Source organism: Bradyrhizobium aeschynomenes, assembly GCF_013178945.1.
GTDB classification, from domain to species: domain Bacteria; phylum Pseudomonadota; class Alphaproteobacteria; order Rhizobiales; family Xanthobacteraceae; genus Bradyrhizobium; species Bradyrhizobium aeschynomenes.
In genome coordinates, this window is record NZ_JABFDM010000011.1 from 172,080 (window position 1) to 228,815 (window position 56,736).

General features: G+C 66.1%; 49 protein-coding genes (1 of these 49 cut by a window edge). 17 read left to right on the forward strand and 32 right to left on the reverse strand.

Annotation, left to right across the window (positions count from 1 at the left end):
* Positions 1 to 1,306, reverse strand: the 5' portion of a protein-coding gene (locus HL666_RS27120) for a bifunctional diguanylate cyclase/phosphodiesterase (protein ID WP_246739353.1). The gene continues 362 nt to the left of window position 1, outside the view; only the first 1,306 of its 1,668 coding nucleotides appear in the window; the start codon lies at positions 1,304 to 1,306; its stop codon lies off the left edge, out of view.
* Positions 1,307 to 1,614: 308 nt separating this feature from the next.
* On the opposite strand from HL666_RS27120, the gene HL666_RS27125 reads away from it, so the two are divergent.
* Positions 1,615 to 1,893, forward strand: coding sequence for a hypothetical protein (locus HL666_RS27125; protein ID WP_172131459.1), 279 nt, complete (start codon positions 1,615 to 1,617; stop codon positions 1,891 to 1,893).
* Positions 1,894 to 1,909: 16 nt separating this feature from the next.
* Here HL666_RS27125 and HL666_RS27130 read toward each other — a convergent pair whose 3' ends face one another.
* The 3 genes from HL666_RS27130 to mtgA form a co-directional block, all read right to left on the reverse strand.
* Positions 1,910 to 2,599: a hypothetical protein gene (locus HL666_RS27130; RefSeq protein ID WP_172184628.1), complete on the reverse strand. Its 690-nt coding sequence runs from the start codon at positions 2,597 to 2,599 to the stop codon at positions 1,910 to 1,912.
* Between the two features lie 182 nt (positions 2,600 to 2,781).
* Positions 2,782 to 2,964: a 50S ribosomal protein L32 gene (gene rpmF / locus HL666_RS27135; RefSeq protein ID WP_006610266.1), complete on the reverse strand. Its 183-nt coding sequence runs from the start codon at positions 2,962 to 2,964 to the stop codon at positions 2,782 to 2,784.
* A gap of 168 nt (positions 2,965 to 3,132) precedes the next feature.
* Positions 3,133 to 3,804 (reverse strand): monofunctional biosynthetic peptidoglycan transglycosylase, encoded by a 672-nt coding sequence (gene mtgA / locus HL666_RS27140; protein WP_172131506.1) that lies wholly within the window; start codon positions 3,802 to 3,804, stop codon positions 3,133 to 3,135.
* Positions 3,805 to 4,004: 200 nt separating this feature from the next.
* Here mtgA and HL666_RS27145 point away from each other — a divergent pair, with 200 nt between their 5' ends.
* Together HL666_RS27145 and HL666_RS27150 are read left to right on the forward strand one after the other, a co-directional pair.
* A complete protein-coding gene (locus tag HL666_RS27145; RefSeq protein ID WP_172114447.1) occupies positions 4,005 to 4,925 on the forward strand; it encodes a polyprenyl synthetase family protein in 921 nt (306 codons plus the stop codon).
* A 9-nt stretch (positions 4,926 to 4,934) separates the two neighbouring features.
* Complete coding sequence (locus HL666_RS27150) at positions 4,935 to 5,627, forward strand: DUF1345 domain-containing protein (RefSeq protein ID WP_172184554.1); 693 nt, start codon at positions 4,935 to 4,937, stop codon at positions 5,625 to 5,627.
* A gap of 254 nt (positions 5,628 to 5,881) precedes the next feature.
* Here the strand turns inward: HL666_RS27150 and HL666_RS27155 are convergent, their stop codons facing one another.
* On the reverse strand, positions 5,882 to 7,780 hold the full coding sequence (locus HL666_RS27155; RefSeq protein WP_172184556.1) for a caspase family protein: 1,899 nt from the start codon (positions 7,778 to 7,780) through the stop codon (positions 5,882 to 5,884).
* Between the two features lie 217 nt (positions 7,781 to 7,997).
* Between HL666_RS27155 and HL666_RS27160 the strand changes: the two genes are divergently transcribed.
* Positions 7,998 to 8,372, forward strand: coding sequence for a nuclear transport factor 2 family protein (locus tag HL666_RS27160; protein WP_172114444.1), 375 nt, complete (start codon positions 7,998 to 8,000; stop codon positions 8,370 to 8,372).
* A 30-nt stretch (positions 8,373 to 8,402) separates the two neighbouring features.
* Positions 8,403 to 10,010, forward strand: coding sequence for a Na+/H+ antiporter (locus tag HL666_RS27165; protein WP_172114443.1), 1,608 nt, complete (start codon positions 8,403 to 8,405; stop codon positions 10,008 to 10,010).
* Between the two features lie 1,053 nt (positions 10,011 to 11,063).
* On the opposite strand, the gene HL666_RS27170 is transcribed toward HL666_RS27165, so the two are convergent.
* The 4 genes from HL666_RS27170 to HL666_RS27185 all read right to left on the reverse strand — a co-directional run bounded on the left by HL666_RS27170 (position 11,064) and on the right by HL666_RS27185 (position 15,162).
* Positions 11,064 to 11,576 carry a GNAT family N-acetyltransferase gene (locus tag HL666_RS27170; protein WP_172184558.1) on the reverse strand — a complete coding sequence of 171 codons (513 nt, stop codon included), beginning with the start codon at positions 11,574 to 11,576 and terminating at the stop codon, positions 11,064 to 11,066.
* A gap of 517 nt (positions 11,577 to 12,093) precedes the next feature.
* Positions 12,094 to 13,383, reverse strand: a complete 1,290-nt coding sequence (gene ispG, locus HL666_RS27175) for a flavodoxin-dependent (E)-4-hydroxy-3-methylbut-2-enyl-diphosphate synthase (RefSeq protein ID WP_172114441.1) — start codon at positions 13,381 to 13,383, stop codon at positions 12,094 to 12,096.
* 13 nt (positions 13,384 to 13,396) lie between these two features.
* The gene (locus HL666_RS27180) at positions 13,397 to 14,350 is read right to left on the reverse strand and encodes a DMT family transporter (RefSeq protein WP_172114519.1); all 954 of its coding nucleotides are present in this window, start codon (positions 14,348 to 14,350) and stop codon (positions 13,397 to 13,399) included.
* 320 nt (positions 14,351 to 14,670) lie between these two features.
* Complete coding sequence (locus HL666_RS27185; protein ID WP_172114440.1) at positions 14,671 to 15,162, reverse strand: Fur family transcriptional regulator; 492 nt, start codon at positions 15,160 to 15,162, stop codon at positions 14,671 to 14,673.
* A 174-nt stretch (positions 15,163 to 15,336) separates the two neighbouring features.
* Here HL666_RS27185 and HL666_RS27190 point away from each other — a divergent pair, with 174 nt between their 5' ends.
* From HL666_RS27190 to HL666_RS27200, 3 genes are read left to right on the forward strand one after another with little or no spacing between them, the layout of a single operon-like run.
* Positions 15,337 to 15,816 (forward strand): MarR family winged helix-turn-helix transcriptional regulator, encoded by a 480-nt coding sequence (locus HL666_RS27190; protein ID WP_172114439.1) that lies wholly within the window; start codon positions 15,337 to 15,339, stop codon positions 15,814 to 15,816.
* On the forward strand, positions 15,809 to 16,966 hold the full coding sequence (locus HL666_RS27195; protein WP_172114438.1) for an HlyD family secretion protein: 1,158 nt from the start codon (positions 15,809 to 15,811) through the stop codon (positions 16,964 to 16,966). The genes HL666_RS27190 and HL666_RS27195 overlap by 8 nt, the downstream gene beginning before the upstream one ends.
* A 6-nt stretch (positions 16,967 to 16,972) precedes the next feature.
* Entirely contained in the window at positions 16,973 to 18,529 is a 1,557-nt protein-coding gene (locus HL666_RS27200; protein ID WP_172184560.1) for an MDR family MFS transporter, read from the forward strand.
* A gap of 262 nt (positions 18,530 to 18,791) precedes the next feature.
* On the opposite strand, the gene HL666_RS27205 is transcribed toward HL666_RS27200, so the two are convergent.
* From HL666_RS27205 to pcaF, 6 genes are all read right to left on the reverse strand, one after another.
* Complete coding sequence (locus HL666_RS27205; protein WP_172131465.1) at positions 18,792 to 20,489, reverse strand: flotillin family protein; 1,698 nt, start codon at positions 20,487 to 20,489, stop codon at positions 18,792 to 18,794.
* 8 nt (positions 20,490 to 20,497) lie between these two features.
* The gene (locus tag HL666_RS27210; protein ID WP_172114435.1) at positions 20,498 to 21,163 is read right to left on the reverse strand and encodes an OB-fold-containig protein; all 666 of its coding nucleotides are present in this window, start codon (positions 21,161 to 21,163) and stop codon (positions 20,498 to 20,500) included.
* A gap of 22 nt (positions 21,164 to 21,185) precedes the next feature.
* Positions 21,186 to 22,355 carry a PspA/IM30 family protein gene (locus HL666_RS27215; RefSeq protein ID WP_172184562.1) on the reverse strand — a complete coding sequence of 390 codons (1,170 nt, stop codon included), beginning with the start codon at positions 22,353 to 22,355 and terminating at the stop codon, positions 21,186 to 21,188.
* Positions 22,356 to 22,850: 495 nt separating this feature from the next.
* On the reverse strand, positions 22,851 to 23,915 hold the full coding sequence (locus tag HL666_RS27220) for a phosphotransferase (protein WP_172184564.1): 1,065 nt from the start codon (positions 23,913 to 23,915) through the stop codon (positions 22,851 to 22,853).
* 59 nt (positions 23,916 to 23,974) lie between these two features.
* Positions 23,975 to 24,868 carry a dioxygenase family protein gene (locus tag HL666_RS27225; RefSeq protein WP_172184566.1) on the reverse strand — a complete coding sequence of 298 codons (894 nt, stop codon included), beginning with the start codon at positions 24,866 to 24,868 and terminating at the stop codon, positions 23,975 to 23,977.
* Between the two features lie 112 nt (positions 24,869 to 24,980).
* Positions 24,981 to 26,189 carry a 3-oxoadipyl-CoA thiolase gene (gene pcaF, locus HL666_RS27230; protein WP_172184568.1) on the reverse strand — a complete coding sequence of 403 codons (1,209 nt, stop codon included), beginning with the start codon at positions 26,187 to 26,189 and terminating at the stop codon, positions 24,981 to 24,983.
* Between the two features lie 627 nt (positions 26,190 to 26,816).
* Here pcaF and mutS point away from each other — a divergent pair.
* Entirely contained in the window at positions 26,817 to 29,561 is a 2,745-nt protein-coding gene (gene mutS / locus HL666_RS27235) for a DNA mismatch repair protein MutS (protein WP_172184570.1), read from the forward strand.
* Positions 29,562 to 29,794: 233 nt separating this feature from the next.
* On the opposite strand, the gene HL666_RS27240 is transcribed toward mutS, so the two are convergent.
* From HL666_RS27240 to HL666_RS27260, 5 genes are all read right to left on the reverse strand, one after another.
* Positions 29,795 to 30,595 carry a hypothetical protein gene (locus HL666_RS27240; protein ID WP_172184572.1) on the reverse strand — a complete coding sequence of 267 codons (801 nt, stop codon included), beginning with the start codon at positions 30,593 to 30,595 and terminating at the stop codon, positions 29,795 to 29,797.
* A 244-nt stretch (positions 30,596 to 30,839) separates the two neighbouring features.
* Complete coding sequence (locus tag HL666_RS27245; RefSeq protein WP_172184574.1) at positions 30,840 to 31,352, reverse strand: OsmC family protein; 513 nt, start codon at positions 31,350 to 31,352, stop codon at positions 30,840 to 30,842.
* 56 nt (positions 31,353 to 31,408) lie between these two features.
* Positions 31,409 to 32,194, reverse strand: coding sequence for an ABC transporter ATP-binding protein (locus tag HL666_RS27250; protein WP_172184576.1), 786 nt, complete (start codon positions 32,192 to 32,194; stop codon positions 31,409 to 31,411).
* Entirely contained in the window at positions 32,194 to 33,039 is an 846-nt protein-coding gene (locus HL666_RS27255) for an ABC transporter permease (protein WP_172115116.1), read from the reverse strand. The genes HL666_RS27250 and HL666_RS27255 overlap by 1 nt, the downstream gene beginning before the upstream one ends.
* Positions 33,040 to 33,372: 333 nt before the next feature.
* Positions 33,373 to 34,347, reverse strand: coding sequence for an aliphatic sulfonate ABC transporter substrate-binding protein (locus HL666_RS27260; protein ID WP_172184578.1), 975 nt, complete (start codon positions 34,345 to 34,347; stop codon positions 33,373 to 33,375).
* A gap of 195 nt (positions 34,348 to 34,542) precedes the next feature.
* Here HL666_RS27260 and HL666_RS27265 point away from each other — a divergent pair, with 195 nt between their 5' ends.
* The 4 genes from HL666_RS27265 to HL666_RS27280 all read left to right on the forward strand — a co-directional run bounded on the left by HL666_RS27265 (position 34,543) and on the right by HL666_RS27280 (position 40,938).
* Positions 34,543 to 37,338 carry a [protein-PII] uridylyltransferase gene (locus tag HL666_RS27265; RefSeq protein WP_172184580.1) on the forward strand — a complete coding sequence of 932 codons (2,796 nt, stop codon included), beginning with the start codon at positions 34,543 to 34,545 and terminating at the stop codon, positions 37,336 to 37,338.
* Between the two features lie 87 nt (positions 37,339 to 37,425).
* Positions 37,426 to 37,791, forward strand: a complete 366-nt coding sequence (locus HL666_RS27270) for a DUF1304 domain-containing protein (RefSeq protein WP_172184582.1) — start codon at positions 37,426 to 37,428, stop codon at positions 37,789 to 37,791.
* A gap of 380 nt (positions 37,792 to 38,171) precedes the next feature.
* A complete protein-coding gene (locus HL666_RS27275) occupies positions 38,172 to 39,395 on the forward strand; it encodes an ABC transporter substrate-binding protein (RefSeq protein WP_172184584.1) in 1,224 nt (407 codons plus the stop codon).
* A gap of 295 nt (positions 39,396 to 39,690) precedes the next feature.
* Positions 39,691 to 40,938 (forward strand): ABC transporter substrate-binding protein, encoded by a 1,248-nt coding sequence (locus tag HL666_RS27280; RefSeq protein WP_172184586.1) that lies wholly within the window; start codon positions 39,691 to 39,693, stop codon positions 40,936 to 40,938.
* A gap of 166 nt (positions 40,939 to 41,104) precedes the next feature.
* On the opposite strand, the gene HL666_RS27285 is transcribed toward HL666_RS27280, so the two are convergent.
* The 4 genes from HL666_RS27285 to HL666_RS27300 form a co-directional block, all read right to left on the reverse strand.
* Positions 41,105 to 41,722, reverse strand: coding sequence for an ATP-dependent Clp protease proteolytic subunit (locus HL666_RS27285; RefSeq protein ID WP_172115128.1), 618 nt, complete (start codon positions 41,720 to 41,722; stop codon positions 41,105 to 41,107).
* 41 nt (positions 41,723 to 41,763) lie between these two features.
* Positions 41,764 to 42,123, reverse strand: a complete 360-nt coding sequence (locus HL666_RS27290; RefSeq protein ID WP_172115130.1) for an SRPBCC family protein — start codon at positions 42,121 to 42,123, stop codon at positions 41,764 to 41,766.
* A complete protein-coding gene (locus HL666_RS27295) occupies positions 42,120 to 42,434 on the reverse strand; it encodes an ArsR/SmtB family transcription factor (RefSeq protein ID WP_172184588.1) in 315 nt (104 codons plus the stop codon). The genes HL666_RS27290 and HL666_RS27295 overlap by 4 nt, the downstream gene beginning before the upstream one ends.
* Before the next feature lie 247 nt (positions 42,435 to 42,681).
* Entirely contained in the window at positions 42,682 to 43,110 is a 429-nt protein-coding gene (locus HL666_RS27300) for a DUF1330 domain-containing protein (protein ID WP_172115134.1), read from the reverse strand.
* Between the two features lie 154 nt (positions 43,111 to 43,264).
* On the opposite strand from HL666_RS27300, the gene HL666_RS27305 reads away from it, so the two are divergent.
* A complete protein-coding gene (locus tag HL666_RS27305; protein WP_172184590.1) occupies positions 43,265 to 45,487 on the forward strand; it encodes a transglycosylase domain-containing protein in 2,223 nt (740 codons plus the stop codon).
* Positions 45,488 to 45,635: 148 nt separating this feature from the next.
* On the opposite strand, the gene HL666_RS27310 is transcribed toward HL666_RS27305, so the two are convergent.
* The 5 genes from HL666_RS27310 to HL666_RS27330 form a co-directional block, all read right to left on the reverse strand.
* Positions 45,636 to 48,305: an EAL domain-containing protein gene (locus tag HL666_RS27310; RefSeq protein ID WP_172134678.1), complete on the reverse strand. Its 2,670-nt coding sequence runs from the start codon at positions 48,303 to 48,305 to the stop codon at positions 45,636 to 45,638.
* Positions 48,306 to 48,606: 301 nt separating this feature from the next.
* Positions 48,607 to 49,446 (reverse strand): M48 family metallopeptidase, encoded by an 840-nt coding sequence (locus HL666_RS27315; protein ID WP_172134679.1) that lies wholly within the window; start codon positions 49,444 to 49,446, stop codon positions 48,607 to 48,609.
* A 208-nt stretch (positions 49,447 to 49,654) separates the two neighbouring features.
* Positions 49,655 to 50,983, reverse strand: a complete 1,329-nt coding sequence (locus HL666_RS27320; protein WP_172184592.1) for a polyhydroxyalkanoate depolymerase — start codon at positions 50,981 to 50,983, stop codon at positions 49,655 to 49,657.
* 124 nt (positions 50,984 to 51,107) lie between these two features.
* Positions 51,108 to 51,920 (reverse strand): ABC transporter permease, encoded by an 813-nt coding sequence (locus HL666_RS27325; RefSeq protein ID WP_172184594.1) that lies wholly within the window; start codon positions 51,918 to 51,920, stop codon positions 51,108 to 51,110.
* Positions 51,917 to 52,708 carry an ABC transporter ATP-binding protein gene (locus HL666_RS27330; protein WP_172115146.1) on the reverse strand — a complete coding sequence of 264 codons (792 nt, stop codon included), beginning with the start codon at positions 52,706 to 52,708 and terminating at the stop codon, positions 51,917 to 51,919. Before HL666_RS27330 ends, HL666_RS27325 begins: the two co-directional genes overlap by 4 nt.
* A 97-nt stretch (positions 52,709 to 52,805) precedes the next feature.
* On the opposite strand from HL666_RS27330, the gene HL666_RS27335 reads away from it, so the two are divergent.
* Both HL666_RS27335 and HL666_RS27340 read left to right on the forward strand, forming a co-directional pair.
* On the forward strand, positions 52,806 to 54,155 hold the full coding sequence (locus HL666_RS27335) for an ActS/PrrB/RegB family redox-sensitive histidine kinase (RefSeq protein WP_172115148.1): 1,350 nt from the start codon (positions 52,806 to 52,808) through the stop codon (positions 54,153 to 54,155).
* A 190-nt stretch (positions 54,156 to 54,345) separates the two neighbouring features.
* Positions 54,346 to 54,900 (forward strand): ActR/PrrA/RegA family redox response regulator transcription factor, encoded by a 555-nt coding sequence (locus HL666_RS27340; RefSeq protein ID WP_311976439.1) that lies wholly within the window; start codon positions 54,346 to 54,348, stop codon positions 54,898 to 54,900.
* Between the two features lie 16 nt (positions 54,901 to 54,916).
* Here HL666_RS27340 and HL666_RS27345 read toward each other — a convergent pair whose 3' ends face one another.
* The 3 genes from HL666_RS27345 to HL666_RS27355 form a co-directional block, all read right to left on the reverse strand.
* Positions 54,917 to 55,282, reverse strand: coding sequence for a hypothetical protein (locus tag HL666_RS27345; protein ID WP_172115152.1), 366 nt, complete (start codon positions 55,280 to 55,282; stop codon positions 54,917 to 54,919).
* Positions 55,283 to 55,500: 218 nt separating this feature from the next.
* The gene (locus tag HL666_RS27350; RefSeq protein WP_172134680.1) at positions 55,501 to 55,797 is read right to left on the reverse strand and encodes a hypothetical protein; all 297 of its coding nucleotides are present in this window, start codon (positions 55,795 to 55,797) and stop codon (positions 55,501 to 55,503) included.
* The gene (locus HL666_RS27355; RefSeq protein WP_172115156.1) at positions 55,790 to 56,059 is read right to left on the reverse strand and encodes a hypothetical protein; all 270 of its coding nucleotides are present in this window, start codon (positions 56,057 to 56,059) and stop codon (positions 55,790 to 55,792) included. Before HL666_RS27355 ends, HL666_RS27350 begins: the two co-directional genes overlap by 8 nt.
* A 509-nt stretch (positions 56,060 to 56,568) precedes the next feature.
* Between HL666_RS27355 and HL666_RS27360 the strand changes: the two genes are divergently transcribed.
* Complete coding sequence (locus tag HL666_RS27360; protein WP_172115158.1) at positions 56,569 to 56,706, forward strand: hypothetical protein; 138 nt, start codon at positions 56,569 to 56,571, stop codon at positions 56,704 to 56,706.
* Positions 56,707 to 56,736: the final 30 nt, after the last annotated feature.

Sequence of the window (56,736 nt, forward strand, 5' to 3'; positions counted from 1 at the left end):
GATCGTCGATGTCCTGGATCTCGACCGTCTCGGTGATCTCCACGATCAGGCGCTCGGCCACGCCCGGATGGGCGCGCATCATGGATTCGATCGAGGCCCACCAGTCCGGATCCATGGTGGTCTCCGGCGAAATGTTCAGGCTCAAGGTCACGTTCGGGGTGCTCGCGAGCTCGGCGACGACGAGCTCGAGGATGCGGTGATCGACCAGCCGAATCAGGCCCAGGCGCTCGGCGACCGGCACGACGTCCGGCGCCAGCAGCGCGCGGCCGTCATCCTGCCGCATCCGCACCAGGCATTCGTAGAAGGCGGGCGCCAGCGTGTGGGCGTTCACCACCGGCTCGAACGCCGTGACGATGCGCCGCTCGTTGAGCGCGGTGACGATCTCGTCGGTGACGCGGATGTTGACCTTGCGCTGCGCGTCGCGTTCGACATTCGGCCGCCAGATCGAGAAAGAGCCGATACGACGCCGCTTGGCCGCATCGAGCGTTTCATGGGCGCGGTTGACCGCTTCCTCGACCGAGCGGGCATGACGCGGCACGCTGACCGCGCCGATCGTCGCGGTCACGGCCACCGGCCCGGATTTGGTCGGCACCACCTCATCGCGAACCGTCGCCAGGAAGCGCTCGGCGGCGACGTTCATGTCGTCCATCGTACAGTTCTTGAGGATCAGGCCGAATTTGTTGCCCGAGAAGCGTCCCAACGAGTCGCCGCCACGCAGCCGCGACCGGATGCGCTGGGCAATTTCCAGCACCACGCCGTCGGCGACATCGAAACCGAACGCGTCATTGATGCGCGCGAGGTGATCGATACCCACCAGCATGAAGGCGCAGGAGAAGCGGAAGCGCTGCGACTCCTCGATGACCTCGGCCAACGTGGCCAGCAGATGGGTGCGGTTCAGTTCGCCGGTCAGCGGATCGTGGCGCGACAGCTTGAGCAGCTGCTCCTCGCGGGCATGCCGCTCGTTGTTGATCCGCACAATGCCCTGGGCGCGCGAGGGCCGGCCGTCGGAGCCTGCGAACCAGCAACCGGTCTCCTCGACCCAGATCAACGGCGCGCCGGCGTGGGTCCGCACGCCATATTCGATCCGGTAGGGCGTGCCGGCGGCACCATGAAGCGGCGTCGCCTGACGCATGACCTCCAGGCGGATGCTCCGGTCGGGCTCGATCAGCTTGCCGAACTCGGTGCCGTTGCAGAGCTGCGGCAGCGGCACGTCGGCAAACACGGCGCCGACATGATCGCTCCAGACGATCACGTCGCTCGCGAGATCCCAGACGAAGGCTGCTTGGCCCAGGGACGCCAGGATCATCGAGGTCTGCGGCAAATCGGATGTCAAGATCGCCTCGTTTCGGAACAAGCCGGCGCGGACCGGCGTCGATTTCAAGGACAGCCGACACCTACCCGTGCGAGCGGCGGCAGCGGACTTCGCGAATCAGACTACGCATCTCTGGTTAACGGAGAGCATGCCGAGGTCACGTGCGTGCGTCAGAAGCGCATCAACCATCTTTCGATCGGAAGGGACCTGGCAAGCCGGGCGCGGCATTGCCCTTGCGAGGTCGAAGGGTGAAAGGCTCCGGCGTCCCATAACGAGACGAGCGCGCCGGATGTGGTGGGACGATGTTAACGATCGATCACGAGGACGGCCGGGACGGCGCCGAGCAGATGTCCTGCTCGCTGGTGCCGCTGTCGTCGGCAACGAGCCGCGACCGCCGAGGGCATGTCAGCCGCGCCGCCCGCCCCGACGCCGGCTTCATCGCTCATCTGATTGCCACCGCCGAGCAGCTGCCGCAGACGCGCACGCTGCGCCGCGCCGCGCCGGCCGATGTCCACAATGCCTATGCGGCGAGGCTTCATCCGGTCACGAGTGCCAGCCCCCGGACGCGGCAGGTCATCTGATCCGGCGCGCGCCCCGTCAGGCCTTCGGCGGGTCTGTCTTGAGGGGATCCCGGCCATTTTCGCCAGCGACCTCGGGGGCTGCCACTTTGGGTTCGGCGGCAGGAGCCGGCGGGGGCACCGAGCGGTCGAGCAGCACCGATTCGGCAACCGAAGCCGCCGCCGGCACGGCGTCGGTGGGCCCCTCGAGGAGGGGGTCAGGAGCGGCGGCAGCGTCCGTCGGCTGAACCTCCACGGGAGCAGGCTCCTTGGCCGGCTCTTCGATCAGCTCAGGCTCGGGGACGTGTTCATCGGCCGGCGCCGGCATCGGAGCAGGTGCTGCCACGGCGGCGCGGGCGGCGCGCTTGGTGCGCAGGGCGATGCCGCCGAAGAAGTCCACCATCGCCAGCAGGGTCAGCAGCAGGAAGGTCGAGTTCCCGAACTTCTGCCACATCACGAATTCAGCCGCTGCGCCGCCGAACACCAGCAGCGACAGCAGGTGGTCGGTCAGATACTTGCCGTTCGGCTTGGCCGCCTTGATGATTTCGAGCAGCAGCAGAAGCACGCCGAGCGCAAGCAGCATGTCGCCAAGCGAGATCGTCCAGACCTCCCCGGACGGGAGCTGCAGGCGCAGCAGCGTCTCGCTGAACGCGACCCCCGGCATCAGGAAGACGATCATGTTGTAGATCGCCAACGGGATCAGCAGCAGCGGGAAACCGACCATGGACATCGGTTGAAGCCTTGGGTGGCGCCGGTCGAGGCTCGGCGCGAAATCGATGGTGTCCGACGAATCAACGAAAGAGCGTCGCGCATGATCCATGCGCATCGGTCCCGGCGAATCAATCGCACGGGACCGATTTCAACCTCATCAATGGCCGAATTCGGGCGGCCTCAAACGCTGCCCGCGGACGATCAGGCGTCTTTCTTCTTCAGGACCTGGCGGCCCTTGTACATGCCGGTCTTCAGGTCCAGGTGGTGCGGACGACGCAGCTCGCCGGAGTCCTTGTCCTCGACATAGGTCGGCTTCTTGATGGCGTCGGCCGAGCGGCGCATGCCGCGGCGCGACGGCGAAGTTTTTCTTCTGGGGACGGCCATATCGGTATCCTCTAGGGGTATTCGGAAGGCATCGTCCGCAAAGGGACGGCTGCAGCCAAGAAGCTGGCGAGCCAGGATGCCGATCAAGGCCGCGCTTATAGAGGAAGGGGTCCGCGATGGCTAGGGCTCTCCGAGGCATTTTTGGCCAAAATTCGCGCCCGCCGAGCCTCAACGTCGGTCTCCCCAGCAGGTCTGCAGGCTGGCGGCCTGAGCCCGTACCATATAGGTCGCCGATAGGCGCCGCACGCCGGACCCGGGCGTCCGGGCGCTGCGCCGGACGGGATTGGGCAGGATCGAGGCCATCAGCGCCGCCTCGCGCGGGCCCAGGCCGGCCGCGGAGCGGTTGAATGCATAATTCGCCCCAGCCTCCACCCCGAACTGGCCGGAGGGGCCGAGCTCGGCGATGTTGAGATAGATCTCCAGAATGCGCCGCTTGCTGAGGACGAGGTCGATCCACAGCGCCAGCGGCAGCTCCAATGCCTTGCGGACGTAGCTGCGGCCCTGCCACAGGAACAGGTTCTTGGCGACCTGCTGGGTGATCGTCGAGCCGCCACGGCTGACCTCGCCATCCTCGGCATCGTCCATGACCTCGCGCAGCGCGCCCCAATCGATGCCGTGATGGCTGCAGAATTTGGCATCCTCCGCCGCCACCACCGAACGCGGCAGCGAGGGCGACATCGCGGAGAGGTCGATCCAGTGCCGCGTGACCGGCTGGCCGGTGACCGTCCGCCACAGCATCAGGGTCGAGACCGGGTGACCCACGGCATAGAACGGCGTCAGTGCGTAGGGCACGAGCAGCACCAGCACGACGATCACCAGGATGGTTCTGACGGTACGCAAGGGCAGGCGCCGCTCGGTTGGGACCGCCGCATCGGCGGGCAATTGGGCGGGAGTATCCGACATCTCGGTGAGGTTTCCTGCTTTTTTTGACGCTTTTTGCTACCGTTGCGGCCGAAAGCCGCCACGGTCCCGGCAATTGACGAAGTCGCCGCCATCAACGATTGTCCGGCGAATTTCGCCCCCCCTGGAGCTCTTCTTAAATGACTGCGACGGCCACCGACTTCACCCAACGCCTGGACAAGACCGCGGAGGAGACCGAAGCGCTGCTCGGGGAGCTCCTGTCCGATGCGCCGATGGCCGACGAGATCATCCGGCCGAAGCGGCTGATCGAGTCGATGCGTTACTCGAGCCTTGGCGGCGGCAAGCGGCTGCGTCCCTTCCTGGTGGTCGAGAGCGCCGCCGTGTTCGGCGTGCCGCGCCGGGGCGCGCTGATGGCGGGTGCGGCGCTCGAATGCATCCATTGCTATTCCCTGATCCACGACGACCTGCCGGCCATGGACAATTCGGATCTCCGCCGGGGACGTCCGACCCTGCACAAGGCCTATGACGACGCCACCGCGATCCTGGCCGGCGACGCGCTCTTGACCATCGCCTTCGACATCATCACCCGCGACGAGATCCATCCCGACGCCGGGGTTCGCCTCGCTTTGACCCGGGCGCTGGCGCGCTGCGCCGGGGTCGGCGGCATGGCCGGCGGCCAGATCCTCGACCTCGCCGGCGAGGGCCGGTTCGGCGACAGCGGCCCGGTCGACGTCGCCCGCGTCCAGCAGATGAAGACCGGCGCGCTGCTCCGCTTCGGCTGCATCGCGGGCGCCCTGCTCGGCCAGGCCTCGGCGGCCGAGTACCAGGCGCTCGACGATTACGGCCGCGCCCTCGGCGAAGCCTTCCAGATCGCCGACGACCTGCTCGACGTCGAGGGCGATGCCGCAACGCTCGGCAAGCCCGCCGGCGCCGACGCCGAGCTCGGCAAGACCACCTTCGTCACCCAGCTCGGCATCGAGGGCGCCAAGCAGCGCGTCCGCGACCTCCTCGCCCGCGGCGACGCTGCGCTGTCGATTTTCGGCGCCAAGGGCGACGTGCTGCGCGCCGCCGCCCACTTCGTCGCCGAGCGCAAGAGCTGAGGCGAGGCATTGGCCGGCGTCCATCCTGACGACCCGGCCCTCGCCCGTTTCACACGGCTGCCGACGGCCCTGCGCATCGTCTATGCGAGGCCCCGCACCTTCGCGTCGCTGGGCTTCGCGGTTGCCGCTTTCTTCCTGCTGCCGTCTACGCTGCGGCTGATCACGCGGCTCCTGATCAGCTGGGACGTCTTCACCGCGCTCTACCTGGTGCTGGTCGCGGTGATGATGTTGCGCAGCGAGCATCATCACATCCGCCGCAAGGCGATCATGCAGGACGACGGCCGCTTCGTGATCCTGATGGTCACCGCGCTCGGCGCCTTCGCCAGCATCGCCGCCATCGTTTTCGAGCTCGGCGCCTCCAAGCGCGACGCGCCGGCGCTGATCCTGGCGCTGCTCACGGTCTCGCTGTCCTGGGCCGCGGTGCATACCACCTTCGCCCTGCACTATGCCCATGACTACTACCGCGGCGCCAAGCCCGGCGGCCTGCAATTCCCGAGCGGCGACGAGCAGCAGCCCGCCGACTATTGGGACTTCGTCTACTTCTCCTTCATCATCGGCATGACCGCGCAGGTCTCCGATGTCGGCATCACCGACAAGATCATCCGCCGCACCGCGACCGTGCACGGCATCATCTCGTTCGTCTACAACACCGCCCTGGTCGCCCTGATGGTCAACATCGCCGCGAGCGCGATCTCGTCCTGATAGCTCCCTCGCCGCACCGAACCGAACGCCCGCGTGAGACGGGATACACCTCTCCCGAAGGGAGAGGTCGGATTGCATCGCCGGACGCAATTCGGGTGAGGGCGTCAGGTGAGAGATGATCGTGGAAGCCCCCTCACCCGGCGCTACGCGCCGACCACTCCCCGGTGGAGAGAGGTGGACCGAGATCCGGACGGCCAACTCGTTTCGACAATGACGAACTCCATGAGCGCAGCCGACGATCGAAGGCAGACCATTCAGTTGCACACCTCGACGCTGGCATTGTTGGCGGGGCCGCCGCCGCCGCGATATTCGAGCCGGCAGCCGGGCCTGACCGCGCGGCAGAGATAGGCATCGCAATAGATCTGGCCGGAGGACTTCGACGGCCGGGTGGCCTGGGTCTGCGGCTTGGCATAGCCCGGAGCCGCGCCGATGCCGACGCCGAGACCACCGCCGCCGACGCCGATGCCAACGCCACCCCCTACGCCGGGAGCGGACATCGGCATGCCGGGCTCGGGCGCAGCACGAGCGCGGCGGCGCGACGGCATGTCCTCGTCGTCCTGGCCGCGCTTGGCGACCGGCTTCTTCTCGCGCCGCTTCTCGCACTCGTTGTCGTCGTTCACGAACGAGCCCTCGGCGCAGACGATGCGGGTGCAGCGGTCACCGTCGGACTTGAAGCCGTGCTGGCAGACCAGCGGGCAGACGCGCGCCTGTTTGAGCTTGATCGCCTGCAGCGCATCGGCCGAGGCGGCCTGGGTGTCGAGCTTGGTGCCGGCATAGCGGTTGAACTGCGACAGCGAGCGGCGCGAGGCCGAGCCCCAATCGCCGTCGGCCTCCTCGGTGAGACAGCCGACGCGGCGCAGCTCGAGCTGGACAGACTTGGTCAGATCGGCGGGCTGCAACGCCGGCGTCAGCGAAGCCACCTGCGGCCCCTGCGGCGGAGCTGCGGCCGGCGAGGTCGCGGCGCGCGGATTGTCGGCCGCTGCGAGCGGCTGCTCCTGGCGTTTCTTCTCGGCCTCGGCGGCCTGCTGCTGTGCCAGCTGATTGGCCTTTTCGGCTGCGAGCCGCGCCTGCTCGGCCGCCTTGGCCTCGGCCTCAGCCTTGGCCAGCGTGTCCTTGCGGGCCCCCTCCGCGGCAAGACGGGCCCGTTCGGCCTCGGTCACGCGGGCCTTCTCGGCGGCGGCAGCGCGATTTTCCTCCGCGGTCAACTTTTCGAGCTGCAGCTTGGCGAGGCTGGCATAGAAGCCGTCGGGATACTGCGCCAGGAACGCGTTCAGCGCGCCCTTGTTGCCGACCTGCATCGCCAGCTCGTAGTCGCGGCGGATATCGGCCTGCGGGCTCGGGACGGGCGCCACCGGCATCTGCGTGACGACGCGCGGCACGCCGGGCACAAGCGGCACGTCCTCGCCGCCGAGTGAGCCATACACGAACGGCTCCTGGCGGTTGCTCGTGGACTTCAGCACCTCGTCGCGCACGAAGCCGAACGCCTTGCGGACGTCGAGGCCGGGGGTCGCGATGTGGCGCGACAGCGCCAGGGTGAACGGTGAGTTCCTGCCATCGCCGTCCTGTGCGGTGGACCCGGCCTTGGCCGAATAGGCGATCAGCGTGTTCGGGCTGGTCGGCTCGACCTTGGCGAGGCCGCGCCCGAGGCTGCGGGTCGCCACCGTCCGCTGCATGTTGCGGGTGAACGGGTTGTCGCGGCATGCATCGAGAATGACCAGCCGCAGCTTCTTGGCGGGCTCCACGGCAACCAGGATGCGATCGAGCGACAGCGTCTCGTCATAGACGTCGGTGTCGCGCTCGAGCCGGGCATCGATCGGGATCAGGTAGTTGGAGCCTTCGACCTCCATGCCATGGCCGGCATAATAGACCACGGCGATGTCGGCATCGCGGGCCGCGTCGGCAAAATCGCGCAGCGCCCGGCGGGTCTCCCGCGCGGTGAGGTCGCGGCGGTAGTCGACCACGTCGAACCCGGCATTCTTGAAGGTCTGGGTCATTACCGCGCCGTCATTGGCCGGGTTCGTCAATTGCGGCACGTTCTGATAGGCGGAATTACCGATGACCAGCGCCACCCGTTTCTCGGCGAGCGCGGGGTGGCCGGCGAGCAGCAGCGCTGCCGCCAGAAGGAAACCGCCCAATCGAACTGACCACGACATCGTCTTACCCCATAGCCCTGGGAAATCTGCCGGCTCTGCCTACCAGATTAAAGCCCGCTCGCCTTGTGATCGGGATCACGCAGCCGTTGTTCCCGGAGAACCCGCGTCGGCCACGATATTTCTGTCGAGGGAGCATCGGCCGCAGTTCATGGCTTGCCAAGCCCGGATTTGCATCGAAAATGCGATGCTTGTTTGTCCGGGTTCCAGGGAGATGGCCGTGAGCACAGATCGTTCGAGCGTCGAAGCCGTGGTGCAGGGCTATTTCGATGCGCTCTATGAGGGCGACGCCGACAAGCTCGGCGCGGTGTTCCATCCAACCGCCGACCTGCGCTGGGTCGAGAACGGCGAGCTCAAGGTCCTGACGGTGCCGGATTGGCTCGCCTGGGTCCGCAAGCGTCCATCTGCCAAGGGCGAGGGCAAGCCGCGCGAGGACTTCATCGTCACCATCGACCGCTCGGACGACAAGACCGCCTTCATCAAGGTGCGCTGCCAGCTGCCGCCGCGCTATTTCACCGATTATCTCGTCGCCATGAAGCTCGCCGACGGCTGGCGGATCGTCTCGAAATCCTATCGTTACGATCTTCGGGATTGAGCCCGGCGCAACGACGCCAGGCCAACCCCTATGGAAGCGCATTTCCAGATTTTCCTGATCCTGCTGGCGGTGCTGGCGGGAACCGCGCTTGTTGCTCGCCGGGCCAATCTTGCGCCGGCGATCCTCATGATGCTGGCCGGTATCGCGCTCGCCTTCGTCCCGACCATGCCGGCCTTCGCGCTGCCGCCCGAGCTGGTGCTGCTGGTGGTGCTGCCGCCGCTGATCTATTCCTCCAGCGTCGCGATGAGCTGGCGCGAGTTCAAGCGCAATCTGCGGCCGATCGTGCTGCTGGCCGTGGGCTGCGTGATCTTCACCGCAACGCTGGTGGCGACGGCAACTCACGTCCTGCTCGGCCTGCCCTGGAGCCTCGGCTTCCTGCTCGGCGCCATCGTCGCGCCGCCCGACGTCGTGGCGCCGCTCGCCATCGCCCGCCGGCTCCATCTGCCGCGCCGGGTGATGGTGATCCTCGAAGGCGAGGGCCTCGCCAATGACGCCACGGCGCTGATCCTGTACCGCTTCGCGGTGGCGGCAATCATGACCGGCACGTTTTCCTTTCCCGTCGCCGCCGGCGAATTCGCCGCGATCGTCGTCGGAGAGATCGCGTTCGGCATCGGCGTCGGCTGGCTGATGCTGCGCGCCCGGCATTATTCCAGGGATCCGCAGGTCGAGATCACGCTGTCGCTGCTGACGCCCTATCTCGCTTATTGGATTCCCGAGCATGTCGGCGGCTCCGGCGTGATCGCGACGGTGGCCTGCGGCCTCTACATGAGCTGGAACGGCCCGCTGTGGATCTCCTCGGCGACCCGGCTGCAGGGCGTGTTCTTCTGGGACCTCGTGGTCTACCTGATCGAGGGCATGCTGTTCCTGCTGACCGGCTTCCAGATGCGGCTGATCTACGAGAAGTCGAAGGCATTCCCGCTCGACGAGATCATGATCGCCACCGCGCTGGTGGTCGCCATCGTGGTGATCGCGCGCTTCGCCTGGACCTTTCCCGCGACCATCCTGCCACGTCTCTTGAGCTCTTCGCTGCGCGCCCGCGATCCTCTGCCGCCCTGGCAGCAGACCTTCATCATCGGCTTCACCGGCGTGCGCGGCACGGTCTCGCTCGCGACCGCGCTGGCGCTGCCGCTGACATTGTCGACCGGCGATGCGTTTCCCTATCGCGACGAGATCCTGTTCGTCGCCTTCGGCGTGATCTTCTTCACGCTGATCGGACTCGGCTTGACCCTGCCGCTGGTCGTGCGCGGGCTCGGGCTCGGCCAGGAAGGCCGCGCCGAGCATGTGCGCGAGCACGAGCAGGAAATCGCGGCCCGGCGCGAGGTGCTCGATCGGGCGCTGAGGTCGCTGGAGACGATGACCAATGACCGCGAGCTGTCCGACGAGGTGGTGCGGCTGCTGCGGGCGCGCCACGAGGTGCGCGCCAACCAGTTGCCGGAAACCCTGAACCCCGACGACTACGACGCCTCCGCGCTCGGCATCGAGCTGACGCGGGAGCTGATCGGCGTCGAACGCAAGACCATTCACGTCATGCTCCGCGACGGCAAGATCACCGACGAAACCCGCCGCCGCATCGAACGCGACCTGGACTTGGAGGAAGCGAGCCTCGCCAACCGGGAATACGGGCAGGCGCCGTTGTAGGAATGAGTTGGGACAGCGCCGCCTCGCATTCAGTATCATCCCGGCGGACGCCGGGACCCATAGCCACCGCACGTCGTGGTTGGCACATCCGGTCGCTCGAGCCTGCCTCACATTTGCTCCTGGGAGTATGGGTCCCGGGTCGGCGCCACACCAACGCATGCGCGTTGGTGCGGCTTGCCCGGGACGACGGCGGAGTTTGTCGGCGCAGCCGGTCATCCTCATAGGCGCAGTTCATCATCCTCGCGCCCGCATTTCGCGTCCGAGCATTGATCCTCATCTCGCCCTCTCCAATCAGAGGGCGCAGGGAAGGCCGGGCCCCGACTGAGGCCCGTGGCCCGCCTGCTCAAAAAAATGCAGGCGGCAGGTACCACAGGTTCAGCCGGAGAAAACCCGGCCCTCCCTGCGCAATGGTTTTAACGGCTGCTTCGCACTCTCCCCGGGGACCGGGCTGTCTTGCCCCCGTCACTGGCGATCATCAGCCAGCTTGGCATCAGCGTCGGGATGTCAGGACCATGCGACTTGACCGTCCGCGCCATGACGTTCGTCCGCACGCCCTTGGGCCCGCTGCGCCACGTCGCGTCCACCGCATCCCGCCTCCACGTTCGTGACGACCGCGAAGCGTCCCTCTTCAATGAGGCGGGACGGGCGGAAAGATCGTTCTGATTTGCCCGACGGCACAAGGCCCGATGGCTGCGACATGGTAACGCGACGGGCAAAATCTTGAGATTGCGGGCGCCCGCCACATCCTCCGCCGTCGTCCCGGCCTTGAGCCGGGACGACACTGGTACTCTCTCCGAGCGTCATTCCGGGGCGCGCGGAGCGCGAGCCCGGAATCCATAGCCACGACTGCGGATGAGGAACGGGAGCGATGTGGCGCTTGTCTTCGACACATGTCTGCCTGTGGTTATGGATTCCGGGCTCATTCGCGCTGCTTCAAAATGGCTGCGCCATTTTGCGCGCGAATGCCCCGGAATGACGGTGTGGAGGGAGTTGGGCCGTATTCGGCGAGATCATGCGCTGGCGCATTGAAGCGCTACACGCATGGACGCTGTCTCACCGCTCGATCATCCAGCGCGTCACCGCCTGGTGATAGTTCATCGGGCCGGGCACGGTCTTGTAGGTCTTCAGATAACGGAAGCCCGCCTTCTGCAGCGCGCGGTTGGGTGCGGTGTTGTAGGCGTGCGGCTCGCAGAACAGTTGCTTGAGCTGCAGCCGCTCGAAATACAGATCGACGCTGCGGCGGACGCATGCGGTGCCGAGGCCGCGACTGCGCAGCTCCGGCTCGGTGACATGAAGGTGCATGTGGGCGCGGTTGCCGAACACGATGCGATCGCAGCTGGAGAAGCCGATCGGGCGCCCATCGAGGCGCCAGATCACCAGCAGCGCCGCGCGCTCGGTGAGCGGCGTCTCGTAGAGCGACTTGAACAGGCCGGCCCAGACCGGCCTGGTCGGCATCCGCGTCGGATCGATGCCCATCAGGTCGAGCTGCTCGATGCTGGATGAATAGAAGTAGTCGATGACCAGAGCGGTCTCGGCGAGCTCCATTTCCCTGACGTCGAGAGTCATCGAGGCATCCTCTTCAGCAGGCCTCAAGGTGCTGATCAAGCGGGCAGCAGTGGGGCGGCGCAGCCTGCGAGAAAGTTTCAGAATGAGGCGAGAGGGACAAGCAGCTGTGAGTTGTGAGGATGCGACTGCCTCGCCCAGCAACAGGTGCGAGTTGTCGCACCGGGTGTTGCGGCCCTCTCACCTCTCCCCGCTCTTTGCGGGGGCGCGACGAGCTTCGCTCGCACTGAGAGGTCGGATTGCGCAGCCATCCGGGTGAGGGGCATGGCACGAGTGCGGCCAGGTCAAAGGTCTATCGGACGGGCACGACCGCCAGGCGCCTATTGGAATGCTACAGATATCTTCAAACAGTTCGTTGCAGGGAATCGGCACCGCCCGTGCGGCTGCCCCTCACCCCAACCCTCTCCCCGTGAAGAACGGGGAGAGGGAGCGCACCGTCGTCGTGGCGGTGGCTCGATCTCAGATCATCATAGGAGCATATGCAGCGCGTGAGGCGCCGCACTCAAACAGGGCGCCGCCCCTACTCCGCGGCGGTCACGCTCTCCGGCGCCTTGGCGCCCGCGCCATAGCGCTGGTCGATGTAGTCGATGACCAGGGCCTTGAAGTCGGCGGCGATGGTCGGGCCGCGCAGGGTGCGGAACTTCTTGCCGTCGACGAACACCGGCGCGGCCGGGGCCTCGCCCGTGCCCGGCAGGGAGATGCCGATGTTGGCGTGCTTGGATTCGCCGGGGCCGTTGACGATGCAGCCCATGACGGCGACGTTGAGACCCTCGACGCCCGGATATTTCGACTTCCAGCTCGGCATCTCGTCGCGGATGAAATCCTGGATCGAGCGCGCCAGCTCCTGGAAGGTGGTCGAGGTGGTGCGGCCGCAGCCCGGGCAGGCCGCGACCAGCGGCACGAAGGTGCGGAAGCCCATGGTCTGCAGCAGCTCCTGCGCAACCTGCACCTCGAGCGTGCGGTCGCCGCCGGGCTCGGGCGTCAGCGAGATGCGGATGGTGTCGCCGATGCCCTGCTGCAGGAGAATGCCGAGCGCGGCCGAGGAGGCGACGATGCCCTTCGAGCCCATGCCCGCCTCGGTCAAGCCGAGATGGATGGCATAGTCGGAGCGCGCGGCGAGATCCTGATACACCGCGATCAGGTCCTGCACGGCCGAGACCTTCGCCGAGAGGATGATGCGGTTCTTCGGCATGCCGAGCTCTTGGGCGCGCTCGGCCGAGTGCAGCGCCGACTGCACCATGGCCTCGCGCATGACCGCGCGGGCGTCGCGCGGGTTCGCAGAGGCGGCGTTCTCGTCCATCAGCTTGGACAGCAGTTCCTGGTCGAGCGAGCCCCAATTGGCGCCGATGCGCACCGGCTTGCCGTATGTGTTGGCGAGCTCGATGATGGTCGAGAACTGGGTGTCGCGCTTGTCCTTGAAGCCGACATTGCCGGGATTGATGCGGTACTTCGCCAGCGCCTCGGCGCAGGCGGGGTACTCGGTCAAGAGCTTGTGGCCGATATAGTGGAAGTCGCCGATCAGGGGCGTGGTGATGCCGCGCTTGTCGAGCTGCTCGCGGATGTGCGGGACGGCCGCCGCCGCCTCGTCGCGGTCCACCGTGATGCGGACCATCTCGGACCCGGCGCGCGCCAGCGCTGCGACCTGGGCCACCGTCGAGTCGACGTCGGCGGTGTCGGTGTTGGTCATCGACTGCACCACGATCGGCGCGCCGCCGCCGACGGCGACATTGCCGACCATGACTTGCGTGGTCTGGTGCCGGGGAGCAGGGCCGGCGATATCGGTTTGAGGCAGGATCTCGGGCTTGTTCATGGGGCCTCGGATATCAGGTTTTGGTGACATTCAGCAATGGATCAGTCGCAGCCAGCAGCACGCGGTTCGGGCGATTGACCAGAAAAAGCCCAATGATCACAAGCACGGCGGCCAGGCCAAAGGCGAGCGTCAGGGCGTCATGCAGGATGAAATAGCTCGCCACCACCCCGAATAAAGGGGTGATGAAGGTAAATGCCGACAATTTGCTGGCCGAATAGGCTTTGATCAGAGCGAACCAGATCGTGAAGGTGGTGCCGACCACCCAGATCGCCTGATAGGCGAGCAGCCCAAGGACGAAAGGGCTGGGAACCTGGGTGAGGCGCTCGCCGGCGATCAGGGCGGCCAAGGCCATGATGGGGACGGAAATGGCCACCTGGTATCCCAATGCGCGCTCCGGTGCGATGAAACGCAGCCGGCTGCCCTTGATGAAGACCGTCGTGACACCCCACAGCAGCCCGCCGCCGACCACCAGGAGATCGCCAAGCAGGACGCGGCCGTCGACATTGGCCTGGGGGATGCCGATCGCCAGCGCCACGCCGGCGAAGCTCAGCGCCAGCCCGCCCCATTGCGCAGGTCCCAGACGCTCACCCAGGAAGCGGAACGAGCCGAGCGCGACGAAGAACGGTGCGGTGTACAGGAAGACGACGGCCCGCGACGCCGAGGTCAGCAGAAGGCCCTGGTAGATCAGTACGAATTCGAGGCCGAAAAGCGCGCCGGCCACGATGCCGAGCCACAACGTGCCGTCGCGCTCGAACATCTTCACGCCGCGCAGCTGCGCGAAGATCAGCAGCACCGGCAGTGCGCCGGCCGAGCGGAACGTCGCCTGCAGCATCGGCGGCACCTCCGGTAGCGCCAGCTTGATTGCGATCTGGTTGAAGGCCCAGGACAGGCAGAGCACGAGCGTGACGGCAATGGCGCCCGGGCCGAGCGGCCGGGTCGCGGCGGAAGAGGGGGACGTTGCGGACACGAGGGCGTGGGCTCCCGAAAGGGTTTGGTTTTCTTGGACCCCCAGCGCACACGCGGTCAGATTCGTGCGCGAGGATCGGACGAACAACTCGGCCGGCAGCGGCGGTCCACGCCTCTCCCCGCGCGCGGGGAGAGGCCGGATTGCATCATCAGATGCAATCCGGGTGAGGGGGGCTCTCCGCACGTCTGGTGCTCGTGGCTGCCCCTCACCCCAACCCTCTCCCCGTGAAGAACGGGGAGAGGGAGCGCACCGTCGCGGCGGCGATAGCTCGAATACGATGATCAGTGGGCGCTGTACACCTTGCGGCGCAGTGACGGATCTCACGCGGCCTTCTGGCAGTGCGCGCAGAGGCCGGTGATCTCGACCACCGACATCTTCGGCAGGAAGCCGGACGCGGCGGCCGCGCTCTTCAGGCTCTCCGCGATTGGCGCGGCGGGAACCTCACCGACGGCACCGCATTTTTCACAGATCAGGAACGCCACCAGCGCGGTGTGCTCATGATCGTGCGCGCAGGCGAGGAAGGCATTGCGGCTTTCGATGCGGTGCACCAAGCCGTTGGCCATCAGGAACTCGAGGGCGCGATACACCGTGATCGGTGCCGGTCGCGCGGCCACCTTGGCCAGTTCCTCGATGATCTCATAGGCGCCGAGCGGCCGGTGGCTCGACAGCAGCGCCTCCAGCACCTGGCGACGCTGCGGCGTGAACTTCTGGCCACGCTGGGCGCAGACGCGCTCGGCATGGTCGAGGGCATCGGCCGCGCAGCGGCCATGATCGTGGTCGGGCGGCGGGAAGGTAGGCTTTGCGAGGGTCATTGCCGACAATCTAGCATTTCACAGCCCGCTCGCCAAAGGCCGCGGCGGAGCCATGCATCTTGAGGGGAACGGATGTGCTCGACGACGCCGTGAAATATTCATAAGCTTGCTTATTATATTCTAGGCTCATTAGAGCCAAAGCTTAGTTCCCTCCGTCCAGAATCGAGACCGGCCATGACCCGCACGTCCGCGGACGTGAATTTCCTGTTTACGCTCGGCGAGCTGCAGCGCCTGATGCGCGCCTATGCCGACAAGGAAGCCGCGCGGTTCGGCATGACCCGGGCACAATGGGCCGTGCTCGCCAAGGTCGAGCGCAACGAGGGCATGAAGCAGTCCGAGCTCGCCGAGCAGCTGGAGATGCAGCCGATCACGCTGACCCGGCTGATCGACAAGATCGCGGATGCCGGGCTGATCGAACGCCGCGGCGACGACACCGACCGCCGGGTCAACCGGCTGTATCTGAAGAAGGCCGCCCGTCCGCTGCTCGCCAAGCTCGCGGTGCTGCGCGGCGAGATCACCGAGACTGCGCTGGACGGCATCAGTCCCGCCGATGCCGAGCGACTGACGGCCCAGCTCGAAGCGATCAAAGAAAACGTGAGAAACGCCCTGCAGTCGCTGTGCGACGAGCAGCGAAAGGAGCAGCGCTATGGCTGAGCCCGCCCTGAAAATCGCCCCCGACCAGAAGGCCCATCCAGAGGCCGCACCGCCGGCCGCTGCCGCCGAGAAACCGGCCCGTCCGGGGTTCCTGCGACGCTATCGCCGCACGCTGCTGCTGGTGGTGCTGCCGATCGCCGCCGCCATCGGCGGCCTCGCGCTGTATCTGAACGGCGGCCGCTACGTGACCACCGACGACGCCTATGTCGGCGCGCAGAAGGTGCTGATCACGCCGGACATCTCCGGCAAGATCATCAAGGTCGTCGTCAAGGAAGGCCAGCAGGTCCAGAAGGGCGACGAGCTGTTCGAGATCGATCCCGTGCCCTATCGCCTGGCGGTCGACCAGGCCAAGGCGGCGCTGGCACAGGCACGCACCACCTATGACAACCTCACGGCCAACATCAAGATCTACGGCCAGATGCTCGACCTCGCGCAGCAGGGCATCGACCTCAAGCAGAAGGATGTCGAGCGCAAGCAGACGCTCGCCAAGAACAATTTCGGCTCGCAGCTCGACCTCGACAATGCGGCAAACGCCCTGGTGACGGCCGGCGCGCAGGCGCAGTACATCAAACAGCAGCTGTCGAACGCGAAGACGCAGCTGCTCGGCAATCCCGAGCTGCCGATGGAGCAGTTCCCGCCCTATGTCCAGGCGAAGGCCAAGCTCGACGACGCGCAGCGCGATCTCGACCACACCACGTTGCGCGCGCCGATGCCGGGCATCGCCACGCAGGTGGACCAGATCCAGCTCGGCCGCTTCGTCACCGCGGGCACGCCGGTGTTCTCGGTGATCGACATCGGCCATCCCTGGGTCGACGCCAATCCGAAGGAGAGCGATTTCACCTATGTCGCCGTGGGCCAACCGGTCGAGCTCGACGTCGACGCATTCCCGAACCACCGCTTCAAGGGCACCGTCGGCTCGCTGTCGCCGGGCACCGGCGCGCAGTTCGCGATCCTGCCGCCGCAGAACGCGACCGGCAATTTCGTCAAGGTCGTGCAGCGCGTGCCCGTCCGCATCTATTTCGACAAGAACGACAAGTTCGTCGGCAGGCTCAAGGCCGGCATGAGCGTCAACGTGTCGATCGATACCGGACATGAACGTACGCTGGCGGGCCTGCTCGGCTCGGCGCATGCCGCCGACAAGGACGAGTAGCGCACGATGAACGCGCCGGCAGCTTCATCCGCGGTTCCGGGCTTCCGCCGCAACATGGTGACGATCTGCGCCATGACGGCGACGATCATGCAGGCGCTCGACACCACCATCGCCAACGTCGCCCTGCCCTACATGCAGGGCACGCTGTCGGCCTCGACCGACCAGATCAACTGGGTGCTGACGTCCTACATCGTCGCCGCCGCGATCATGACCGCGCCGGTCGGCTGGATCGCCAACCGCTTCGGCCGCAAGCGCACCTTCATCGTCTGCTCGGCCGGCTTCACCATTGCGTCCGTCATGTGCGGCCTCGCCCAGGACATCACCCAGATGGTGCTGTTCCGCCTCTTGCAGGGCGTGTTCGGCGCCGCGCTGGTGCCGCTGTCGCAGGCCGTGATGCTCGACTCCTACGCGCTGCATGAGCGCGCCAAGGCGATGGCGATCTGGGGCATGGGCGTGATGCTCGGCCCGATCATGGGGCCGTCGCTCGGCGCCTGGCTGACGGAAACCTATTCCTGGCACTGGGTATTCTTCGTCAATTTGCCGTTCGGCGCGGTGACCGTGCTCGGGCTGATCGCCTTCATGGAGGAGACCAAGCCGAATGCGGAGCTGACCTTCGACTGGTTCGGCTTCGCCGCGCTCGCCATCGGCATCGGCGCGCTGCAGATTGCGCTCGACCGCGGCGAGGATCAAGGCTGGCTCGAGAGCAACGAGATCATCATCGAGTTCATCATCGCGGCCGTCGGCTTCTATTATTTCCTGGCGCATTCGCTGACCACGAAGCGGCCGTTCATCCAGTTCGCGCTGTTCAAGGACCGCAATTTCGTCGGCGGCTGCGTGTTCATGACGGTGATGGGCCTGGTGCTGTTCTCGACCATGGCGCTGTCCTCGCCCTATCTGCAAAATGTCATCGGCTATCCCATCATCACCGCCGGCGTGCTGCTGGCCACCCGCGGCTGCGGCACCTTCGTCGCGATGATGCTGGTCGGGCGACTGCTGCGCTACATCGAGGCGCGCACGTTGATCGTGGTGGGACTGTCACTGACGGCGCTGTCGCTGTTCCAGATGACGGCCTGGACCGACCTGACCGGCGTGCCGGAGATCATCACCATCAGCATCATGCAGGGTTTCGGCTTCGGGCTCGTCTTCGTGCCGCTCTCGACCGTGGCGTTCTTGACGCTGCCCGGTGAGCTGCGGACCGATGGAACCTCGATGCTGACATTGGTGAGAAATGTCGCAAGCTCGATCGGCATCTCCATCGCGATCGCGCAGCTCACCGAGGGAACGCGACGGAATCACGCGATTCTGGTCGAGCACATCAACCCGTTCAATCACGCTTTGCAGATGCCCAACGTGGCCGGCATGCTGAACCTGTCCACGGATGCCGGGCGCGCGATGGCCGATGCGATGGTCATGGTCCAGGCGCAGATCCTCGCCTTCTCGCACGACTATCAGCTGGTGATGACGTTCATCCTGGTGTCCATCCCTCTCGCGATCATGATCGGCTCGACTCGCACGGCGCTGCGTCAGCAGTCCGCACCGGCCGATCATGCCGTGATGGAGTGAACGTTCCCCGCGACGGAAATTGCGTGCGCTGTTCGGACGCAGTGTGCGCGGGATAGCAAAAAGGTGACCGCCACGTGATGGATTTGTAACTTCAATCCGGCGCGTTTCCGGCTATCTTCTGATCACCCCACTCGGTTCTCTGCGTATGAGTTGCGCGCAGGGACTGCACCTCATGAGCGCCCCACTCGTGATGTGCCGGGCGGGGGCGGTGGCTCCTCCAGCGCCGCCCCCAGCCCCGGGGCATCCCTTTTCACATTCTGGTCTACGGCTTCTGCAGCGGCTCGATCTTCGCCGGTGCGGCAGCGGGCTTGGCCTCGGTCGCCGGCAGGATCACGCCGGCCAGCGCCTGCACCGGATCGTCGCCGGGCTTGAAGCCGGACTGCACCAGGATCTCGTCGATCAGGGGCTTCAGCGCATGGACGCGCAGCAGCTCCCCGGCGAGGCCTTCGCCGAAGCCGACATTGCCACCCCCAGCGCCATTGCCGCTGCCGCCGAAGGCGCCGCCGGTGTGCAGGATCCGCACGTCCTTCAGGTTGGCGATCGGCTTGACCATCTCGCCGAGCGCGGCCGGCATGGTCGCGATGCGCTGCTTGGCGAGTTCGAAATCGATCACGTTGCTGCCGAGCTTGTTCTGCGCCTCGTTCTTCATCAGGATGACTGCGGCCTCGGCCTCGCCGATCTCGCGCACACCGACGGCCTTGATCTTGTTGGCCTCGGCCTCCGCTTCGGCCAGGGTCTTGGCCGCCTCGCCGCGATCGACCGCCGCGCGCTTTTCTGCCTCGGCGGCAACGGTAATGCCGGTCGAGCGCTGCTCGGCCTCTTTCCGCGCGGCCATCACCGCGGTCTGACGTTCGCGGTCCGCGATCTCGATCGCGCGCGCCGTCGTCACCTTTTCCTCCGCGGAGACCGCGAGCGCCTCGGCCGCCTTGGCGACTGCACGCGCCTCCGAGGTTTCCTTGCTCTTGGTCGCGATCTGGATGTCGTTGTCCTGGGTGGCGATCTGGATCTCGCGGTCGGCGTCGGTCTTGCGCCGGTTGATCGCGAGGTTGCTTTCGATGGTCGCCGTCTCTCGCACCTTCAAGGCCTCGGCCTCGCGCTGGGCGATCTTCTGCTGCGCCTCGATGCGGGCGTTCTCCTCGGTCTGCCACGCCGTCTGGGTCGCACTCGCCACCTCGGCGCGCGTGCTCGCGGTCTTGTTGGCGATGTCGCGCTCCTGGCTGAGCTCGGCCTCCTTCTTGGTGCGCTCGATCGTCAAGGTGAGCTGGCGCGCCTCGAGATCCTTCTGCGCGATCGCCACCTCGTTGTCGCGCACGATCGCGTTGCGGTCGCGGCGCCGTGTCTCGGTGACGGTCTTGAGCCGCGTGAGGCCCTCGGCGTCGAAGAAGTTCTCGGCGTTGAAGAACGAGATGTCGGTCTGGTCGAGCTTGGTCAGCGACACCGATTCCAGCTCCAGGCCGTTCGACTGCACGTCGGCCTCGACGGCGGCCTGCACGTGCTTGACGAAATCCGAGCGCTTCTCCTGCAGGTCTAAGAGCTCCATCGTCGCCGCGACCGAGCGCAGGCCGTCGACGAACTTCGCCTCGACCTGGTCGCGCAGCAATTCGGCATTGTTGGTGACGGCGCCGAGCGTCTGCGCGGCCAGCGCGATCGAGTCCACATCCGGCTTCACCCGCACATAGAACTCGGCGTCGATGTCGACGCGCATGCGGTCCTTGGTGATCAGCGAATCTTTCTTCGAACGCTCGACGCGCAGCCGCAGCGTCTTCAGGTTCACGCGCGCGATCGAGTGGAAGATCGGCAGCACGACCGCGCCGCCGTCGAGCACCACCTTCTTGCCGCCGAGGCCGGTGCGCACGAAGGCCTCGTCGCGGGTGGAGCGGTGATAGAGCACGGCGAACACCGTGCCGAGGACGACCAGCAGCACGACGCCGATCGAGGCGGGGACAATGAGATCGAACATGACAGAGATCACTTTCTGGACGAGGAGTCCGGTTGTGACGGGACGAGTTCGTCGACAGCTGCGATCGCGATGAAGCGGCCGTCCTTGCGGTCGACGAGAAGAACCAATGCGCCCACCGGCAGCGGCGGCGAGCCCGGCGCGGCCGAGGCGGTCACCGCGTGCCAATTGCCATGGACGTCCTTGACGCGGACGCGGCCGGGCAGTCCGCCATCGAGCGGGCCGACCGCGACCTCGCCGGTGCGGCCGACCAGATCGGAGAGGCCGACCGCGTAGCTCTCGTCCTGGGGAATGAGCCGTGCGGCGTAACGCGTCGAGCTCCGCAGCATCGGCACGGTGGCGATCGCGGCAAGCACGCCTGCGGCCGAGGCCGGCAGCGGCAACGCGAGCAGCCGGGCGACATCCTGGATGAGGAAGCCGGTGATCGAGAAGATGCCGAGCCCGAGCAGGATGCAGATCATCAGCGGCACGCCGCCGACATTAATCCATGACAGCACCTGGCCGATGCTGGTGCTGTTGCCGTCGTGCCCGAGATCGACGGTCTGGCCGAGCAGCTCGCTGACCGACAGGCCGATCAGCATCGAGCCGACCTCGACGCCGCCAACCAGCACGATCATCACGGCGGCGACCGCGAACGGCCGCACCTCGGGCTGCATGAAATGCTCGATGATGGTCATGGGACGGTGCGCCCCTGCCCGCTCAGTTCTGCGACTTCAAACGCGCCAGCCGCTCGGCAATGTCCTTGTCGCGCTTCAGCTTCGACAATTCGTCGATGTCGGGTGACGGCGGGATGCCCTCCGGCACGCCGGTGGCGCGAGCGATCGCGCGTGACGCGCGCGTGGCCTTGGCGAGGCCGGCATCCTCGGTCTTGCGCGCGGCGGCCTTCGGCTGCTGAGCCATCGCCTCGCTGCGTTCGAGCTCGGCGAGGCGCGCCTGCGCATCCTGCAGGCTGGAGAGGATTGCGCGCAGGCTCGTCAGCACCGCGTCGACGCGCTCGGCATTCTCGTCGATCGCCTTCGACAGCACCTCGAATTGGGCCTCGAGGTCCATCTGCCGGGCAATGCCGGCGCGGGCGAGATCGTCGCGGTTCTCGCCGATGGCGACCTGGATCTGGTCAGCCAGCGCGGCGGTCTCGCGCTCGATCTCGGCGCGACGGGCATTGAGCCGATATTCCTCGGCGCGCGCGGCAGCCAAGCCGTCGCGCTGATCGCGCTCCGCCTGCTCGATTTCGCGGATCGCCTGCTTGACCAGCGCAACTTTGTTGTGGTCCTCGGCCTTGTCGATCGCTCCATAGGCGATCCCGGCGATGAGGCGCCCGGCGCGTGACAGGAGCGTGTCGGGAGCCGGCGCGTGTTCGGCGAGCATGACGTTGTCCTTTCGTGGGCTGATATGTTGGCGTGAAGCTGCGATGACACCGAAATGAATCTCGAAATCACCGTCATCGGTGCGAACGAGCTGGGCCGGCGTCGCGTGCGTCCAGCCCGCGGCATAGCCGGTCACCTCGAACGGAATCGTGACACGGCCGAGCGCGGTGCCGAGCGACAGCGTGCCGGCATCCCTGACATTCACCAATCGGTCGTCGAGCGGCAGCCGCGGGTTCGATGCGGCCCGATACGCCGCACGGTCGCGCAAGCCGAGCGTGACGAGCCGCGACGGCAGCCGGGTGGCTTTGCGGATCGGGTCATAGGCATGGCCGTGCAGCGCGACGAGGTTGGCGCCGATGCCCTTCGCGCTCGCGATCTCGTCGAGCATGTCCATCATCCGGGCATAATCGGCGAACGTCGCCTCGACGGCGTGCCGCGCCTCCGGGGAGAGGAGGAGACGATAGCGAACAGCCTGATCGTAGGGGCTTGCGGCCATGAGGAACAATAAAGCACGATTATTGTGCTTTCGCAAGCCGTCCACTGGTCCGACGACGCCGCACCTTTGCGTGACCATACCGAACGCCATGCACATGCCGATATGTCGCGCCGACCCTGGCGGGGGGTTTGATGCCGAGCGAACAATCTCTGGTGATCGTTAAGAGCGGCGAGAGGCGAGATAAACACCCCGTCGCTTTAGTTCTCGCGAAGCTAGCTTCTTCCGGCGATGTCGTCCCGGCCAAGCCCTGGCGTCGCGTAGCGACGTCGGGGCGCAGAGCCGGGACCCATAGCCACAGGCCGTCGTGAGGCGAAGACTCGGAGTGGCAATCCTGCCTCAAACGGCGTTCTGGGAGTATGGGTCCCGGGTCAGCGCACGCCGGCGCGGTGCGCCGACGTGCTTGCCCGGGACGACACCGAATTTGTAGCATCGTTTGGCAACCCGACGCTGCAGACGCAATTCAGCCATCAGCGGCTCTGCACAACGGTGCAGCCAGTTGCTAAATCAATCCAGCAGTTCGCGGCAGCCGAGATCATCGACGGCGAGGAAGATGCGCTCAAGATTATTCCACCAGATGATCGGTGGAATGTTCGCGGTCCACTGCCACACCGGCTTGGTGATCTGCCACAGCACGCCATAGCGATAATCGTCGTCGAGCGCGGCGCGGCTGTAGCCGGTCACGCCATGGCCGAGCAGGGCTTCGTGATAGCCATCGAGTAGATCACGCTCCACCTGCCGGCGGCGCTCGGGATACCACTGCAAGCCCATCAGATAGGCGAGATCGTTGGCGCCGACATTGATCCGCCACTGGTCGAAGTCGAACACGCGCGCGCGGTCCGCCACGCCTGGCTTGGCGAGCAGGAAATTCCAGCTATGCGCGTCGCCATGCGCGATCGTGAGGTGACGGTGCGAATGATAGCGTGCCAGCAGTCTTGGCGTGGACGCGATGAAGCGCCGGTAGACCTCGCGTCGGTCAGCGCTCAGCCGGTCGCCGAGCAGCGCGGTGAAGCGTTCGAGATGGCCGGAGAGTTGCGTCATCACCTGCGCCATGGCCGCAGGTTCGATGAACTGGCCGATGGTCCGGCCGAGATCAGGATGGTCCCACCACGCCGCGTGCAGCCGCGCCATCGCCTCGACGATAGCTCCGGCCTGGGCCAATGTCGGCGGCAGCGGCCATTCCGTCGCGATCTGATGGCTGTCGGTCAGATCCTCCAGCAGCAGATGCCAGTCATGGCTGTCGCCATCCCAATGCGCACCGAAACAGCGCGGCACCAGTTGCCCCGGCAGATGCGGCGCGACGGTGGTGTAGAACGCAACTTCCTTCTGCCCGCCCTGCCACAAGGTCTTGGCGAAATTCTCCTGTGCCACCTTCAGAATCAGCGTCTGTGGCGCATCGGGAGCCGGGCCGTCATAGCTCACACCGAGCCTGATGATCCGCGAGACGATGATGTCGCGGGCACTGAGCACCGTGACCTCGCGCACCGCGCTCGCACGGAGCGCGCCGGATGCACGAAGCGCCTCCGTCAAACGCGCAGGGTCGACGACAGATGGCAGAGCCGGCGACGTCATCAGGAGCTGTCCTTCGACCGTTACAGCGCCTTCGACCCTAGCAGAAAATCAAGACAGTGCTACTTGATCGGTGCGCGCGGCAGCACGGTGTCGCCGATCTCCATGCGGTAGACGTGATCGAGCGAGTACCAGGGCGCGGTGACGTCCAGCTCGGTCGGATGCGGTTCGTCGTGTCGGATGAAATTGCCGAGCAGCGCCTTGGTGACTCCGAACTGGACGTCGCTGTCGATGTGCGGATCGCTGGGATCGTAGACCTGCGAGATCAAGACCTTGAAGCCTGGCTTCACGATCAGCGCATGCAGATGCGCCGGGCGATAGGGGTGACGGCCCTGGGCCTTCAGGAGACGGCCGACGACGCCGTCGGTCGGAATGGGATAGCCGACCATCATGACGGAGCGAAACCAGAAGCGGCCGTCGGCATCCGTGGTGAGCTTGCCGCGCAGGTTCATGTCGGCCTGCTCGGGATCCTGGTTCTCGTAGTAGCCGACGGGAGACGCGTGCCAGACATCGGCCTCGGCGCCGGCGACCGGCGCGCCGTTCGGATCGACCACCCGCCCCTGCACGAACAGCGCCGGCCCAGGCGTCGGCGAGCGCAGGATCGAGCCGCCGTTCTCTGTGCGCGGCGAGTTCAGCCGCCAGAACGGGCCGAGCAGCGACTGCGCCGTCTCAGTGTTGCCGCCATCGCCATTGTTCAGCAGGCAGACCAGCGGCGAGACGCCGAGCGAGCCTGCCATCAGCACGACTTCGTTGTGCGTGTCGTTGGTGCGCTGGCCGAGTTCGGCGATGATGGCCGCAGCCTCGCGGAATTCGGCTTCCGTGAGGCGCACGTCACGCACGAAGCCATGCAGGTGCTTGACCAGCGAGACCATGATCTCGCGCAGCCGCGGATTGGTGGTCTGCTCCATCACCGCCAGCACAGCGGGGGTAACGTCCTGTTCGCGGGAGATGGTCATGGCGCGGTCCCTCTGCATTCTCCGTCATTGCGAGCGAAGCGAAGCAATCCAGGGCTACACGCGTGGCTCTGGATTGCTTCGTCGCTTCGCTCCTCGCAATGACGGCGGCGTGTCAGTTGATCGTCTCGACCGCCAGCGCGACGCCCTGGCCGACGCCGACGCACATCGTGGCGAGCGCGCGCCTGCCGCCGCGGACTTCGAGGCCGTGCACCGCCGTCATCGCGATGCGCGCGCCGCTCATGCCGAGGGGATGGCCGAGCGCGATCGCGCCGCCATGCGGGTTGACGAAATCGGCGTCGTCGGCGACGCCGAGCTGGCGCAGGCAGGCGATGCCTTGCGACGCGAATGCCTCGTTCAGCTCGATCAGGTCGAAATCGGTGATCTTCAGACCAAGCCGCTCCATCAGCTTGCGCACCGCGGGCACCGGGCCGATGCCCATGATGCGCGGCGGCACGCCGGCCGAGGCGAGCCCGAGCACGCGCGCGCGCGGCGTCAGGCCATGCTTCTTCACCGCCGCTTCCGAGGCGAGGATCATCGCAGCGGCGCCGTCATTGACGCCCGAGGCATTGCCGGCGGTGACGGTGCCGGGATTGCGCACGATCGGCTTCAGCTTGGCGAGGGCCTCCAGCGTGGTCTCGGGGCGCGGGTGCTCGTCCTTGTCGACGATGATCGGTCCCGCCTTGCCGCCGGGCACGGACACCGGCGTGATCTCGGCGGCGAAATAGCCCGAGACGATCGCTTGTCCGGCGCGCTGCTGGGAGCGAATCGCGAACGCGTCCTGGTCGGCGCGCGACACCTGGAATTCCTCGGCGACGTTCTCGCCAGTCTCCGGCATCGAATCGACGCCGTACTGCTGCTTCATCAAGGGATTGATGAAACGCCAGCCGATCGTGGTGTCGAAGATCTCGGCCGAGCGCGAGAATGCTTCCGTGGCCTTGCCCTGCACGAACGGCGCGCGCGTCATGGATTCGACGCCGCCCGCGATCGCGAGATCGACCTCGCCCGCGCGGATCGCCCGGCCGGCGGCGCCGACTGCGTCGAGACCGGAGGCGCAGAGACGGTTGAGCGTCTGGCCGGGAATGGACTCGGGGAGCCCTGCGAGCAGCAGCGCCATGCGCGCGACGTTGCGGTTGTCCTCGCCGGCCTGGTTGGCGCAGCCGAAGAACACCTCGTCGACCGCGGCCCAGTCGAGATTGGGATGCTTGGCCTTCAGCGCCTTCAGCGGCGTCGCCGCGAGATCGTCGGTGCGCACCTTCGCCAGCGCGCCGCCGAAGCGCCCGATCGGGGTCCGCACCGCATCACAAATGAACACGTCTCGCATCGCTCTCTCCCGGGGGTGTTTCTGGTCAGAATTGACGGCGGTTTTAGGAGTGCGATGGGGGCAGGTCAAATGACGGGAACGCGGGGTGGCATGCGTGGAAATTGAGCGACGCGGCCATCACCCCGCGATCGGTGCGCTCCCTCTCCCCGTTCTTCACGGGGAGAGGGTCGGGGTGAGGGGCAGCGGCACGGGTGGTGCCACTTATTCTGCGTGATCATGTCACCGCATTCATGTCACCAAGAGCCGCCGTGCCCGTCCGATGGACCAGTCACCGGGCCGCGTATGTGCCATGCCCCTCACCCGGATTGCTGCGCAATCCGACCTCTCCCCGCAAAGGGCGGGGAGAGGTTGCACCGCCGCTGCCGCCAGAACTGCAAGCAAGGCGCACACTGCGTCTCCACCCTCGCCGTCATTCCGGGGCGGCGCGCGCAGCGCGGCGAGCCCGGAATCCATCGGGCAGCATCACCTGACGCACGATGGATTCCGGGTTCGTGCTGCGCACGCCCCGGAATGACACCGGTGGTCCTCTCCGGCGCGCGCGCGAGGCAAAAATTGCCATCGTGGAAAACCGGGAGATCGCCTGCAAAGCGGTAGGACCGTCCGGGCAAATTGGCTAGTTTCCGCGCCATGACGATCCAGCAGCCCATCTCCGCCCCGGTTCCGCAAGAGTTGGTGTCCTCGGCCGCGCCCGCCGAGGCGCCGGCCAAGCTCACGCCGATGATGGAGCAGTATCTCGACATCAAGGCCGCGCATCCAGGGTTGATGCTGTTCTACCGGATGGGTGACTTCTACGAGCTGTTCTTCGAGGACGCAGAGGTCGCCTCGAAGGCGCTCGGCATCGTGCTGACCAAGCGCGGCAAGCATCAGGGCGCGGACATCCCGATGTGCGGCGTGCCGGTGGAGCGCTCCGAGGACTATCTGCACCGCCTGATCGCGCAGGGCATCCGCGTCGCGGTGTGCGAGCAGATGGAGGACCCGGCGGCGGCGCGGGCGCGCGGCAACAAGAGCGTGGTCAAGCGCGGCGTGGTGCGCGTGGTGACGCCGGGCACGCTCACCGAAGACAATCTGCTCGACGCGCGCGCCAACAACTATCTGCTGTCGATCGCTCGCAGCCGCGGCTCGTCCGGCGGCGACCGGCTCGGCCTCGCCTGGATCGACATCTCCACCTCGGACTTCATCGTCACCGAATGCGCCTTCGCCGAGCTGACGGCGACGCTCGCGCGCATCAATCCGAACGAAGTCATCGTCTCCGATGCGCTGTATTCGGACGAGGCCTTCGAGCCGGTGCTGCGCGAGCTCGCCGCGGTGACGCCGCTGACCCGCGACGTGTTCGACGGCGCGACCGCCGAACGGCGGCTGTGCGATTATTTCGCCGTGGCCACCATGGACGGGCTTGCCGTGCTGTCGCGGCTCGAAGCGACCGCGGCGGCCGCCTGCGTCACCTATGTCGAGCGCACGCAGGTCGGCCAGCGCCCGCCGCTGGCCCCGCCGGCGCGCGAGGCGACCGGCAGCACCATGGCGATCGATCCGGCGACGCGCGCCAATCTCGAATTGACGCGCACGCTCGCCGGCGAGCGCCGGGGCTCGCTGCTCGACGCGATCGACTGCACGGTGACCTCGGCCGGCTCGCGCCTGCTGGCCCAGCGCCTCGCTGCACCGCTGACGGAGCCGGCGCAGATCGGTCGCCGGCTCGATGCGGTGAACGTGTTCGTCGCCGACAGCGCCGCGCGCGACGACATCCGCTCGATCCTGCGCGGTGCGCCCGACATGACCCGCGCGATGGCGCGGCTGTCGGTCGGCCGCGGCGGACCGCGCGATCTCGCCGCGTTGCGCGACGGCATCCTCGCTGCCGACCAAGCACTGGCGCGGCTTAGCGCGCTCGATCAGCCGCCGCAGGAGATCGCCGCGGTGATGGCCGCGCTAGCGCGGCCGGCGCGCGCACTCGCGGAGGAGTTTGCCCGCGCGCTCGACGAGCAGCTGCCGCTGATCAAGCGCGACGGCGGCTTCGTCCGGTCCGGCTATGACGCGACGCTCGACGAGACGCGCAATCTGCGCGACGCCTCGCGCCTCGTCGTCGCCTCGATGCAGGCGCGCTATGCCGACCAGACCGGAGTGAAAGCGCTGAAGATCCGGCACAACAACGTGCTCGGCTATTTCGTCGAGGTCACCGCGCAGCACGGCGACAAGCTGATGTCGGCCCCGCTGAACGCGACCTTCATCCATCGCCAGACGCTGGCGGGCCAAGTGCGTTTCACCACCTCCGAGCTCGGCGAGATCGAGGCCAAGATTGCGAATGCCGGCGAACGCGCGCTCAATCTCGAGCTCGAGATCTTCGACCGTCTCTGCGCGCAGGCGCTCGCGATCGGCGACGATCTGCGCGCGGCCGCGCATGGCTTTGCGATGCTCGATGTCGCGACCGCGCTCGCCAAGCTCGCGGTCGACGACAACTACGTCCGCCCCGAGGTTGACGGCTCGCTCGGCTTCGCGATCGAGGGCGGCCGCCATCCGGTCGTGGAGCAATCGCTGAGGCGCGAGGGCCAACCGTTCATCGCGAACTCCTGCGATTTGTCGCCGACTCCGGGGCACAAGAGCGGGCAGCTGTGGCTGCTGACCGGTCCGAACATGGCGGGTAAGTCGACCTTCCTGCGCCAGAACGCGCTGATTGCCTTGCTGGCGCAGATCGGCAGCTTCGTGCCGGCGAGCCGCGCCCGCATCGGCATCGTCGACAGGCTGTTCTCGCGCGTCGGCGCCGCCGACGATCTGGCGCGCGGACGCTCGACCTTCATGGTCGAGATGGTCGAGACCGCGGCGATCCTCAACCAGGCCGGCGAGCGCGCGCTGGTCATTCTCGACGAGATCGGCAGGGGCACCGCGACCTTCGACGGCCTGTCGATCGCCTGGGCGGCGATCGAGCATCTGCACGAGAGCAACCGCTGCCGCACGCTGTTCGCGACGCACTATCACGAGCTCACCGCGCTCGCCGCCAAGCTGCCGCGGCTGTTCAACGCCACGGTGCGCGTCAAGGAATGGCAGGGCGACGTCGTGTTCCTGCACGAAGTGCTGCCCGGCTCCGCCGACCGCTCCTACGGCATCCAGGTCGCGAAGCTCGCAGGGCTTCCGCCGGCGGTGATCAGCCGCGCGAAGTCGGTGCTGGCGAAACTGGAGGCCGCCGACCGCGGCCAGAACGCGCGCGCGTTGGTGGACGACCTCCCGCTGTTCGCGGTGCCGTCGCGCGCGGCCGCTGAGCCGGTGATGTCGAAGGAAACGGAAGAGCTGATCGCCGCGGTGACGGCGCTGCATCCGGACGAGATGACGCCGCGCGAAGCGCTGGATGCGCTGTATCGGCTGAAGGCAAAGCTGCCGGTCAAATAGTCGCTGTCATTCCGGGGCGCGCGCAGCGCGAACCCGGAATCCATCTCTCGCCGGCACATGCTGCCCAATGGATTCCGGGCTCGCGCTTCGCGCGCCCCGGAATGACAGCGGTGGTGGGGAAGCAACTCGGCCCACACTCTCCGTCATTGCGAGGCGCCCTTGCGCCGAAGCAATCCAGAGTCCCACCCGAGCCCCTGGATTGCTTAGCTGCGCTCGCAATGACGTGGAGAGAGCTAGCGGGCTACGGCCGCCTTCCTCCGCCCCAGCCACCACAGGCCGAGATTCCAGCCGACGCAGGTGGCCAGCGCTCCACTGAGGCCCGCCACTGCCCCGAGATGCAGGCTGCCGAGGTGCAGCACGATGACCGCGAGCGAGAAGCCGATCAGGCCCCAGGCGCCGTTGGCCATCACCGCGGCGGTTGCGGGGCCGCCGATGCGCGGCTGCAGGATCAGCATCATCGAGGTGAAGACGATCGGGAAGAGCGCGAGAATGCCGGACACGCTGGGGCCGGCCCAGCCTGAGACTGAGGTGACCGTGGCGACGAGCGTTGCGACGAGGGACGCGCGCAAGGGGACGTCGTACCAACGCCGCGTGATCAGTGGCATTTTGGCATGTCGATAGCGCTGCAAGAGTGGCAGACAGATCGCGAAGGTGATGATGTTGGCCACGATGCCCATCGTCAGCGTCCACTGCACGCTCTTGATCAGCGACGCGAGCCCCAGCCACACGGCGACGGCGGTTGCGCTCGCCACCCACACGCTGTGGCGCTGCGCCAGCACGGCATAGGCGAGGCTCAGGAAGATCGTCGCGGCATTGATCGGCAGGCTGGTCAGGGCGCCCTCTGCGATGAAAGCCGCGTCATGATCGAGCGCCAGGAACACATAGGTCGGCCCCGCCGAGATCGGCAAGGTCGCGACCAGCGCGCCGATGACAGGTCCGGTGCGCTCGGCGATCATCGAGGCCGATACGACGAACGACGCCGCGATCGCCATGCGCAGGCCGAGGACGAGCAGGAAGGAGGGATCGAGGGACATCAGCTCATGCGGCAGCAGCGGCGGGCTCCCTGTCCCGCTTGGGAGCAGAGCGACGGCATATGGCGATCAATGTTTTGCGCTCGTCAGTCTCCAGATCGTCATGGCCGGGCTTGTCCCGGCCATCCACATCGTTCTGCATCCTGGGAGCGACGTGGATGCCCGGGACAAACCCGGGCATGACGGAGTAACTCACCAACGAGGTCGCTCGGCGCGATTGCGCCGGCTTCATACGCGCTGTGGCAGGTTACGCCACCCGCTTCAAACTGACCGACACCTTCGGACCGTTCTTGATGGTCTGATAGACCACGCAATAGCGCTCGGTGAGCTTGAGCAGGAGGTCGAGCTTGTCCTGCGGGGCGTCGGTGTCGACCTCGAAGCGCAGGCGGATTTCCTGGAAGCCGACCGGGGCCTCCTTGTCGACGCCGAGCGTGCCGCGGAAATCGAGATCGCCTTCGGCCAGCACCAGACCGCTCTTCAGCGGCACCTCGACGGCGGTCGCGACTGACTTGAGAGTCACGCCGGCGCAGGCCACCAGCGCTTCCAGCAGCATGTCGCCGGAGCACAGCTCCAGGCCGGAGCCGCCGGTGGCGGGATGCAGGCCGGCGACCGCCAGCGCGCGGCCGGTCTCCAGCTTGCAGGTCAGGCCGTCGCCGCCGACCTCGCCCTTGGCCTTCAGCGTGATCACCGCGGCGGAAGGGTCAGCCTTGTAGCGTTCCTTGATCGGCGCCTGCATGGCGCGCAGCTCGGCAGCATCCATTGTCGTTCTCTCCCGGAGTCATTTCAGGAGAGATGTACCGGGCGAGCGCTCAGATGTCACCACCACAGCCCGCCGCCGGGCTCACGCCTGCCCTGCGTATCCGGCACCGTCCGATCGAGCGACCTGTCGAGCGCCGTCAGCACGTGGCGCTTGAACTGCTCGAACAACGGCGCGTTGCGGTCGCGCGGCCGCGACAGGTTGATGGTGATCTCCTCGAACAGCCGGCCGGGATGCGGCCGCATCACCAGCACGCGGTCGGCCAGCACCACCGCCTCCTCGACGTCGTGCGTGACCAGTACCAGCGTCGGACGGGTATCGGCCCAGAGGTCGAGCAGATGGTCCTGCAGGTCCTTGCGGGTGAAGGCGTCGAGCGCGGAGAACGGCTCGTCGAGCAAGAGCACCTCCGGCTGCGCCACCAGCGCGCGGGCAATCGCCACGCGCTGCGCCTGGCCGCCGGAGAGTTCGCGCGGCCAGACCTTGGCCTTGTCGGCCAGGCCGACGCGCGCCAACGCGCACGCCACGCGCTCGCGGCGTTCGTCGGTTGGCAGCTCGGACAGGCCGAAGCCGATATTGTCGGCGACGGTCAGCCAGGGCAGCAGGCGCGGCTCCTGGAAGATGATGCCGACCTTGGCGTGCGGCGCCGAGATCGCCTCGCCGTCGAGCGTCACGGTCCCGGCGCTGGCGCGGTCGAGCCCGGCGATGGCGCGCAGCAATGTCGACTTGCCGCAGCCGGAGCCGCCGATGATGGCGATGATCTCGCCGAGCTGAATCTCCGACGAGAACCGCTCCAGCGCATGAACGCCGTTCGGATAGACCTTGCTGACGGAGGCAAGCTGCAGCATCAGGCGGCTCCGCTCTGGCGCGCAAAGCTGTCCTGCCAGCGCAGCAGCGGCGCGGTCGCGATCTCCAGCAGCCAGTCGGTCGCCTTGCCGATGATCGCGAAGATCACGATGGCGGCGACGATCTGCGCCGGCTTGCCGAGCTGCTGGCCGTCGATCAGGAGGTAGCCGAGGCCTTCCGAGGCGCCCATGAACTCGGCGGCGACGACGAACATCCAGCCGAGCCCTAAGCCAACGCGCAGCGCTACGACATAGGCCGGTAGCACGGCGGGCAGGAGGATACGGCGGATCATGGCCGGGCCGGACAGGCGGAAGACGCGGCCGACCTCGACGATCTTGCGGTCGACCGACAGGATCGCGCCGGTCACGCCGAGATAGACCGGGAAAAACACGCCGACCGCGATCAGCGCCACCTTCGAGGTCTCGAAGATGCCGAGCCAGAGGATGAACAGCGGCACCCAGGCGATCGAGGGGATCGCGCGCAGTGCCTGGATGGTGGGATCGACCAGGCGGCGAGCAAAACCCCAATAGCCGCAGATGCCGCCCAGGAGTGTGCCGGCGGCGACGCCGAAGCCGAAGCCGATGCCGACGCGGGAGAGCGTCGTGACGATGTGGCGGGTCAGCTCGCCGGAGCGGGCGAGGTCCGCGATGGTGGTAAAGACTTTCGACGGCGGCGGCACGAGGCGGCCGTTCGACCAGCCGGCCCGGACGGCGAACTCCCAGGCCAGCGCGAGGGACAACGGCAACAGTAGCCCGAGCAGCGGCCGCGCCAAGCGTGTGAGCCGCGGTTGGCTGGCGGTCTGCGGTGTGGCGACGGCGGGCGCCTGCAATTCGACGGTCATGGTCATAGTGAGAACAGTGTCTCTCGCGGGAATGCAAGGCGTGGTGATGGGGGATGTCGCTTACGGCGGTGAGCGCGCGTCTGTCAGATTTGAGCCGACGGCGGCTCCCCAAATTCGATGTCGTCCCGGCCTTGAGCCGGGACCCATACTCCGCGGCGGTGGTGGGAAGGCGAGATGCCGCTCCAGCGTGCCTCAAACACCTTCACGGAGTATGGGTCCCGGATCGGCGCCCGCCAACGCTGTCGCGTTGGCGAGCTTGTCCGGGACGACGCCGGTTTTTTATCGCGCTACCGGTCTCTGTCGCGCTCACGTTGGGGGCAAGCCCGAGCGTAGGCTGCCCTAGTTCGTCGGCAGCGGCACCTGGTCGTCGATCAGGGCGTCCAGGGTCGCCTTCACGTCGACTTTGGCGTCGACGACGCCGGCCTGCTGCAAAGCGAGGCCCGCGGCCAGGATCGACTCGCGCTGGGGCGCGCCGATGCGGCTGTGGGTCAGCTCGGTGCGCTCCTTGAGCTGCTTGTCGACGACGGTCTCCGGCAGCTTGGTCACCGCGATGAACGTCTTCTTCAGGTCGTCGTAATTGGCGAGCGTGTCCTTGCGGGCGACCTCATACGTTGCCAGCACGCGGCGGACGATCTCTGGATTGTCCTTCAAGAACTGCTCGCGGACATTGAGGATGCCCCAGGTGTTGGCGTCGGCCTTGCGGTAGAACAGTCTGGCGCCCTCCTCGACCTCGGCCTGCGCCATCATCGGGTCGAGCCCGGCCCAGGCGTCAACATCGCCGCGGATCAGGGCGGCCTTGCCGTCGGCATGCTGCAGCAGCACCGGGGTGATGTCCTTGTCGGTCAGCCCGGCCCCGAGCAGCGCGCGCACCAGAAAGATGTGCGGATCGGTGCCCCGCGTCACCGCGACGCGCTTGCCCTTGAGGTCGGCAACCGAGGCGATCTTGGAGTCCTTGCCCGTCACCAGCGCCGTCCATTCGGGGCGGGAATAGACATAGATCGACTTGATCGGATTGCCGTTGATCTTGGCGACCAGCGCGGCAGAGCCGGCGGTCGAGCCGAAATCGAGCGAGCCGGCATTGAGGAACTCGAGCGCCTTGTTGGAGCCGGCCGACTGCACCCAGGTGATGCTGATGCCGTCCCTGGCGAACTCCTTCTCCAGCAGGCCCTTCTGCTTCAGGACCATCGATACTGGATTGTAGGTCGCCCAGTCGATCCGGATTTCCTTGGGCTGCTCCGCGGCTGCCGCAATGCCGCATCCCAGTAGAAACACGGCCGCGAGCCCGGCCAGTCCCCGCCTCGTCCATCCACCCATCGTCAACCTCCTCAAGCCTAAAAACATTGGTGTTGTTTCAAGGTGTTATGCCAGGGCTCAACGAGAATTGTTTTTCCTTTGCAGGCCGCGCCGAAGCACGATCATCATCCACGCCGAACCGGTGACAGCATGGATCGATTGCTGCATTGGAAGTTTCGTGACAGCACGGGCCTTGTTCGATATCCGGTTGCATCCATGGACAGCGTCGCCACAGATTCCAAAGCCTTCACGTCAGACGATTTCGACAGCGCCGGCATCGCGGCCGCCGTTGATGCGCTGGCCAAGCAGCACTCCGGCCGCGAGGACATGTTCCGCGCCGCCGTGGTGCAGTTCCTGAAAGCGGAGCTGGTCAAGGCGCGCGCCGCAGCCCAGGCCGAATTATTGAAGGACCGGCATGGCCGGCGCTGCGCCGAGCGGCTGTGCTTCGTGCAGGACGAGATCATCCGCATCCTCTATGCGGCGGCGACCGAGCATCTCTACCGCTCGGACGTGCCGAGCGGCGCCGAGCGCATGGCCGTCGTCGCCACCGGCGGCTATGGCCGCGGCCTGATGGCGCCGGAGTCCGACATCGATCTGCTGTTCATCCTGCCCTACAAGCAGACCGCCTGGGGCGAGCAGGTCGCCGAGGCCATCCTGTATTCGCTGTGGGACATGGGGCTGAAGGTCGGCCATGCCACCCGCTCGGTGGATGAATCGATCCGCCAGGCGCGCGGCGACATGACCATCCGCACCGCGATCCTGGAGACACGCTATCTCGCCGGCAACCGGCCGCTCTACGATGAGCTGGTGCAGCGCTTCGACAGCGAGGTGGTGCAGGGCACCGCGGCTGAATTCGTCGCCGCCAAGCTCGCCGAGCGCGAGGAGCGGCATCGCCGCGGCGGCCAGTCGCGCTATCTGGTCGAGCCCAACGTCAAGGACGGCAAGGGCGGCCTGCGCGACCTGCACACGCTGTTCTGGATCGCCAAATACGTCTACCGCGTGCGCGAGACCGCCGAGCTGGTCGAGCGCGGCGTGTTCGACGCGCACGAGTACCGCACCTTCCGCCGCTGTTCGGACTTCCTGTGGTCGGTGCGCTGCAACCTGCATTTCGTCAGCGGCCGTCCCGAGGAGCGGCTGTCGTTCGACCTGCAGCGCGAGATCGCGGTCCGGCTCGGCTACACCAGCCATCCGGGCATGCAGGACGTCGAGCGCTTCATGAAGCACTACTTCCTGGTCGCCAAGCAGGTCGGCAATCTCACCGCGATCCTGTGCGCCAAGCTGGAGGACCAGCAGGCCAAGGCGGCGCCGGTGCTGAGCCGGATGATCTCGCGCCTGACCACGGGCTCGACCTGGCGCCGCGTGCCGGAGAGCGACGACTTCATCGTCGACAACAACCGCATCAACCTCGCCGCGCCCGACGTCTTCAAGCACGATCCGGTCAACCTGATCCGCATCTTCCGCCTCGCGCAGAAGAACAACCTCGCCTTCCACCCCGATGCGATGCGGGCAGTGACGCGCTCGCTGAACCTGATCAACACCGAGCTGCGCGACGATCCCGAGGCCAACCGGCTGTTCGTGGAGATCCTGACCTCCAACGACGCCGAGACCGTGCTGCGGCGGATGAACGAGACCGGCGTGCTCGGCCACTTCATCAGCGCCTTCGGCCGCATCGTCTCGATGATGCAGTTCAACATGTATCATCACTACACGGTCGACGAGCACCTGATCCGCTGCATCGGCTTCCTGCAGGAGATCGAGCGCGGCGGCATCGACGAGTTCACGCTGGCCTCCGACCTGATGCGCAAGATCAGGCCGGAGCACCGCGCCGTCATCTACATCACCGTGCTGCTGCACGACGTCGCCAAGGGCCGCCCAGAGGATCATTCGGTCGCCGGCGCCAAGATCGCGCGCCGGCTATGCCCGCGGCTCGGCTTCAACAATGCCGACACCGAGCTGATCGCCTGGCTGATCGAGGAGCATTTGACGATGTCGACGGTGGCGCAGTCGCGCGACCTGTCGGATCGCAAGACGATCGAGAACTTCGCCGCCGTGGTGCAATCGGTCGAGCAGATGAAGCTGCTGACCATCCTGACCACCGCCGACATCCGCGGCGTCGGCCCGGGTGTCTGGAACGGCTGGAAGGCGCAGCTGCTGCGCACGCTGTACTACGAGACCGAGCCGGTGCTGACCGGCGGCTTCTCCGAGGTCAACCGCGCCAAGCGCATCACCGCGGCGCAGGCCGAATTCCGCAACGCCTTCACCGACTGGCCTGACGACGAGCTCAATACCTATATCGGCCGGCACTATCCGGCCTACTGGCTCAAGGTCGAGCTGCCGCGCAAGATCCGCCATGCCCGCTTCGTGCGATCGAGCGAGGACGCCGGCCACAAGCTCGCGATCAATGTCGGCTTCGATCCGGCGCGCGGCGTCACCGAGCTCACCATCTTCGCCATGGACCATCCCTGGCTGCTGTCGATCATCGCCGGTGCCTGTGCGTCGGCCGGCGCCAACATCGTCGACGCCCAGATCTACACCACCACCGATGGCCGAGCGCTCGACACCATCGCGATATCAAGGGAATATGAGCGCGACGAGGACGAGGGCCGACGCGCGACGCGGATCGGCGAGACCATCGAGCAGGTGCTGGAGGGCAAGCTGCGGCTGCCGGACGCCGTGGCGCGGCGCACGACCAGGGGCAAGCAGCACAAGGCGTTCTCGGTCGAGCCGGAGGTCTCCATCAACAATCAATGGTCCGAGCTCTACACCGTCATCGAGGTCTCCGGCCTCGACCGCCCCGGCCTGCTGTATGAGCTGACGACGGCGATCTCGAAGCTGAACCTGAACATCGCCTCGGCCCATGTCGCCACCTTCGGCGAGCGCGCCCGCGACGTGTTCTACGTCACCGACCTCTTGGGCGCGCAGATCAACGCGCCGACCCGGCAGGCGGCGATCAAGAGCGCGCTGCTGCATTTGTTGGCGGGCGAAGACACGGCGGCGCAGCCGGCGGCGTGAGGGGATGTCGAGCGGCATTCAGCCGCTCGGAGATGATCGAGGGACCGGCACCGCCGCTGGTCCCTGCAGGCTTGGGGGAGCCGAACCATGGGACTGATTGCAAACATTGTCGTCGGGCTGATCGGCCTGCTGCACGTCTACATTCTCGTGCTCGAGATGTTTCTCTGGACCAAGCCGGCGGGCTTGAGAGCCTTCAACAACACGCCGGAGCGCGCCGAGGCCACCAAGGTGCTCGGCGCCAATCAGGGCCTGTATAACGGCTTCCTTGCCGCCGGTCTGTTCTGGGGCCTGACGCAGCCGACACCAGCGTTCGGCTTCCAGATCAAGGTGTTCTTCCTGCTCTGCGTGCTGGTCGCGGGGCTCTATGGCGCGGCGACCGCGAGCCGCAAGATCCTGTTCATCCAGAGCGTGCCTGCCACGATCGGCCTCATCCTGGTCTGGCTCGCAGGCTGAGGCGGGCCGCATCTCAATAACCGGTGTCGTCCCGGACAAGCCGTGACGCGCATCCGCGCGTCGCGGCGCCGATCCGGGACCCATAACCCCGGTCAGCGTTCGAGGCACGATCGCCACTCCGAGTCCTCGCCTCACGACCGCCTGTGGCTATGGATCCCGGCTCGGCGCCCAGCCGTCGCTGCGCGACGCCAGGGCTGGGCCGGGACGACACCGGGGTTGTTCAGCCGGCTGGGCCCGCAACAGCGCGTCTCGGCGGAACAGCCGCACCTGCCCCCTCCCCTCGCCTTGCGCTGGCCATCCCGTTCCTCCACACTCCCGCCCAGCGATGGCGCCCCTCGGGCAGACCAGCCGCATAACAATCAGGAGGAACGATAGACCCCATGCGACAGGGAATTTTCCGTTTTGCCGGTGCGGCCGCGTTGGCCGTCACCCTCTCCGCCACGTCAGCCCAGGCCCAGAAGAAGTACGATCCCGGCGCGTCCGATACCGAGATCAAGATCGGCCAGACCGTGCCGTTCTCGGGCCCCGCCTCGGCCTATGCCTCGATCGGCAAGACCCAGGCCGCCTATTTCAACATGATCAACGAGCAGGGCGGCATCAACGGCCGCAAGATCAAACTCATCCAGTATGACGACGCCTATTCGCCGCCGAAGGCCGTCGAGCAGGTGCGCAAGCTGGTCGAGGACGACGAGGTGCTGCTGACGTTCCAGATCATCGGCACGCCGTCCAACGCCGCCGTCCAGAAATATCTCAACGCCAAGAAGGTCCCGCAGCTGTTCGCGGCCACCGGGGCGACCAAGTTCACCGATCCGAAGAACTTCCCCTGGACCATGGGATACAATCCCAACTACTTCACCGAGGGGCGCATCTACGGCCAGTACATTCTGAAGGAGCATCCGAGCGCCAAGATCGGCGTGCTCTACCAGAATGACGACCTCGGCAAGGACTATCTCAACGGCATCAAGGCCGGCCTCGGCGACAAGGCCTCGATGATCGTCGCCGAAGCGTCTTACGAGGTCTCCGATCCGACCATCGATTCCCAGCTGCTCAAGATCAAGTCGGCCGGCGCCGACCTCTTGTTCTCGGCCGCGACGCCGAAGCAGGCCGCGCAGGCGATCAAGAAGCTGCACGAGCTCGACTGGCACCCCGTGCACATCGTCGACATCAATGCGACGTCGGTCGGCGCCGTGCTTCAACCCGCCGGGCTGGAGGCGTCCAAGGGCGTGATCTCGGTCAATTACGGCAAGGACCCGCTCGACCCGCAGTGGAAGGACGATCCGGGCATGAAGCGCTATTTCGCGTTCATGGCCAAGTACTATCCGGACGGCGACAAGAACTCGAACTTCAATACCTATGGCTACGGCAATGCCGAACTGCTGGTGACCATCCTGCGGATGTGCGGCGACAACCTCACCCGCGAGAACGTCATGAAGCAGGCGGCGTCGCTCAAGGACGTGGTCGGCGACCTGTCGCTGCCGGGCATGAAGATCAACACCTCGCCGACCGACTACCGCGTCAACAAGCAGCTGCAGATGATGAAGTTCAACGGCGAGCGCTGGGAGCTGTTCGGCCCGATCCTGGAGGACAAGGGCGCAGCGGGTTAGCACCGTCCCTCGTCATTCCGGGGCAGCCCGACAGGGCTGACCCCGGACGCCATCTCACCACCGAATGTGAGGCCAAATGGATTCCGGGCTCGCGCCGCGCCCGCCACGGAATGACGGTCTCACCGGTAAAGGGCTGCGCAACCGCGCAGCCCTTTTGCGTTGCGACACAGCTTGCGCCGGTTGGTCGCTCCAAGAAGCGTTGCCTTGTCGACTTGCTTCCTCCACACTCACGTGCAGCGATGGCGAGATAACAACCAACAAAGATCATCGCAGACATCACGGGAGGGAGGACTTCATGAGAACGTCACTGCTCGGTCTCGTCGGCGCCAAAACGCGCGCCATCGCACTCACTGCATCGCTTGCCTTCGTGCTTTCCACATCCGCCCACGCCCAGAAGAAATACGACACCGGTGCCACCGACACCGAGATCAAGATCGGCCAGACCGTGCCGTTCTCCGGTCCCGCCTCTGCCTATGCCGGCATCGGCAAGACCCAGGCGGCGTACCTGCGCATGATCAACGAGAAGGGCGGCATCAACGGACGCAAGCTCAATCTGATCCAGTATGACGACGCCTATTCGCCGCCCAAGGCGGTCGAGCAGGTGCGTAAGCTGGTGGAAGGCGACGAGGTGTTGTTCACATTCCAGATCATCGGCACGCCGTCGAACGCCGCCGTGCAGAAATATCTCAACGCCAAGAAGGTGCCGCAGTTGCTGGCCTCGACCGGCGCATCGCGCTTCACCGATCCGCAGAACTTCCCCTGGACCATCGCCTACAATCCGAACTACCAGTCGGAGGGGCGGATCTACGCCAAATACATCCTTGCCAACCATCCCAATGCCAAGATCGGCATCCTCTACCAGAACGACGATCTCGGCCGCGACTACATCGCCGGGCTCAGAAGCGGTCTCGGCGCCAAGGCCGACACGATGATCGTCTCGGAAGCGTCCTACGAGCTGTCCGACCCGACGGTGGACTCGCAGATCGTCAAGCTGAAAGCATCCGGCGCCGATCTGCTCTACAACGCCTCGACGCCGAAATTCGCGGCGCAGGCGATCAAGAAACTCGCCGACCTCGCCTGGAAGCCGGTGCACATCCTCGACATCAATGCGAGCCCCGTGTCGGCGACCTTGAAGCCGGCCGGGCTCGACATCTCCAAGGACATCATCAGCACGAACTACGGCAAGGATCCGGCCGATCCGCAGTGGAAGGACGATCCGGGCGTGAAGGCCTATTTCGAGTTCATGGACAAGTACTATCCGGAAGGCGACAAGCTCAACACCGTCAATACCTACGGCTATTCGACGGCGGAGTTGCTGGTGCAGATCCTGCGCCAATGCGGCGACGATCTCACGCGGGAAAACGTCATGCGCCAGGCCGCCAACATCAAGGGCTTCGTCCCGAGCCTCGCGCTGCCCGGCCTCTCGATCAACACCTCGCCGACCGACTTCCGCATCAACAAGCAGATGCAGATGATGCGCTTCAACGGCGAGCGGTGGGAATTGTTCGGGCCGATCATCGAGGACACGGGGGCGGCTGGGTAGGCCACTCTGCTTCCGCATCCACACTGTCATGCCCCGCGCAGGCGGGGCATCCAGTACGCCGCAGCCTCTCGGGTGATCACAACCGCCTCTGGAATACTGGGTCACCCGCCTTCGCAGGTGACGACACCTGTTGCGATAGCAATTGCCATCGCCTCGCACGGGCGTATCAGTCGCTGCTGAGACTCGTCAGATCCCGCTGTTTAACGACCCGGTCGATCAGTCCCCATTCCAGCGCCTCGTCCGCCGTCATGAAGTGGTCGCGATCGAGCGTGCGCTCGACATCTTCATAGTTGCGCCCGCAATGCTCGGCATAGAGCCGGATCATGCGGCGCTTGGTCTGCTCCATCTCCCTGGCGTGGATCATGATGTCGGACGCCTGGCCCTGAAAGCCGCCGAGCGGCTGGTGGACGTGGAGACTGGCATTGGGTAGCGCCGTGCGCTCGCCCGGCTCGCCGGCCATCAGCAGGAACGAGCCCATCGACCGCGCCGTCCCCATGCACAGCGTGTGTACCGGCGCCTTGACGAACTGCATCGTGTCGTACATCGCGAGCCCGCTGGTGACCACGCCGCCGGGCGAATTGATGTAGAGGTGGATCGGCCGCTTCGGGTTCTCCGCTTCGAGAAACAAGAGCTGCGCGCAGACCAGAGCGGAGACCGTATCGTTGACCTCGCCGTTGAGGAACACGATCCGCTCGCGCAACAGCCGCGAATAGATGTCGAAGGACCGCTCTCCCCGGCTGGATTGCTCGATGACCATGGGGACGAGTTGCATCGTGTCGCGCATGCGCGAGCTCCCGTTCAGTGAGTTGGCGATGGAGTGAAGCGTCAGGCCGCGCGCATCAGGTTGCGCGCATTGCTGTTCGCCGCCGGCGGCATCCGCCGGAGCAGCGTCGTGGCGGGCAGCCCGTGGATGATCCTGAGACGCGTGCCGCCGTCCGCATTCGGCATGACCTGGAACGTCACGATGCTCTCGAGATACGGCGGCTCGTCGTCGCGCATCCGGTAACGGACCTCTTCGCCCGATGTCGACGAGATCGGCGCGGCATCGGCGAGATCGCCTGACGGCAGCCAGACTTCGCGCAGCACGGGACTGCTGATCGCGCGCCAGACCTTCTCCGGCGGTGCGTCGAGATCATAGTCGAGAACGAGTTCGTCGCCCTGCGGATCGGCCTTGGTCTCGGTCATTGGTCCATGTCCTTCAGCAAGGTTTTCAGCGCATCGACGCGTGATGGCCAGTAGGCGCGATACTTCGTCAGCCAGTGCGCGATCAGCGCCAGGCCATCGGGATCGACCTCGTAGTTGACAAAGCGGCCCTGCCGCTGTTCGCGCACCAGACCGGCGTTGCGAAGCACAGCCAGGTGCTGCGACATTGCCGGCTGGCTGATCGTCATGCCCTCGCGCAGCGCGCTGGCATTCATGCTGCCGGCGGCGAGCTTCTCGAAGATCACGTAGCGCGTCGGATCGGCCAGGGCTTTGAAGATGTCATTCTCGATCATGGCAAGACATAAGCATAGACTTATGTGATGCGCAAGCGGCTACGATTGCCTTTGTCTGCCGCTCTCTCCCCGGGAGCACCGCTGCGCTCCCTCCCCCCTTGTGGGGGAGGGTTGGGGAGGGGGGTACTCCGGGCGACCGTCTTCGTGGCTACCCCCCTCCCTAGCCCTCCCCCACAAGGGGGGAGGGAACGCACCGTTTGCGCGGCGTGTGCCCGTGTCCCAACTAACAGGAGAAGAAGCAGCGCCATCACACCTGCGGCACCTCGCCAAAGTTCTTCCCGATCGGCAGCACCGCGTGCCTTATCAGCCGTGAATCCTCCACCGCCGCCTGCCTATGCTTCACCGCCTCGCGGTAGACCGGATCGCGGATCATCTCGACGAAGGCCTGCACGCTCGGATATTCCGCGATGAAGCAATGGTCCCAGCGTTCCTCCTGCGGGCCGATCAGCATCAGCTCGAAGCGGCCCTGCCAGACGATGCGGCCGCCGAGGCGCTCGAACACCGGGCCGCTTTCGCGGCCATAGGCAGCATAGGCTTCGGCGCCGCTGACCTTGCGGCCGTCCGGATAGGCGGCTTCCTTGCGCAGCCGCACCAGGTTCAGCATGTGGATCGGCCCCGGCCGATCGTTGTCGCGAAACTGCGCGAACACCTCCTTGGTGGGATCGATATGGCCCATCGGCTTCCTCGCCTCTCGTTGTTAACCTTGGCTTAACCATAACGCGGCGTTGACGGCGCGAAACTCCTAATCGCGCGTTAAGCTCTTCCTAACCGCCCCTTAAACTCCGGACATTACCGTGGATGGACGGCGGGGTCGCGGGCTCGGGTTGCGTATGGCGCGGGGACGGAAACAGGGCGGCGGCGGACGCAAGGAGCCGCGATTCGGCCTTGCGGCGGCGATGGCCGATCTGCGCCTCGACCCCAAGGACCGCATTCCAGCCAGCGCGGACGCCCCGAAGAAATCCGCTGCGAAGAAGAAGCCGGTGGAGCCGGATGACGACGAGCCGGTGCGCGAGCCGAAGGCCCGCTCGGCCAAGGCTGCGCCGGCTAGGCCGAAGGCGAGCGGCGGCAAATCGCGCTGGGGTGTCTCGATCGGGCGTCTGGCGTATTGGAGCGTCGTCTGCGGCTTGTGGGGCGTGATCGCGCTGATCGGCGTCGTGATCTGGGCGGGCGCGCATCTGCCGCCGATCCAGTCGCTGGAAATCCCGAAGCGCCCGCCGACCATCGAGATCGTGGGCTATGACGGCACCATGCTGGCGCAGCGCGGCGAGATGGCCGGCGCCAATGTCGCGCTGAAGGACCTGCCGCCCTATCTGCCGAAGGCGTTCATCGCCATCGAGGACCGCCGCTTCTACCAGCACTTCGGCATCGATCCGATCGGCATCGCCCGCGCGGTCGTTGCCAACATCCTGCATCGCGGCGTGTCGCAGGGCGGCTCCACCCTGACGCAGCAGCTCGCCAAGAACCTGTTCCTGACCCAGGAGCGCACGCTCGCCCGCAAGCTGCAGGAGGCGGAACTGGCGCTGTGGCTCGAGCGCAAATATTCCAAGCGCGAGATCCTGGAGCTGTATCTCAACCGCGTCTATTTCGGTTCCGGCGCCTATGGCGTCGAGGCTGCGGCGCAGCGCTATTTCGGCAAGTCGGCGCGGCAGGTGACGGTCGGCGAGGCCGCGATGTTGGCAGGCCTCGTCAAGTCGCCGTCGCGACTGGCGCCGAACCGCAATCCGGAGGGGGCCGCCAAGCGTGCCCAGACGGTGCTCGCGGCCATGGCCGAGGCCAGGTTCATCACGGAGGCCCAGGCGCAGGCCCAGATCGCACATCCCTCCGTCGCGGTGAAGCCCGCCGGCGCCGGCACCGTCAACTACGTCGCCGACTGGATCGGCGAGGTGCTCGACGATCTCGTCGGCCAGGTCGAAGAGTCGATCGTGGTGGAGACGACGATCGATCCGAAGCTGCAGAGCGTGGCGGAGGCCGCCATCATCGACGAGCTCGCGGCCAAGAGCGTGAAGTTCAACGTCAGCCAGGGCGCGCTGGTGGCGATGACCCCCGACGGGGCGGTGCGCGCCATGGTCGGCGGGCGGAACTACTCAGACAGCCAGTTCAACCGCGCCGTGACTGCGAGGCGCCAGCCCGGCTCGGCGTTCAAACCGTTCGTCTATCTGACTGCGATCGAGCAGGGCCTGACTCCTGATACGATCAGGCAGGACGCGCCGCTCGACCTCAAGGGCTGGCGGCCGGAGAACTACACGCGCGAATATTTCGGCCCGGTGACCTTGACCCAGGCGCTGGCGATGTCGCTCAACACGGTCGCTGTCAGGGTCGGTCTCGAGGTCGGGCCGAAAAACGTGGTGCGCACCGCGCACCGCCTGGGCATCGCGTCCAAGCTCGATCCGAACCCGTCGATCGCGCTCGGCACCTCCGAGGTGTCGATGATCGAGCTGGTCGGCGCCTATGCCCCCTTCTCCAATGGCGGGTTGAGCGTGTCGCCGCACGTGGTGACGCGGATCAGGACGCTCGACGGCAAGCTGCTCTACATGCGCCAGAACGAGCAGCCGGCGCAGGTGATCGAGCCGCGCAACGCGGCGATGATGAACCAGATGATGCAGGAGACGCTGATCTCGGGCACCGCCAAGAAGGCGGAGATCCCCGGCTGGATCGCCGCCGGCAAGACCGGCACCAGCCAGGATTTCCGCGACGCCTGGTTCATCGGCTACACGGCGCATCTCGTCACCGGTGTCTGGCTCGGCAATGACGACAACTCGCCGACCAAAAAGGCCACCGGCGGCGGCCTGCCGGTCGAGGTCTGGACCCGGTTCATGCGAGCAGCGCATCAGGGCGTACCCGTCGCGTCGCTGCCGAACGCACAGGGCTCGGGCCTGGTCCCGACCCTGGCGCAGATCGCCTCGCAGATTACCGCGCCGACCGCCCCTGCCCCCAATGCCGCCTATGCACCGCGAACGGCGGCGCCGAGCCCGGCCCGCAGCAATGTGCGCCCGGAGCCTGCCGCGGGGCTCGACGGCTGGCTGGTGGATCGCCTGTTTGGCGGGCAGCGGTGAGCTGAGTTGAGGTGGGGTGCCAACGCCACACCCGCTGTCATTCCGGCGCAAGGCCGCCGGCCTTGAACCCGGGATCACGAGGCAGGCGCGACGGCTCGGCCCGACGCCGCCGACCTCACGTCCGCGGCGGATGATGGAGCTTGGCTGATCAGCTCGCGGCGGCAGCAACTCGGGCCGGCGCGGCCGTAGCCGAACCAGTCGCCTGCGCGAGCGCCCGTCCGACCTGCCGCAACATCAGGCTCGCCCGGTGGGCGCTGTAGTCCAGAAGCCAGCGGCTGAAGGCGCTGGCGGCCATCGGGCGCGCGAACAGGAAGCCCTGCATCGCGTCGCAGCCGAGTTCGGCGAGCAGCTTGCGCTGCGGCTCGGTTTCGACGCCCTCGGCGACGACGGCGACGTCGAGGCTCTGGCCGACCCGCACCACAGCGGTCACGATCGCCCGGGTGCCGCTGTCGTTTTCGAAATCGCGCATGAAGCTGCGGTCGATCTTGAGCTCGTCGATCGGCAACTGCGCCAGCCGGCTGAGGCTGGAATAGCCGGTGCCGAAATCGTCGAGCGACAGTCCGACGCCCATGTTGCGCAGCTCGTTCATGGTGGCGATGACGGTGGCGCGCTCGTTGAGGATCACGCCTTCGGTGATCTCCAGCATCAGCATCTTTGCCGGCAGATCGTTGGCGGCCAGGATCTGCGCCACCATCGCCGCCAGGTTGACGTTCTGGAAGTTGATCGGCGACAGGTTCACCGAAATGCAGGGGATGTCGAGACCGGCGCGGCGCCACGACGCCATCTGCTGGCAGGCCGTCTTGATCGACCACACGCCGATCTGCTCGATCAGGCCGCATTCCTCCGCGAGCGGGATGAACTTGGCGGGCGAGACCTCGCCCAGCACCGGATCGTGCCAGCGTGCCAGCGCCTCCACGCCGTGGATCGCGCCGTCGCGGGTACGGATCTGCGGCTGATAGTGCAGCGTCAGGGCCTCGCTGGCGATCGCCTCGCGCAGCGCGGTCGAATGCATCAGCCGCTCCTCGGCAAGCTTGTCGATATCGGCGCTGAAGAAGCGATAGGTGGCGCGACCGCCGCGTTTGGCCTTGTACATCGCCTGATCGGCCTGCTTGATCAGGGTCTCGATGTCCTTGGCATTGTCAGGATAGAGGCTGAGCCCCATGCTCGCCGACATCGGCACCTGCCGCTTGCCGATCGTGAGCGGCATCGCCAGCGCAGCCGTGATCCGCGCCGCCGCCAGCGATGCCTCGAGGGGATCGCGGTTCTGGAGCACGATGACGAACTCGTCGCCGCCGAGGCGGCCCAGCATGTCGCCGGGGCGGATCTGCGCCCGCAGCCGGTTGGCAAAGCCCACCAGGAACTCGTCGCCGGCGGCATGGCCCAGCGTGTCGTTGACGTCCTTGAAATTGTCGGCGTCGAGAAACGCGACCGCGAGATGGCTGCCCTCCGGGCAGGCCTTGATCGCCTCGGCAATCATCGAGGGGATCCGGGCACGGTTGGGCAGGCCCGTCAGCATGTCGTGATAGGCAACCTGCGAGATCGTCGAGCGGACCTCCTGGCGCTCGATGGCGAGCGAGCCCAGCTGGACGCAGGCCTGCACGATCTGCTCGTGCCAGGGGCTTGGACCGCGGCATTCCCGGAAATAGAACGCGAAGGTGCCGATGACGCGGCCATCCTTGCCCTGGATCGGCGTCGACCAGCAGGCACGCAGGCCGGCACCGAGCGGGCCGGCCTTGTAGGGCTGCCAGCGCGGGTCGGTGTCGATGTCACGCGCCAGCACCGGCTGACACAGATAGGCGGCGGTGCCGCAGGAGCCGACCTCGGGGCCGATCGCAACGCCGTCGAGACTGGCGGAATAGGCCGGCGGCAGGCTGGGGCCGCCGAGCGGATGCACGCGGCCGTCGGAATCGACATGCAGGATCGAGCAGACCACATCAGGGGCGAGCTTCTCGACCTGGCGGCACAGCTCGTCGGCGATGGTGGTGATCGACACGTCGGACGCCAGCGACGACATGATCAGCTGCTGCAGCGAGCGGAGCTGCTTGGTCTCGCGGATATCGCTGAGCAGGCCGACCAGATATTTGACCTTGCCCTGACGGTTCCGGTGCGCCTTGACATGGGCCGTCGTCCAGATTTCGTGGCCGGCCTTGTCGTAGATGAGCAGGTCTTCCTCGACGCCCTGTTCGTCGAGAATGCACTGCTTCAGGCGCTCGACGATCGCAGGGTCGGTGCAAGGGCCGACCAGGAGCTTTTCGACCTCCTGCCCCAGCGCCTCCTCGGCGGAATAGCCGAAGATGCTGGCGAAGGCGGCGTTGGTGTAGAGGATATTCAGATTGTGATCGGCCACGACCACGGCGCGGTTGCTGCGGTCGGCCACCGACGACATCAGCGCGTCGCGTTCGCGCAATCGGACCTCGGTGGTGACATCACGCATCAGCAGCAGCGCGCGCGCCGGCGCGAGATCGGACGAGAGGTCGTAACGGTGCAGCTGGATGCGGCTGCGGGAGCCGTCCGGATGGCGGATCGTCAGCTCGCAGGCGAAATCCGGCTCGTCGTGTGCGCCCCGGATCTCCGCCGCTGCATCGCCCGTCGCGTCATCCGGCGGCGGTGTGGGCATGACCTGCTCGGGCAAGCCGAGATCCGTGGGCTCAGCACCGACCAGGCTGGCGAGGTCGCGCCGCAGCAGCGCGGCGGCGGCCTTGTTGGCACGGTGGACACGGCCGCGCATGTCGAGAAAGAGAATCGCTTCGGAGACACGATCGAGCGCGGCCGAGAGCAGTGGCGCAGACGCGGCCGGTTGGAACTCGCTTGCAAGCATCGTTCGATTCAAGGCGCACTGCACGTTTCGAGAGAAACGATCAGCGCTGGGTTGCAGCGAACGACCCGGCTGCTGCTGGGACGTCACCTTGGGGGTTGATCAAGGTCGAATCTGGCGACGTCGTCGTTACAGCCACGTTAAAGCGCGGCCGAATCGGGCGATATCCTCCGGTTGCAAGCGAGGAGGCTTAAGAAATCGATAGCTCGCGGACTGCTTCTGCAATGATCGCGGAACTCAGAACAATGGCCCGGGACCAGAAGGCCGGGCCATTGTCGTCTTCGACCGCCGATCGTTCGTTAGCTCAGTCCTCGACGCCGTAGCGATGCAGATCGTTGCCGCAGGTGTCGAGCCACTTCTTGGCGCGCTCGACCGAGGAGCAGATCTTGCCGCACACCTTCCAGAACCGCGGCGAGTGGTTCATCTCGATCAGATGCGCGACCTCGTGCGCCGCGAGATAGTCGAGGACGAAGGGCGGCGCCAGGATCAGGCGCCATGAGAACGACAGCGAGCCAGCGGAGGTGCACGAGCCCCAGCGGCTCGACTGGTCGCGGATCGACAGCCGCTTCACCTTGACGCCGAGCTGATCGGCATAGGCGTCCGACGCCTTCTGCAGGTCGCGCCGCGCCTCGCGCTTGAGGAAGTCGAGCACGCGGCGCTCGGTGTGCTCGATCCCGCCGGCCACGCAGAGGATCTTCTCGCCACTGTCTCGCGTCTCGGTCCACACCGTGCCGCGCTCGCCGGCGCGGTGCACGATCTTGTGCGGCACTCCGCGCAGCGGCACCAAGGTGCCCGGCAGGAAAGGTGCTGCCTTCGGCAGACGGCCGAGACGCGCCGCGATCCACGCGCCGTGACGCTGCGCGAAGTCCTTCGCCTCGATGATCGTGCCGCGCGGAGGCATCGTGAGGATCGCTTCGCGATCCGACGGATGAATTCTCAGGGTATAACGTCGCGCACGACGGTGACGCCGCAATCTAATCGAGTAGATTTGCGAGCCGTGTTTGACGAGAAGACGCGAGGGTTCGGCGGGCCGCCGATAGAGTAGCGCGCGAGTGGCCATTTCTGTCAGTCCGGGAGGGAAGAACTCGCCCGGATTTTGCCATATCCACCGCCAGGGAAAGCGCTCGGCGCAAAAACAAATCATTTGCCCAACATACAGGGGCTCGCCGGGTTCCGCACCCCAGCGCTTGGGCCTCTAAGGCCCCTCATAAAGTGAGTTCAGATTCAGAAGCGTCGCTCAAGCAGCGACGCCACATTCACTGCTTGAGTCACTCCGGAATTCAGGTTTTCGAAGTCTCTTCAAAGAGTTAACGCGCGCTCGGATTCGACCGCGCGAAATCCCTCCCTCGACGCTATTCAGCAGCAATCGCGAGCAGCGACTTCGGATCGGCCGCGGACAACATGAAGTCGTTGATGCGCGGCACGATCTCCGACTTGAATCGCGAGCCGTTGAACACGCCGTAATGTCCGACACCCGGTTGCACGTAGTGAACCCGGCGATGATCCGGGATCGACGAGCACAAACCATGCGTCGCTTCGGTCTGGCCAAGACCGGAGATGTCGTCCTTCTCGCCTTCGACTGTCATGAGCGCAACGCGCGTGACCTTCGACGGATCGACCAGCACGCCGCGATGGGTCATCTCTCCCTTCGGAAGCGCGTGACGGATGAACACCGTCTCAACCGTCTGCAAATAATATTCCGCAGCCAGATCCATGACCGCGAGATACTCGTCGTAGAAGTCGCGATGCTTGTCGACCTGATCGCCGTCGCCCTTCACCAGGTTTGCGAACAGCGCCTTGTGGGCGTCGACGTGGCGATCGAGGTTCATGCTGATGAAGCCGTTCAGCTGCAGGAAGCCCGGATAGACGTCGCGCATGACGCCGGGATGCGGGAACGGCACCTTGGTGATGACGTGGTTGCGGAACCAGTCGATGCCGCGCTCCTGGGCGAGGTTGTTCACGCCGGTCGGATTGCGGCGGGTGTCGATCGGGCCGCCCATCAGGGTCATCGAGATCGGTGCGAACGGATCGCGTTCGGCCTCCATGACCGACACCGCGGCCAGCACCGGCACCGCCGGCTGGCACACCGCCATCACATGCATGTTGGTGCCGAGGAAGCGCAGCATCTCGATGACGTAATCGATGTAGTCGTCGAGATCGAAGCGGCCTTCGGCCAGCGGCACCATGCGGGCATCCGACCAGTCGGTGATGTAGACCTCGTGGGTCGGCAGGAACGCCTCGACCGTGCCGCGCAGCAAGGTCGCGTAATGGCCGGACATCGGCGCCACGATCAGCAGCCGCGGCTGCGGCGCGCGCAGCGGGCGGATGTGCTTGCGGTCGAAATGGAGCAATCGGCAGAACGGCTTTTCCCAGATCGAGCGGACCTCGACCGGGGTCCTGACACCGTTCACCTCGGTATCATCGAGGCCCCATTCGGGCTTGCCGTAGCGGCGCGTGGTGCGCTCGAACAGCTCGCAGGCCGCCGCGATCGACTTGCCCATCTCGGTGTGCGCCCAGGGATTGAGCGGGTTCTGAAACAGGATCTTGGTGGCATCCGTGACGGCGCGCGCCGGATTGAGCGAGGCATGCGCCATTTCGTACATCCAGTACATCGGCGTCGTCAGGACAGGACTGCCTTCCGACGCCAGGGGCGGTGCACCGCCAAACTCACCTATCGGCATTCTCGTTCAACCCTCTCTGCAGCGCAGCATACTGCCGAATGCGTAATTAAGCGTCAATGCGGTGTGTTACGAGTTGGTGCCCCAAAGCAGCGAAAAGAGCCCGAAAATCCACGGAATAAAGCAATTATTCGCCCGACGAGAGCAGCGAGCCGGCGCGCCGCGCGCTGCGCAACAGGGCAATGAATGCCGCAAACGACGCCAATAGCAGGGCGGCATTGAGCCCGAGCGCGGTCAGCATCAGGTCGATCCGAAAGACGTGATCGGTCAAGAGCGCGCGCATGCCCTCGAACACGTAAGTCGGCGGCAGCGACCAGGCGATCAGCTGCAGCCAGTGCGGCAGCACCTGCACCGGATAATACACGCAGGCGAGCGGCATCAGCGCGAACATCAGGGTCCAGACGATGCTCTCGGCGCCGAGCCCGTTGCGCAGCACCAGCCCCGACACGAAGATGCCGACCGCCCAGGAGGTGAAGATCAGGTTGCAGAAGAAGGCGACCAGCGGCAGGCCGAGGCTGTAGAAGTTGAAATCGAAGAACCAGACCGCGATCAGGGTCATCGGGATGATGCCGATCGCCAGCCGGACCAGGCTCATCGCCATCAGCGACAGCAGGAATTCCAGCGGCGTCAGCGGGCTCATCATCAGGTTGCCGATGTTGCGCGCCCACATCTCCTCCAGGAAGGAGATCGAGAAGCCGAGCTGGCCGCGGAACAGGATGTCCCACAGGATCACCGCGCCGATCAGCGTGCCGCCAGCGCGGGCGAAGAACCCGGCATTGCTGGCGATGTAGGTCTGCAGGAAGCCCCAGGTGATGATCTGCAGGGTCGGCCAGTACATCAGCTCCAGCAGCCGCGGCCAGGACGAGAGCAGGAGATACCAGTAGCGCAGGACCATCGCGCCGATCCGATGCGGGGCGATGCGCAGAGACAGGTCGTTCATTGTGCCGCCTCCCGGTCGCGGCCGCGGGCGACGTCGAGGAAGACCTCCTCCAAGGTCGCACGGTTGTAGCGTGCCATGATCTGCGCGGGACTGTCGTCGTCCTCGATCCGGCCACGTTTCATGATGACGACGCGGTCGCACAGGCGCTCGACCTCGAGCATGTTGTGCGAGGCGAGCAGGATGGTGGCGCCGCGGCGCCGGCGATAACGCTCGAGGTGGCCGCGCACCCAATCGGCCGTATCAGGATCGAGCGACGCGGTCGGCTCGTCCAGCAGCAGGAGTTCGGGATCGTTGATCAGCGCCTTGGCCAGCGCCACGCGCGTCTTCTGCCCGGCTGACAGCTTGCCGCTGGCGCGATCGATGAAATCGGTCAGGTCGAGTTGCGCGGCAAGCTCGGCGATCCGCTCCTTCAGATGGTCCACCGCATAGAGCCGGCCGAAGATGGTGAGGTTCTGCCGCACCGTGAGCCGCATCGGCATGTCGACATAGGGGCTCTCGAAATTCATCCGTCCGAGCACGGCGGCAGCCTCATCCGGCATAGTGTGGCCGAGCACCTCGACGGTGCCCGAGGTCGGCTCCACCAGGCCCATGATCATCGCGATCGTCGTGGTCTTGCCGGCGCCGTTGCCGCCGAGCAGCCCGGTGATGCTGCCACGGCGGATCGCGAACGAGATGCCGTCGACGGCGGTTGCCGTCTTGTAGATCTTGGTCAGGCGCGCCACGGCGATTGCAGCCGAGGCTGAACCGGCGTCGGGGGATGCGATCGGCGCTGCGTCATCATGCGTCATGAGTCACGTCATTGAGGCATTGTGCCGCAAACCGCAACAGGCCACCAAAGGCCGGCCCGATTTGTCGCCGCGCCCCGACGGCATTAAGTTCCGAGCCATGACCGACGCCCTGATCATCGACACGCCCGACACCGACTATCGCCATCCGCGCCAGCGCGTCCGGCTCGACACCATCCTGCGACTGCGCTGGCTGGCGGCGCTCGGACAGCTCAGCGCGATCTTCATCGTCGTGCAGGGACTGGAGTTTGATCTGCCGGTCGTGCCCTGCCTCGCTGTGATCAGCATCTCCGCGCTGCTCAATCTCGGTCTGCAGATCGCCTTCAACCCGATGCAGCTGCTCGAGCCGCACCATGCCGGCGGCCTGCTCGCACTCAACATCGTCGAGCTGACGGTGCTGCTCTATCTCACCGGCGGGCTGGAGAACCCGTTCTCCTACATGTTCCTGGCGCCGGTGCTGATCGCGGCGACCGCCCTGCCCGTGCGCATGACGATCATGCTCGGGCTTTTGGCGGTGGCCTGCGCCACCGCGCTGTTCTTCATGCACCTGCCGCTGCCCTGGGAGGGCGAGGAGCCGCTGATCTTCCCGCCGATCTATCTGTTCGGCGTCTGGCTCTCGATCGCGCTCGCGATCGGTGTCACCAGCCTCTATGCGTTCCAGGTCACCGAAGAGGCGCGCAAGCTGTCGGACGCGCTGGCCGCCACCGAGCTGGTGCTGGCGCGCGAGCAGCATCTCACCCAGCTCGACGGCCTCGCCGCCGCGGCCGCGCACGAGCTCGGCACGCCCTTGGCGACCATCGTGCTGATCTCGCGCGAGCTGGAGCGCGCGCTGCAGGACAACATCCAGGTGACGTCCGACATCAAGACGCTGCGCGAGCAGGCCCAGCGCTGCCGCGACATTCTCGGGAAGATCACCCAGCTGTCGTCGATCGGCTCGATGTACGACCGCATGAAGCTGTCGACGCTGATCGAGGAGACGGTCGCTCCGCATCGCGACTTCGGCGTCGACATCAAGGTGCGTGTCGCCGTCGCGGCGTCCAAGGAGCCGGTCGGCTCGCGCAATCCTGCCATCCTCTACGGCGTCGGCAACATCCTGGAGAATGCGGTCGACTTCGCCCGCAATGCGGTCGAGGTGAACGCCTGGTGGAACAACGAGACCGTCGAGCTGGTGATCTCCGACGACGGCCCGGGTTTCGCGCCCGACATCCTCAAGCGCATCGGCGAGCCGTATCTGTCCCGGCGGCGCAACGCCGAGGACGGCCAGGGCGGCAACCAGGGTGGCGGCCTCGGGCTCGGCGTGTTCATCGCCCGCACTTTGCTGGAGCGGACCGGCGCGAAGGTCTCGTTTACCAATCGTACCTTCCCGGACCATGGCGCCGTGGTCCAGATCGTCTGGCCGCGGCGGCGTTTCGAGGCCAGTGAGGATGGCGAGGAGGCTGAGCCGGAATAGGCGAGCCGGAGCAGATGAACCATCGGCGCTCGCGGCTGGCATACGGAACACCGGAAACGCCGCCGACCTGCGCGGCGTCACGCCGCAGACTGCGGCATCCCGCGATCTTGGCAGCGAGCCATGCAGGGCCCATATGTCACCTATGACAGATCGTCTCGCAACTTCGAGCCTTCTTCTCAAGGATATGACCGTGGGCGCCATCGCCGAACTGACGAACCACCCGGACCGCTCTCTCCTGATCGTCGAGGACGACAAGCCGTTCCTGGAGCGGCTCTCACGCGCCATGGAGACGCGCGGATTTACCGTCACCTCCTGCGAGAGCGTCGCGGAGGGCATCTCGCAGATCGGCAAGTCGGCACCGGCGTTCGCGGTGGTCGACCTCCGGCTGGGCGACGGCAACGGCCTCGACGTGGTGTCGGCACTGAAGCGCAAACGGCCCGAAGCCCGCGCCATCGTGCTGACCGGCTACGGCAACATCGCCACCGCGGTGACCGCGGTGAAGATGGGCGCCGTCGACTATCTGGCGAAGCCCGCGGACGCGGATGACGTCGTGGCCGCGCTGCTGGCGACCACCAGCGAGAAATCCGAACTGCCGCAGAACCCGATGTCGGCCGACCGCGTGCGCTGGGAGCATATCCAGCGCATCTACGAGATGTGCAATCGCAACGTCTCGGAGACCGCGCGCCGGCTCAACATGCACCGTCGCACCCTGCAGCGCATCCTCGCCAAGCGCGCGCCGAAATAGGCGGACGGCGCGCCTCTCAGTGCGATTTCACGAACGCCTGCAGCGCATGGAACACCGTGCGCCGCTGGTTGCGACTGCACCAGTTTCGCATCCAGCTGTCCATCTCGGTCAGATCGAGCTTGATTTGCCGGCCCTCGTCGCCGCGCCCGGCGTTGACGGCCGAGACATAGCCCATCATCCATTGCTGATATTTCGAGATGCTGTTGACGTAGGGACCGTCGGGATTGCCGATGGCCTTGTAGGTGCCGGGTGGCTGCTCCTCGGCGGCGACGATGAAGCGCTCGCAGGAATCGGCGCCCACGCCCAGGACGTAGAACGCCATTTCCTCCGCGCGGACTCCGGTCGCGAAGAGCAGTGTCAACACCAAGACCACCCGTCGCATCTGTCGTCCCTGTCCGCACCCCTGGGCTGGATACCGCTCGAGCCTTAAAAATGTTCCGACATGTTGCGCCCCATGCGGGGCAATTGTCGGGCAGAGCCGGGGAAATTGCCAGGAGGCCGGAACGAGCGGATGCTGTCGCGCGCCGGCAACAGTCCTGAATCGGGCGCGGGCAGATTCACAGGTGGATCTGGAAGGCACCACGATGCGCCAGCCCGACGTCAGCTCTCCCCCGTCAGCCGGGAGAAATCGGCCAGGACGGCAGCGATCAGCTCCCGATGCCTGGTATCCTGTTCCGCAAGGCTTGCGGCGTAGATGTTCAGGAGATAGCGCGCCTTCGCGGCGGCTTCCGGCCACGACTCGGCCGCGTTGGCGAGCAGGTGCTGCTCGAGAACGGCCTGCCGCTCGCGCAGCTCCCGCGCATGACTTTCGGCCTCCGCCAACGCGCGACGGAGGTCCACGGCCTTCTGCGCGCTCATCCCGCGGTGTCTGTCGAGATCGAGCGGCTCGTTAGTCATCCGACGCACTCGCGTCGACACGCTGCGCGTCTGCAAGATCGACCGAGCTGATGGACAGCATCTCGACGGCAGCAGAGCGCGAACCGGCGACCGGGACCATCATCATCGTCGCAACCCGGCGGTAGGCAGCAAAGGACAATCCCTCGATCAGTTCCTCGTCCGTGACCACCTCGTAGGTGCCCTCGGGCAAGAGACGCTCGATGCTCCTGATCCGGAACGGGTGTTTGAAGGTGACGAATTCGCGCCGCGAGCGGATGCTCATCTGCGCCTACCTTTCGCAACGGCTTCGCTGTCGCTGTCGCGACTTCGAAGTCTTTCGAAGCATGCGCCTTGCGGCCGGCAATAGCCACCGCTTTCTCATCAGCACGACGTGATGAGCGGCCTGGCGTCATCGGACCGTGTCGCTGCGCTTTGGTGCTCGCTATTGCAGGAGCCGGGGTGTATCAATGGCGATCACCGCCATTCCGACGGCATTCACCGGTGACTGAGGGTCACGAGCGCTCCCGCCGCAAACCACGCGAGGGGTAGCCAATGCCGCAGTTTCGTCTGAGCGAGTGGATCGTTCCACCCATTGTCGTGCCGCTTCTGCTGATCCTTCTCGCGCTCGCAGTTGCCGTACTGCATTCGTAGATCCGACCACCGCGACGCCCGCATCGGCAACCGGTGGACGACGGCCGCCGGGCCGACCGGCAGTGACGCTGCGCGCGCGGGATCGACGGGGCGCTCGTCCGATGCGTTGAACCAGCTCCAACCCGAGTCGAGGAGACCGACATGGCCAAAGGTCAGCAAAAAGGCAATCGCGAAGCCAAGAAACCCAAGAAGGAAAAGCCCAAGAGCATTGCCGCAGCGCCCAGCCAGAAGGCCGGAGCATGGCAGCCTGATTTCTCCAGCGACAAGAAGAAGCGCTAGGGATTTCCGATCCTCATCAGTCTGGATGGT

Excerpts from the sequence above, each read along its gene's own strand:
- HL666_RS27285 (WP_172115128.1), bottom strand. The coding sequence starts at position 41,722 with ATGCGCGACACGATGCAACTCGTCCCCATGGTCATCGAGCAATCCAGC.
- HL666_RS27225 (WP_172184566.1), bottom strand. The coding sequence starts at position 24,868 with ATGACCATCTCCCGCGAACAGGACGTTACCCCCGCTGTGCTGGCGGTG.
- HL666_RS27245 (WP_172184574.1), bottom strand. The coding sequence starts at position 31,352 with ATGGATGCTGCCGAGCTGCGCGCCATGCAGGCGCCGATCAAGGAACGC.
- HL666_RS27165 (WP_172114443.1), top strand. The coding sequence starts at position 8,403 with ATGGAAGCGCATTTCCAGATTTTCCTGATCCTGCTGGCGGTGCTGGCG.
- HL666_RS27275 (WP_172184584.1), top strand. The coding sequence starts at position 38,172 with ATGCGACAGGGAATTTTCCGTTTTGCCGGTGCGGCCGCGTTGGCCGTC.
- HL666_RS27130 (WP_172184628.1), bottom strand. The coding sequence starts at position 2,599 with ATGTCCATGGTCGGTTTCCCGCTGCTGCTGATCCCGTTGGCGATCTAC.
- HL666_RS27360 (WP_172115158.1), top strand. The coding sequence starts at position 56,569 with ATGGCCAAAGGTCAGCAAAAAGGCAATCGCGAAGCCAAGAAACCCAAG.
- HL666_RS27185 (WP_172114440.1), bottom strand. The coding sequence starts at position 15,162 with ATGACCCTCGCAAAGCCTACCTTCCCGCCGCCCGACCACGATCATGGC.
- HL666_RS27280 (WP_172184586.1), top strand. The coding sequence starts at position 39,691 with ATGAGAACGTCACTGCTCGGTCTCGTCGGCGCCAAAACGCGCGCCATC.
- HL666_RS27195 (WP_172114438.1), top strand. The coding sequence starts at position 15,809 with ATGGCTGAGCCCGCCCTGAAAATCGCCCCCGACCAGAAGGCCCATCCA.
- HL666_RS27250 (WP_172184576.1), bottom strand. The coding sequence starts at position 32,194 with ATGCTGCAGCTTGCCTCCGTCAGCAAGGTCTATCCGAACGGCGTTCAT.
- HL666_RS27210 (WP_172114435.1), bottom strand. The coding sequence starts at position 21,163 with ATGACCATCATCGAGCATTTCATGCAGCCCGAGGTGCGGCCGTTCGCG.
- HL666_RS27350 (WP_172134680.1), bottom strand. The coding sequence starts at position 55,797 with ATGACTAACGAGCCGCTCGATCTCGACAGACACCGCGGGATGAGCGCG.
- ispG (WP_172114441.1), bottom strand. The coding sequence starts at position 13,383 with ATGAACAAGCCCGAGATCCTGCCTCAAACCGATATCGCCGGCCCTGCT.
- HL666_RS27335 (WP_172115148.1), top strand. The coding sequence starts at position 52,806 with ATGACCGACGCCCTGATCATCGACACGCCCGACACCGACTATCGCCAT.
- HL666_RS27255 (WP_172115116.1), bottom strand. The coding sequence starts at position 33,039 with ATGACCATGACCGTCGAATTGCAGGCGCCCGCCGTCGCCACACCGCAG.
- HL666_RS27220 (WP_172184564.1), bottom strand. The coding sequence starts at position 23,915 with ATGACGTCGCCGGCTCTGCCATCTGTCGTCGACCCTGCGCGTTTGACG.
- HL666_RS27265 (WP_172184580.1), top strand. The coding sequence starts at position 34,543 with ATGGACAGCGTCGCCACAGATTCCAAAGCCTTCACGTCAGACGATTTC.
- HL666_RS27300 (WP_172115134.1), bottom strand. The coding sequence starts at position 43,110 with ATGGGCCATATCGATCCCACCAAGGAGGTGTTCGCGCAGTTTCGCGAC.
- HL666_RS27155 (WP_172184556.1), bottom strand. The coding sequence starts at position 7,780 with ATGTCGTGGTCAGTTCGATTGGGCGGTTTCCTTCTGGCGGCAGCGCTG.
- HL666_RS27240 (WP_172184572.1), bottom strand. The coding sequence starts at position 30,595 with ATGTCCCTCGATCCCTCCTTCCTGCTCGTCCTCGGCCTGCGCATGGCG.
- HL666_RS27305 (WP_172184590.1), top strand. The coding sequence starts at position 43,265 with ATGGCGCGGGGACGGAAACAGGGCGGCGGCGGACGCAAGGAGCCGCGA.
- HL666_RS27200 (WP_172184560.1), top strand. The coding sequence starts at position 16,973 with ATGAACGCGCCGGCAGCTTCATCCGCGGTTCCGGGCTTCCGCCGCAAC.
- HL666_RS27295 (WP_172184588.1), bottom strand. The coding sequence starts at position 42,434 with ATGATCGAGAATGACATCTTCAAAGCCCTGGCCGATCCGACGCGCTAC.
- HL666_RS27270 (WP_172184582.1), top strand. The coding sequence starts at position 37,426 with ATGGGACTGATTGCAAACATTGTCGTCGGGCTGATCGGCCTGCTGCAC.
- HL666_RS27345 (WP_172115152.1), bottom strand. The coding sequence starts at position 55,282 with ATGCGACGGGTGGTCTTGGTGTTGACACTGCTCTTCGCGACCGGAGTC.
- HL666_RS27355 (WP_172115156.1), bottom strand. The coding sequence starts at position 56,059 with ATGAGCATCCGCTCGCGGCGCGAATTCGTCACCTTCAAACACCCGTTC.
- HL666_RS27260 (WP_172184578.1), bottom strand. The coding sequence starts at position 34,347 with ATGGGTGGATGGACGAGGCGGGGACTGGCCGGGCTCGCGGCCGTGTTT.
- HL666_RS27330 (WP_172115146.1), bottom strand. The coding sequence starts at position 52,708 with ATGACGCATGATGACGCAGCGCCGATCGCATCCCCCGACGCCGGTTCA.
- HL666_RS27190 (WP_172114439.1), top strand. The coding sequence starts at position 15,337 with ATGACCCGCACGTCCGCGGACGTGAATTTCCTGTTTACGCTCGGCGAG.
- mutS (WP_172184570.1), top strand. The coding sequence starts at position 26,817 with ATGACGATCCAGCAGCCCATCTCCGCCCCGGTTCCGCAAGAGTTGGTG.
- HL666_RS27320 (WP_172184592.1), bottom strand. The coding sequence starts at position 50,983 with ATGCCGATAGGTGAGTTTGGCGGTGCACCGCCCCTGGCGTCGGAAGGC.
- HL666_RS27125 (WP_172131459.1), top strand. The coding sequence starts at position 1,615 with ATGTTAACGATCGATCACGAGGACGGCCGGGACGGCGCCGAGCAGATG.
- HL666_RS27315 (WP_172134679.1), bottom strand. The coding sequence starts at position 49,446 with ATGATTTGTTTTTGCGCCGAGCGCTTTCCCTGGCGGTGGATATGGCAA.
- HL666_RS27290 (WP_172115130.1), bottom strand. The coding sequence starts at position 42,123 with ATGACCGAGACCAAGGCCGATCCGCAGGGCGACGAACTCGTTCTCGAC.
- rpmF (WP_006610266.1), bottom strand. The coding sequence starts at position 2,964 with ATGGCCGTCCCCAGAAGAAAAACTTCGCCGTCGCGCCGCGGCATGCGC.
- HL666_RS27170 (WP_172184558.1), bottom strand. The coding sequence starts at position 11,576 with ATGACTCTCGACGTCAGGGAAATGGAGCTCGCCGAGACCGCTCTGGTC.
- pcaF (WP_172184568.1), bottom strand. The coding sequence starts at position 26,189 with ATGCGAGACGTGTTCATTTGTGATGCGGTGCGGACCCCGATCGGGCGC.
- HL666_RS27310 (WP_172134678.1), bottom strand. The coding sequence starts at position 48,305 with ATGCTTGCAAGCGAGTTCCAACCGGCCGCGTCTGCGCCACTGCTCTCG.
- HL666_RS27145 (WP_172114447.1), top strand. The coding sequence starts at position 4,005 with ATGACTGCGACGGCCACCGACTTCACCCAACGCCTGGACAAGACCGCG.
- HL666_RS27205 (WP_172131465.1), bottom strand. The coding sequence starts at position 20,489 with ATGTTCGATCTCATTGTCCCCGCCTCGATCGGCGTCGTGCTGCTGGTC.
- HL666_RS27325 (WP_172184594.1), bottom strand. The coding sequence starts at position 51,920 with ATGAACGACCTGTCTCTGCGCATCGCCCCGCATCGGATCGGCGCGATG.